This window comes from Streptomyces sp. NPDC007901 (assembly GCF_042959465.1).
Lineage (GTDB): Bacteria > Actinomycetota > Actinomycetes > Streptomycetales > Streptomycetaceae > Streptomyces.
Map to the genome: position 1 here is coordinate 1 of NZ_JBIBKW010000034.1, position 56,334 is coordinate 56,334.

Annotated in this window: 51 protein-coding genes; 18 read left to right on the forward strand and 33 right to left on the reverse strand. The window is 71.8% G+C overall.

The genetic code is table 11. The annotated features are described in order from the left end of the window. Positions 1–46: 46 nt before the first annotated feature. Positions 47–778, forward strand: coding sequence for a TetR/AcrR family transcriptional regulator (locus ACFZDK_RS51310; protein WP_390985075.1), 732 nt, complete (start codon positions 47–49; stop codon positions 776–778). Beyond that, complete coding sequence (locus tag ACFZDK_RS51315) at positions 714–872, forward strand: hypothetical protein (RefSeq protein WP_390985077.1); 159 nt, start codon at positions 714–716, stop codon at positions 870–872. Before ACFZDK_RS51310 ends, ACFZDK_RS51315 begins: the two co-directional genes overlap by 65 nt. 7 nt (positions 873–879) lie before the next feature. On the opposite strand, the gene ACFZDK_RS51320 is transcribed toward ACFZDK_RS51315, so the two are convergent. Beyond that, positions 880–1,614, reverse strand: a complete 735-nt coding sequence (locus ACFZDK_RS51320; RefSeq protein WP_390985080.1) for an SDR family oxidoreductase — start codon at positions 1,612–1,614, stop codon at positions 880–882. Positions 1,615–1,729: 115 nt separating this feature from the next. Here ACFZDK_RS51320 and ACFZDK_RS51325 point away from each other — a divergent pair, with 115 nt between their 5' ends. After that, positions 1,730–2,344, forward strand: coding sequence for a TetR/AcrR family transcriptional regulator C-terminal ligand-binding domain-containing protein (locus ACFZDK_RS51325; protein ID WP_390985082.1), 615 nt, complete (start codon positions 1,730–1,732; stop codon positions 2,342–2,344). Between the two features lie 22 nt (positions 2,345–2,366). Here the strand turns inward: ACFZDK_RS51325 and ACFZDK_RS51330 are convergent, their stop codons facing one another. The 5 genes from ACFZDK_RS51330 to leuA all read right to left on the reverse strand — a co-directional run bounded on the left by ACFZDK_RS51330 (position 2,367) and on the right by leuA (position 8,118). Continuing rightward, entirely contained in the window at positions 2,367–3,305 is a 939-nt protein-coding gene (locus tag ACFZDK_RS51330) for a hypothetical protein (protein ID WP_390985085.1), read from the reverse strand. Beyond that, positions 3,302–3,835, reverse strand: coding sequence for a SigE family RNA polymerase sigma factor (locus ACFZDK_RS51335; RefSeq protein ID WP_390985088.1), 534 nt, complete (start codon positions 3,833–3,835; stop codon positions 3,302–3,304). The genes ACFZDK_RS51330 and ACFZDK_RS51335 overlap by 4 nt, the downstream gene beginning before the upstream one ends. A gap of 68 nt (positions 3,836–3,903) precedes the next feature. Continuing rightward, positions 3,904–5,079: an exo-alpha-sialidase gene (locus tag ACFZDK_RS51340; protein WP_390985090.1), complete on the reverse strand. Its 1,176-nt coding sequence runs from the start codon at positions 5,077–5,079 to the stop codon at positions 3,904–3,906. A 436-nt stretch (positions 5,080–5,515) separates the two neighbouring features. Further along, the gene (locus ACFZDK_RS51345) at positions 5,516–6,211 is read right to left on the reverse strand and encodes a TerB family tellurite resistance protein (RefSeq protein ID WP_390985093.1); all 696 of its coding nucleotides are present in this window, start codon (positions 6,209–6,211) and stop codon (positions 5,516–5,518) included. A gap of 185 nt (positions 6,212–6,396) precedes the next feature. Further along, complete coding sequence (gene leuA, locus ACFZDK_RS51350) at positions 6,397–8,118, reverse strand: 2-isopropylmalate synthase (RefSeq protein ID WP_390985095.1); 1,722 nt, start codon at positions 8,116–8,118, stop codon at positions 6,397–6,399. A gap of 320 nt (positions 8,119–8,438) precedes the next feature. Between leuA and ACFZDK_RS51355 the strand changes: the two genes are divergently transcribed. From ACFZDK_RS51355 to ACFZDK_RS51370, 4 genes are read left to right on the forward strand one after another with little or no spacing between them, the layout of a single operon-like run. Continuing rightward, positions 8,439–9,524, forward strand: coding sequence for a M4 family metallopeptidase (locus ACFZDK_RS51355; protein WP_390985097.1), 1,086 nt, complete (start codon positions 8,439–8,441; stop codon positions 9,522–9,524). A 21-nt stretch (positions 9,525–9,545) separates the two neighbouring features. Next, the gene (locus tag ACFZDK_RS51360) at positions 9,546–9,812 is read left to right on the forward strand and encodes a protealysin inhibitor emfourin (RefSeq protein WP_390985099.1); all 267 of its coding nucleotides are present in this window, start codon (positions 9,546–9,548) and stop codon (positions 9,810–9,812) included. Positions 9,813–9,870: 58 nt separating this feature from the next. After that, the gene (locus ACFZDK_RS51365) at positions 9,871–11,205 is read left to right on the forward strand and encodes a GH1 family beta-glucosidase (protein WP_390985102.1); all 1,335 of its coding nucleotides are present in this window, start codon (positions 9,871–9,873) and stop codon (positions 11,203–11,205) included. Beyond that, entirely contained in the window at positions 11,202–12,467 is a 1,266-nt protein-coding gene (locus tag ACFZDK_RS51370) for an MFS transporter (RefSeq protein ID WP_390985104.1), read from the forward strand. The genes ACFZDK_RS51365 and ACFZDK_RS51370 overlap by 4 nt, the downstream gene beginning before the upstream one ends. 7 nt (positions 12,468–12,474) lie before the next feature. On the opposite strand, the gene ACFZDK_RS51375 is transcribed toward ACFZDK_RS51370, so the two are convergent. Next, positions 12,475–13,332, reverse strand: coding sequence for an NAD-dependent epimerase/dehydratase family protein (locus ACFZDK_RS51375; RefSeq protein WP_390985107.1), 858 nt, complete (start codon positions 13,330–13,332; stop codon positions 12,475–12,477). 122 nt (positions 13,333–13,454) lie between these two features. Between ACFZDK_RS51375 and ACFZDK_RS51380 the strand changes: the two genes are divergently transcribed. Beyond that, the gene (locus ACFZDK_RS51380; RefSeq protein WP_390985109.1) at positions 13,455–14,303 is read left to right on the forward strand and encodes a helix-turn-helix domain-containing protein; all 849 of its coding nucleotides are present in this window, start codon (positions 13,455–13,457) and stop codon (positions 14,301–14,303) included. A 16-nt stretch (positions 14,304–14,319) separates the two neighbouring features. On the opposite strand, the gene era is transcribed toward ACFZDK_RS51380, so the two are convergent. Further along, positions 14,320–15,288 carry a GTPase Era gene (gene era / locus ACFZDK_RS51385; protein WP_390985112.1) on the reverse strand — a complete coding sequence of 323 codons (969 nt, stop codon included), beginning with the start codon at positions 15,286–15,288 and terminating at the stop codon, positions 14,320–14,322. Positions 15,289–15,432: 144 nt separating this feature from the next. Between era and ACFZDK_RS51390 the strand changes: the two genes are divergently transcribed. Together ACFZDK_RS51390 and ACFZDK_RS51395 are read left to right on the forward strand one after the other, a co-directional pair. Beyond that, positions 15,433–16,743, forward strand: coding sequence for an ammonium transporter (locus ACFZDK_RS51390; RefSeq protein ID WP_390985116.1), 1,311 nt, complete (start codon positions 15,433–15,435; stop codon positions 16,741–16,743). Further along, entirely contained in the window at positions 16,740–17,078 is a 339-nt protein-coding gene (locus ACFZDK_RS51395; protein WP_359218188.1) for a P-II family nitrogen regulator, read from the forward strand. Before ACFZDK_RS51390 ends, ACFZDK_RS51395 begins: the two co-directional genes overlap by 4 nt. On the opposite strand, the gene ACFZDK_RS51400 is transcribed toward ACFZDK_RS51395, so the two are convergent. The 5 genes from ACFZDK_RS51400 to ACFZDK_RS51420 form a co-directional block, all read right to left on the reverse strand. Beyond that, positions 16,972–18,036, reverse strand: coding sequence for a WxL protein peptidoglycan domain-containing protein (locus tag ACFZDK_RS51400; RefSeq protein WP_390985119.1), 1,065 nt, complete (start codon positions 18,034–18,036; stop codon positions 16,972–16,974). The genes ACFZDK_RS51395 and ACFZDK_RS51400 overlap by 107 nt on opposite strands. A gap of 83 nt (positions 18,037–18,119) precedes the next feature. Continuing rightward, entirely contained in the window at positions 18,120–19,454 is a 1,335-nt protein-coding gene (locus ACFZDK_RS51405) for a beta-xylosidase (RefSeq protein ID WP_390985121.1), read from the reverse strand. A 158-nt stretch (positions 19,455–19,612) separates the two neighbouring features. Next, positions 19,613–20,080, reverse strand: a complete 468-nt coding sequence (locus ACFZDK_RS51410) for a hypothetical protein (RefSeq protein ID WP_390985124.1) — start codon at positions 20,078–20,080, stop codon at positions 19,613–19,615. Between the two features lie 506 nt (positions 20,081–20,586). Next, the gene (locus ACFZDK_RS51415) at positions 20,587–20,937 is read right to left on the reverse strand and encodes a cytidine deaminase (RefSeq protein ID WP_390985126.1); all 351 of its coding nucleotides are present in this window, start codon (positions 20,935–20,937) and stop codon (positions 20,587–20,589) included. A gap of 38 nt (positions 20,938–20,975) precedes the next feature. Further along, complete coding sequence (locus tag ACFZDK_RS51420) at positions 20,976–21,854, reverse strand: helix-turn-helix domain-containing protein (protein ID WP_390985129.1); 879 nt, start codon at positions 21,852–21,854, stop codon at positions 20,976–20,978. Between the two features lie 94 nt (positions 21,855–21,948). Here ACFZDK_RS51420 and ACFZDK_RS51425 point away from each other — a divergent pair, with 94 nt between their 5' ends. Then, positions 21,949–23,373: an MFS transporter gene (locus ACFZDK_RS51425; RefSeq protein WP_390985132.1), complete on the forward strand. Its 1,425-nt coding sequence runs from the start codon at positions 21,949–21,951 to the stop codon at positions 23,371–23,373. On the opposite strand, the gene ACFZDK_RS51430 is transcribed toward ACFZDK_RS51425, so the two are convergent. Genes ACFZDK_RS51430 through ACFZDK_RS51445 form a run of 4 tightly spaced genes read right to left on the reverse strand, consistent with a single transcriptional unit; the run spans position 23,370 to position 26,620 of the window. After that, positions 23,370–23,729, reverse strand: coding sequence for an MmcQ/YjbR family DNA-binding protein (locus ACFZDK_RS51430; protein WP_390985135.1), 360 nt, complete (start codon positions 23,727–23,729; stop codon positions 23,370–23,372). The genes ACFZDK_RS51425 and ACFZDK_RS51430 overlap by 4 nt on opposite strands. Next, the gene (locus ACFZDK_RS51435) at positions 23,726–25,021 is read right to left on the reverse strand and encodes a CNNM domain-containing protein (protein ID WP_390985137.1); all 1,296 of its coding nucleotides are present in this window, start codon (positions 25,019–25,021) and stop codon (positions 23,726–23,728) included. Before ACFZDK_RS51435 ends, ACFZDK_RS51430 begins: the two co-directional genes overlap by 4 nt. A 19-nt stretch (positions 25,022–25,040) precedes the next feature. Next, on the reverse strand, positions 25,041–25,538 hold the full coding sequence (gene ybeY / locus ACFZDK_RS51440) for an rRNA maturation RNase YbeY (protein ID WP_385687352.1): 498 nt from the start codon (positions 25,536–25,538) through the stop codon (positions 25,041–25,043). Between the two features lie 14 nt (positions 25,539–25,552). Next, positions 25,553–26,620 (reverse strand): PhoH family protein, encoded by a 1,068-nt coding sequence (locus ACFZDK_RS51445; RefSeq protein ID WP_359224507.1) that lies wholly within the window; start codon positions 26,618–26,620, stop codon positions 25,553–25,555. A 224-nt stretch (positions 26,621–26,844) separates the two neighbouring features. On the opposite strand from ACFZDK_RS51445, the gene ACFZDK_RS51450 reads away from it, so the two are divergent. Next, positions 26,845–27,519, forward strand: a complete 675-nt coding sequence (locus tag ACFZDK_RS51450; RefSeq protein ID WP_390985141.1) for an FAD binding domain-containing protein — start codon at positions 26,845–26,847, stop codon at positions 27,517–27,519. A gap of 224 nt (positions 27,520–27,743) precedes the next feature. On the opposite strand, the gene ACFZDK_RS51455 is transcribed toward ACFZDK_RS51450, so the two are convergent. From ACFZDK_RS51455 to ACFZDK_RS51465, 3 genes are all read right to left on the reverse strand, one after another. Then, positions 27,744–28,919 carry a PfkB family carbohydrate kinase gene (locus tag ACFZDK_RS51455; RefSeq protein WP_390985143.1) on the reverse strand — a complete coding sequence of 392 codons (1,176 nt, stop codon included), beginning with the start codon at positions 28,917–28,919 and terminating at the stop codon, positions 27,744–27,746. A gap of 95 nt (positions 28,920–29,014) precedes the next feature. After that, entirely contained in the window at positions 29,015–30,304 is a 1,290-nt protein-coding gene (locus tag ACFZDK_RS51460) for an enolase C-terminal domain-like protein (protein ID WP_390985145.1), read from the reverse strand. Further along, complete coding sequence (locus ACFZDK_RS51465) at positions 30,301–31,197, reverse strand: 5-dehydro-4-deoxyglucarate dehydratase (RefSeq protein WP_390985231.1); 897 nt, start codon at positions 31,195–31,197, stop codon at positions 30,301–30,303. The genes ACFZDK_RS51460 and ACFZDK_RS51465 overlap by 4 nt, the downstream gene beginning before the upstream one ends. 155 nt (positions 31,198–31,352) lie before the next feature. Here ACFZDK_RS51465 and ACFZDK_RS51470 point away from each other — a divergent pair, with 155 nt between their 5' ends. Together ACFZDK_RS51470 and ACFZDK_RS51475 are read left to right on the forward strand one after the other, a co-directional pair. Continuing rightward, a complete protein-coding gene (locus ACFZDK_RS51470; protein ID WP_390985148.1) occupies positions 31,353–32,129 on the forward strand; it encodes an IclR family transcriptional regulator C-terminal domain-containing protein in 777 nt (258 codons plus the stop codon). A gap of 313 nt (positions 32,130–32,442) precedes the next feature. After that, the gene (locus ACFZDK_RS51475) at positions 32,443–33,669 is read left to right on the forward strand and encodes an MFS transporter (protein WP_390985151.1); all 1,227 of its coding nucleotides are present in this window, start codon (positions 32,443–32,445) and stop codon (positions 33,667–33,669) included. On the opposite strand, the gene ACFZDK_RS51480 is transcribed toward ACFZDK_RS51475, so the two are convergent. From ACFZDK_RS51480 to hrcA, 10 genes are all read right to left on the reverse strand, one after another. Then, complete coding sequence (locus ACFZDK_RS51480) at positions 33,666–34,658, reverse strand: adenosine deaminase (protein ID WP_390985153.1); 993 nt, start codon at positions 34,656–34,658, stop codon at positions 33,666–33,668. The genes ACFZDK_RS51475 and ACFZDK_RS51480 overlap by 4 nt on opposite strands. A 20-nt stretch (positions 34,659–34,678) precedes the next feature. Continuing rightward, positions 34,679–35,587 carry a ribonuclease Z gene (locus ACFZDK_RS51485; RefSeq protein WP_390985156.1) on the reverse strand — a complete coding sequence of 303 codons (909 nt, stop codon included), beginning with the start codon at positions 35,585–35,587 and terminating at the stop codon, positions 34,679–34,681. A 6-nt stretch (positions 35,588–35,593) separates the two neighbouring features. Beyond that, on the reverse strand, positions 35,594–35,947 hold the full coding sequence (locus ACFZDK_RS51490; RefSeq protein WP_390985159.1) for an HIT domain-containing protein: 354 nt from the start codon (positions 35,945–35,947) through the stop codon (positions 35,594–35,596). A gap of 90 nt (positions 35,948–36,037) precedes the next feature. Continuing rightward, entirely contained in the window at positions 36,038–39,247 is a 3,210-nt protein-coding gene (locus tag ACFZDK_RS51495; RefSeq protein WP_390985160.1) for a S41 family peptidase, read from the reverse strand. Positions 39,248–39,293: 46 nt separating this feature from the next. Then, positions 39,294–39,851, reverse strand: a complete 558-nt coding sequence (locus ACFZDK_RS51500) for a hypothetical protein (RefSeq protein WP_390985163.1) — start codon at positions 39,849–39,851, stop codon at positions 39,294–39,296. Positions 39,852–39,927: 76 nt separating this feature from the next. Beyond that, positions 39,928–40,320, reverse strand: coding sequence for a VOC family protein (locus tag ACFZDK_RS51505; RefSeq protein ID WP_390985166.1), 393 nt, complete (start codon positions 40,318–40,320; stop codon positions 39,928–39,930). Between the two features lie 27 nt (positions 40,321–40,347). Beyond that, entirely contained in the window at positions 40,348–41,106 is a 759-nt protein-coding gene (locus ACFZDK_RS51510; RefSeq protein ID WP_390985169.1) for a 16S rRNA (uracil(1498)-N(3))-methyltransferase, read from the reverse strand. After that, entirely contained in the window at positions 41,103–42,194 is a 1,092-nt protein-coding gene (locus tag ACFZDK_RS51515; protein ID WP_390985171.1) for a nitronate monooxygenase, read from the reverse strand. The genes ACFZDK_RS51510 and ACFZDK_RS51515 overlap by 4 nt, the downstream gene beginning before the upstream one ends. Positions 42,195–42,304: 110 nt before the next feature. Then, the gene (gene dnaJ / locus ACFZDK_RS51520; RefSeq protein WP_390985174.1) at positions 42,305–43,441 is read right to left on the reverse strand and encodes a molecular chaperone DnaJ; all 1,137 of its coding nucleotides are present in this window, start codon (positions 43,439–43,441) and stop codon (positions 42,305–42,307) included. Then, a complete protein-coding gene (gene hrcA, locus ACFZDK_RS51525) occupies positions 43,442–44,458 on the reverse strand; it encodes a heat-inducible transcriptional repressor HrcA (RefSeq protein WP_390985177.1) in 1,017 nt (338 codons plus the stop codon). Positions 44,459–44,630: 172 nt separating this feature from the next. On the opposite strand from hrcA, the gene ACFZDK_RS51530 reads away from it, so the two are divergent. Continuing rightward, a complete protein-coding gene (locus ACFZDK_RS51530; RefSeq protein WP_390985179.1) occupies positions 44,631–45,353 on the forward strand; it encodes an MBL fold metallo-hydrolase in 723 nt (240 codons plus the stop codon). Between the two features lie 34 nt (positions 45,354–45,387). Then, the gene (locus ACFZDK_RS51535) at positions 45,388–46,203 is read left to right on the forward strand and encodes a DUF3097 family protein (RefSeq protein ID WP_390985183.1); all 816 of its coding nucleotides are present in this window, start codon (positions 45,388–45,390) and stop codon (positions 46,201–46,203) included. Between the two features lie 24 nt (positions 46,204–46,227). Here the strand turns inward: ACFZDK_RS51535 and hemW are convergent, their stop codons facing one another. Both hemW and ACFZDK_RS51545 read right to left on the reverse strand, forming a co-directional pair. Further along, complete coding sequence (gene hemW / locus ACFZDK_RS51540) at positions 46,228–47,460, reverse strand: radical SAM family heme chaperone HemW (protein ID WP_390985185.1); 1,233 nt, start codon at positions 47,458–47,460, stop codon at positions 46,228–46,230. A gap of 39 nt (positions 47,461–47,499) precedes the next feature. Further along, entirely contained in the window at positions 47,500–49,488 is a 1,989-nt protein-coding gene (locus ACFZDK_RS51545) for a SpoIIE family protein phosphatase (protein ID WP_390985188.1), read from the reverse strand. A gap of 102 nt (positions 49,489–49,590) precedes the next feature. Between ACFZDK_RS51545 and ACFZDK_RS51550 the strand changes: the two genes are divergently transcribed. Continuing rightward, positions 49,591–53,694 carry a HAMP domain-containing protein gene (locus tag ACFZDK_RS51550; RefSeq protein WP_390985191.1) on the forward strand — a complete coding sequence of 1,368 codons (4,104 nt, stop codon included), beginning with the start codon at positions 49,591–49,593 and terminating at the stop codon, positions 53,692–53,694. After that, on the forward strand, positions 53,691–54,251 hold the full coding sequence (locus tag ACFZDK_RS51555) for a response regulator (protein ID WP_390985194.1): 561 nt from the start codon (positions 53,691–53,693) through the stop codon (positions 54,249–54,251). The genes ACFZDK_RS51550 and ACFZDK_RS51555 overlap by 4 nt, the downstream gene beginning before the upstream one ends. A 70-nt stretch (positions 54,252–54,321) precedes the next feature. Here the strand turns inward: ACFZDK_RS51555 and ACFZDK_RS51560 are convergent, their stop codons facing one another. Then, entirely contained in the window at positions 54,322–56,196 is a 1,875-nt protein-coding gene (locus tag ACFZDK_RS51560) for an AMP-binding protein (RefSeq protein ID WP_390985197.1), read from the reverse strand. Between the last annotated feature and the right edge of the window lie 138 nt (positions 56,197–56,334).

Here is a 56,334-nt window from a genome sequence, read left to right on the forward strand (position 1 = left end):
CCACCAGCGGGAGTCCGCCCACCACAGCCAGGAAGCTCACTTATACGTGCCAGAACACACTCACGCGCCACCAACCACCACCAGTTCACAACCCCTCCGGATCACCGCGTTCCTCGGCGCTCATGTGTGCCTCGATCAGCTCTTCCATTTCGGCGGGTGTCATGGAGCCCATGGTCAGGAGCCCCCTCTCGCACGGGACGGCCGGCGCAACCAGAAGCTGCGCACCCGCCGGGCCCTCGTCGACGCGGCGGCCGAGCTGCCGCGCGAGGGGCACCCGGTCACCATCGCGGACGCGGCCGAGGCGGCCCGGGTCTCGACGGCCACCGCCTACCGGTACTTCTCCAGCCCCCAGGAGCCGCTCCGGGAGACCCGGACGCTGATGCGCGCCCCTGACCTCACCGCGGATCTGCCCGCCGACCCGGCCGGGCGGGTGGACGCGATCGTCTCCCGGGTCGCCGACATGCAACTGACGAACGAGCCGGCCTGGCGGGCGATGCCGAGCGCGAGCCTGGAGCGGTCCCTCAAGCAGGGCGACGACGGACCGGAGGACGAGTTCCCCGTCCGCAGCCGCAACCGCCTCGACCTGACCCGCACCGCCCTCGCCCCCCTCGCCCCCTCGCCCCCTCGCCCCCTCGCCCCCTCGCCCCCTCGCCCCCTCGCCCCCTCGCCCCCTCGCCGAGACCCTCCCACCCACCGCACTCCGCCGGCTGACCATGGCGCTCACCCTGGTCTACGGCGTCGAGTCCCTGGTCTCGACCCGCGACGTCTGCGAACTTGAGGCGGCAGAGGCGAAGGAGGTCATGCGCTGGGCGGCCCGCTCCCTGCTCGACTCGGCGCTGCGCGAGAACACCACGCAGGAGCCGCCGCACTGAGCCGCCGTCAGGCGATCCCGCCGTTCGTGTACAGCACCTGGCCGTTGACCCAGCGGCCCGGGCCGGCCAGGAAGGCGACGGTCTCGGCGATGTCGGCGGGGGTGCCGAGCCGTTCCAGCGGGGCCTGTGCCGCGAGCCGCCGTACCGTCTCCTCGTCCTTGCCGTCGAGGAAGAGCGGGGTGGCCGTGGGGCCGGGGGCGACCGCGTTGACCGTGATGTCGCGGCCGCGCAGCTCGCGGGCGAGGACGAGGGTCATCGCCTCGACGGCCCCCTTGCCGGCGGCGTAGGCGGCGTAGCCGGGGGCGGCCAGCCGGGTCACGGAGGACGAGAAGGTGATGATCGCCCCGCCGGCCCGGAGCCGGCGGGCGGCCTGCTGGGCGACGACGAAGGTGCCGCGGACGTTGGTGCGGAGCATACGGTCGAAGTCGTCCAGGCCGAACTCCGCGACCGGCCCCAGGGACATCACCCCGGCGGTGTGGACGACCACGTCGATCCCGTCGAACTTCTTCTCGACCATGTCGAACGCGTCGGCCATGGCGGTCTCGTCGGCGACGTCGCCCCGGACGGCGACCGCGCGCCCGCCGGCCCGCTCGATCGCGGCGACGACCTCGTGCGCGGCCTCGACGTTGCCGGCGTAGTGGACGCCGACCGCCGTACCGTCCGCGGCCAGCCGCTCGGCGACGGCGCGGCCGATGCCGCCGGACGCTCCGGTGACCAGTGCGACACGCGTGACCTGGGACATCGTGATTCCACCTCTCCACGACCATTAATGAACGCTGAGTCCATATAAGCAGATGGTGGACGCGCCGTCCATATGTCACAGTGAGTGGTCGACGGACACGGTCAGGAGGCATCAGGTGCAGCAGGCGGAAGGGACTCCGGGGACGCCGGTGCGGCGCGGGCGGGGACGGCGGCCCGCGGACGAGGTGCGGGCCGACATCCTCACCGCGTCCGGGGCCCTGCTCCTGCGGGAGGGCATGGCGGCCTTCACCATCGAGCGGGTCGCCCAGGAGGCCGGGGTCAGCAAGACGACGATCCACAAGTGGTGGCCCTCACGCGGCACGCTCGCGCTCGACGGTTACTTCCACGCCGTCGAGTCCACCCTCGCCTTCCCCGACACCGGCGACATCGCGGCGGACCTCACGGCCCAGGTCCGCGCCTTCGTCCGGCTGCTCACCGGAACACCGGCCGGCCCAGTCATCGCCGGGCTCATCGGCCGGGCCCAGACCGACTCCGACCTCTTGGCCGCCCTGCTGGAGCGCTACTCCGGGCCCCGGCGCGCGCTCGCGGTGGCGGCGATGCGGCGCGCCCAGGACCGCGGCCAGCTGCGCGCCGACGCCGACCCCGAGATCCTGGTCGACCAGCTCTGGGGCGCCTGCTACCACCGCCTCCTGCTCCCCGACCAGCCCCTCACCGACGCGTTCGCGAGCCGCCTGGTCGCCAACCTGCTGCACGGCGTCGGAACCGGCTGACCCGGACCGGCCGGGGCGGGCCCTAGGGCAGCGTCTTCTCGTACGAGGCGTCCTGGTCGGAGTCGTAGACGAGCTTGCCCGTCTTGTCGTAGCCCTTGAGGTGCGGGGCCTCGGTGACCTGCCGGTGCAGGGTGCCGGTGGCGACGAACCAGCCGTGGTCGAGGGCCGCCTCGCCCGTGCTGTCGCCGTAGGAGAAGGTCATCCTGGCTACCGCGCCGCGGTAGCTGCCGATGATCCCCCACCGGAACGGCAGTTTCCAGTTGCCCTTGTCGATGATCGACTGCTGGTACAGCTTGCCGCTGTTGATGTCCGGGACCACGGGCAGCTTCCCGTCGCCGAAGGGGTCCCCGGAGCTGATGTTCAGCCCGGCCTGGCCGTCCGTGACGTTGCAGATGATCCGGGTCGTCGTCGGCTTCTCGCGCACCGCGACCACGAAGTAGCCGTCGCCGGGGGCGTTCGAGTCGCCGGTGCTCCGCATCGCGAGGATGATCCGGTAGTCGGCGGGGCTGCCCAGGTCGATGTAGGTGGGGTCCTTGGCGGAGTGGTTCGCCTTGTTGGTGTCGAGGCACTTGTCGAGCCCCTTCGTGGCCACCCCGAAGGTGATCCCGTCGAGGAGCCGGCCCGCGGACGCGGGCGGCGCGGGCTCGGCCGGCGCGGACCCGCTCGGGGAGACGGAGGGGGTCGGAGGCGCGCCGGTGTGCACGGCGGGGCTGGGCCCGGCCGGGCTCGTCACGGTGCTGCCGCCGCCCAGCGCGTACGCGCCGACCGGCACCGCCGCCAGCGCCGCCAGCGCGGCCCCGCCCACGGCGAGTCGCCGCCGCCGCTCCAGCACGCCCCGGCGGCGGATCTCCGGATACGGCACCGGCGACGGCCGGACCGCCGACGCCTCCCCGGCCAGCAGTGCCCGGACCTGTGCCTCGAAGTCCGGCCCGACTCCCCCGTCCCGCTGCTCCGCGCTCACCTGTCGCCTCCCTGCCCGGACCCCGCGTGGCTCATGGTCTGCGCGAGCCCCGGGAACGTACGCAACTTCGCCAGGCCCTTGGACGCCTGGCTCTTGACCGTGCCCGGAGAGCAGCCGAGCACCTCGGCCACCTCCCCCTCGGACAGGTCCTCCCAGTACCGCAGCACCACCACCGCGCGCTGCCTCGGCGGCAGCTGGGCCAGGGCCGCGAGCAGCGTGCCGCGCTCGTCGGCCCGGGTCACGGCGTCGTCGTACCCCGGGTGCTCCGGCGGCGCGGCGGTCAGCGACTCGGCCACCCGCCGCTTGCGGAAGCGGTCGCTGTTGCAGCTGACCAGCATGCGGCGGACGTACGCCTCCGGGTGGTCGGCGCGGGAGACCCGGCGCCACGACCGGTACGCCTTGGCCAGCGCGGTCTGGGTGAGGTCTTCCGCGTGGTGCGGGTCGCCGGTGAGCAGAACGGCGGTCCGTACGAGATGGGACCACCGCGCTCTGACGAATTCCTGGAACTGGGCCTCGAGTTCGGCCTGCATCAGCCACCCCCTCGCCCTCCAGACCACCGGACGCCCGGATTCGGTTGCCCGCGGTGCGAAAGGTTTCCTCAGGGGGCCGGGAGGCGCCGGAACTCGATCGTCTCGTACGCCGTGCGCATCCCCGTCTCGTACAGCACCCCCACCGTGTTCTTGTCGACCTGGACCAGGTCCGAGTAGGCCGCCTTCCGGTCGGTCAGGGTGCGGAGCCGGTCGAAGGTGACGCCCTGGTCCGTGCTGCTCCACAGGGCCATGGACCTGCGGGCGGTCGGGACCGAGGGCGCCGAGAAGAGCAGCGGGGCGTCCGCGCCCCGGAGTTGGAGGACCGAGCCCTCGACCACCGGCACCTCATCAAGGGTCGACTGGACGGTGTAGACGGCGTCCAGGGTCTCGCCGCCGTCGCTCGACCAGGCGTCCAGCCGGTTGCCGGGGCTGGAGCCGTTCTGGTCGCGGGCGTTGAAGTAGAGGCATCCGCCCGGGAGTTGGGCGGCGGTCGTCTCGTTGGCGTTGTCGTGGCCGGTGTAGGAGTCGTCGACGAAGCCGAGATGCCAGGTGCGGCCGTGGTCGTCGCTGTAGAGGGCGTGCCCGCCGTAGTACTTGGCCTCGCTGCCGCTGTCGGTGGAGCCGGCGCGCGGGGCGGCGGAGTGGTCGGCGGCGACGACCAGGCGGCCGCGGTGCGGGCCCTCGGTGAGGGCGACGGCATGGCCGGGACCGGTGGCGTACCAGCGCCAGCCGGGAGGTTTCACCTGGGCCGTGATCTCCTGCGGTGCGGTGAAGGACCGCCCGTCGCTGTGGCTGCGCTGCACGAAGACCCGGCGGCTCTGCGCCTTGGTGACCTGGCCGCGCATGATCTGCGCCTCGCTCACCGAGCCGTCGTTGTAGGAGGTCACCAGGACGATGTCACCGGTGCGCGGGTCGACGACCGGCGCCGGGTTGCCGCGGGTGTCGCCCTTGCCGTCGGCCACCACCTGGAGCGGGCTCCAGGTGCAGCCGCCGTCGGAGGAACGTCTCAGCACGACGTCGATGTCGCCGCTGTCGCCGGCGGTGGCGTGCCGGCCCTCGGCGAAGGCCAGCAGGGTGCCGCGCCAGGTGCGGACCACGGCCGGGATGCGGTACTGGGCGTAGCCGCCCTCACCGGAGACATACGGCACGGAGGACTCGCAGGTGGCCGCCCAGGCCCTGGGCTCGACCGTGAACGCCCCGAGAAGCAGGGCGGCGGCAACGGAGATCCGGCTCACGCGGGTCACAGGAGACACATGGCTCACTCTTACATGGTGCTCCCACCGACCTCCCTCGCACCTCCACAACGGCCAAACGGGTCAAACGGTTTGGCACACCGTCAGTTTCGGCGGCGGGCACGGGCGGTGCGCGGGCCGCCCCCGTCCGGTGGTCAGGGCAGGGGGCGGGCCGGGACGGGCGGGGGCCGACAACGGTGCGCCGACCGTCAAACGACGGCGGCCCTGGACGGGATACGGAACACGGCCGCCCGCGGCAGAGGACGGGATACGGGACTCGGCCGCCCGCGGCAGAGGACGGGATGCGGGCCGTAGCCGCCCGCGGCCCGGAACGGAACGGAACGGAACACGGGACATGGCCACCCGCACCACGGGACGGCACACCGGAGACGCGACATGACCGTCCGCCACCCGGAACGGGACCCGGGCGGCCGTGCCCCTCCGTGGCTCAGGACGGCGTGCGGGCCGCCGCCAGGAGGCGGGTCACGTCGTCGGCGCAGATGGTGAGCGCCGCGCCGACCGTGCCGAGGACCTCGCGTTCGGCGGTGGTGTAGGGGCCGTCGGCGAGGGCGATGCGGGCGGCCTGCAGGAGGAGGGACTCGCGGCCGCCGGGGGCGAGATGCGGGGCCAGGGGGTCGAGGGCCTCGTGCAGTTCTATCGCGAGGCTCGCGCCGCCGGGCTGCTCGAACACCCGGCCGGTGTCCGCGGCGAGGGCGTCGACCAGCGCACCCAGCTGGTCCTCGGTGGCGTCCTCGAAACCGGCCGCGCGGACCGTGACCGCGGCCGCCTCCAGGGCCGTACGGGAACAGGTGCCGCCGGCGGCGAGGACGGCGAGGGCGACGGTGTGCACGGCGTCGCGGAGCATCGCCGAGAAGCGGGAGGTGGTGGGGTGGTCGAGGACGTCGGTGTTGTAGTGGTGGCGGCAGGCGGCGCACTCCACGACCGGCCCGGTGGTGCCGCGCGGCAGCACGGGCATGCCGAGCAGGGTGAAGCGGCGGCGGCCGGTGAGGCGCTGGTAGTTGCGGTCGCCTCCGCAGCCGGGGCAGAAGAACTGGCCGTCGCCGACGGGTGTCCATGCGGTGCGGGTGCCCAGAATGCGGGCAGGCCTGACGGTTCGGCCGTCTCGTCCCCGTACTGGCAGCACGTCGCACCTCCGTAACGCCGTGGCAACATCGCCACCGCTGGCGTGATGTTAGCCACATCAGGGAGGCGGAGTCAGTACCCCGTGCGAGACCTTTCCGTGACCTCCACGGCCGGATGGCCGAGAAACGCCGGGGCCCTGATCCCCGTAACAGGTGATCAGGGCCTCGAAACCGCCGGTCAGAGGGGTTATCGCGCCGCGCGGTTGACGGCGGAGACGACCGCCTTCAGCGACGCACGCGTCGTGTTCGCGTCGATGCCGATACCCCAGAGGATCTTGCCGTCGATCGCGCATTCGATGTAGGAGGCGGCCTGCGCGGAGGCACCCTCGCTCATCGTGTGCTCCTGGTAGTCCAGGAGACGTACGTCGATGCCCAGGCCCTGCAGCGCGTCGAAGAACGCGGAGATCGGGCCGTTGCCGGAGCCGGTCAGGATCGTGTCCTCACCGTCGACCGTCGCCTCCACCGTCAGGGTGTCCACGCCGTCGGTGTCGGTGGTCGACTGGCCGGTGCGGACCTGGATACGGCCCCAGGGGTTCTGCGGGTTCGGCAGGTACTCGTCCTGGAAGACCGCCCAGATGTCGGCGCCGGTGACCTCGCCGCCCTCGGCGTCCGTCTTGGCCTGGATGAGCTTCGAGAACTCGATCTGCATCCGGCGCGGCAGGTCCAGCTTGTGGTCGTTCTTCAGGACGTAGGCGATACCGCCCTTGCCGGACTGCGAGTTGACCCGGATGACCGCCTCGTAGGAGCGGCCGACGTCCTTGGGGTCGATCGGCAGGTACGGGACCGCCCACTCGATGTCGTCGACGGTGACGCCCTTCGCGGCCGCGTCGGCCTCCATGGCGTCGAAGCCCTTCTTGATGGCGTCCTGGTGGGAGCCGGAGAAGGACGTGTAGACCAGGTCGCCCACGTACGGGTGGCGCGGGTGGACCTCCATCTGGTTGCAGTACTCCCACGTGCGACGGATCTCGTCGATGTCGGAGAAGTCGATCTGCGGGTCGACGCCCTGCGAGAACAGGTTCATGCCCAGGGTGACCAGGTCGACGTTGCCGGTGCGCTCGCCCTGCCCGAACAGGCAGCCCTCGACGCGGTCGGCGCCGGCCATCAGCGCCAGCTCGGCGGCGGCGACGGCGGTACCGCGGTCGTTGTGCGGGTGGACGGAGATGACGACGTGCTCGCGGCGGGAGATGTTGCGGCTCATCCACTCGAAGCGGTCCGCGTGCGTGGACGGCGTCGAACGCTCCACCGTGGCGGGCAGGTTGAGGATGATCTCGCGGCCCGGACCCGGCTGGTAGACGTCCATCACCGCCTCGCAGACCTCCAGCGCGAAGTCCAGCTCGGTGTCGGTGAAGATCTCCGGGCTGTACTGGTAGCCGAACTCGGTCTCGGGGCCCAGCAGTTTCTCGGCGTACTCCATCACCAGGCGGGTGCCGTCGACGGCGATCTGCTTGATGTCGTCCTTGGAGCCGCGGAAGACGACCCGGCGGAAGACCGGGGCGGTGGCGTTGTACAGGTGGACGGTGGCCCGCCTGGCGCCCTTCAGCGACTCGACGGTCCGCTCGATCAGGTCCTCGCGGGCCTGGGTCAGTACGGAGATCGTGACGTCGTCGGGGATCGCGCCCTCTTCCTCGATGATCGAGCGCACGAAGTCGAAGTCGGTCTGGCCGGAGGCGGGGAAGCCGACCTCGATCTCCTTGTAGCCCATCGTGACCAGCTGGTCGAACATCCGGCGCTTGCGCTCGGGCGACATGGGGTCGATCAGGGACTGGTTGCCGTCGCGCAGGTCGGTGGAGAGCCAGCGGGGGGCGACGGTGATCCGGTTGTCCGGCCAGGTGCGGTCCGGGATGTCGACCTGCTCGTAGCGGCCGTACTTGTGGATCGGCATGCTGCTGGGCTGCTGGCGGTTCGCCATGATTGCGGGGCTCCTAGTGGGTGTCCGGAAGGACGGCCGACGACGCAACGCGAAGCTCCGCGGGGAGGGAGTCGACCTGGACTACAGGCCCTCGCCGCGGCAGCTAAGAAGAAGCAGCCCGAAACGCATGATGCTCCGCATGCTAGCCGAGCCCCTTCGGACGCGGGGCGCCGTATCAGTATGCGGGACCAGGGGGAGGAACAGGACAAAACGTGCGCCATACCACTCCCCCTCACGGAGGGTGGTCAATTGTCACGGTATTTCACCAATCATGGTTGCGGGTGGTGACAGCCATGTGACGCAGTGCGAGGGTGCCGTGCATGACGACCAACGGGGGCTCCGAGCCCGTCATCCGCCGCACGCCCGTCTTCTGCGGGATCGTGCCGCCGCACATCCTCGACCAGCTCGCCCAGCACGAGGACGGCACGCTCGCCGACTCCGCGCTGCGCACCCTGCAGCACGACTCCGCGGCCCGTACCCGCCGCCGCGTGACCGCCGTGCGCACCCTCACCGCGATCGCCGCCCCGGCGGGCCCCGACGCGACCCCGCGCCGCACGATCTACGACGCGCAGCACGGCACCGACCTGCCCGGCACCAAGGTCCGCGAGGAGGGCTCCGAGCCCGGCCAGGACGCCACCGTCAACCGCGCCTACGCCGGTCTCGGCGCCACCTTCGAGCTGTACCTCAAGGCGTACGAGCGCGACTCCATCGACGGCAACGGGCTCGCGCTCGACGCGACCGTGCACTACGACCGCGACTACGACAACGCCTTCTGGAACGGCGAGCAGATGGTGTTCGGCGACGGCGACGGCGTGATCTTCACCGACTTCACCAGCTCCGTCGACGTCATCGGCCACGAGCTCACCCACGGCGTCACCCAGTACACCGCCAACCTGGAGTACTACGGCCAGTCCGGCGCCCTCAACGAGTCGGTCTCCGACGTCTTCGGCTCCCTCATCAAGCAGTACTCCCTCGGCCAGACCACCGACCAGGCCGACTGGCTGATCGGCGAGGGCCTGCTCGCCCCCGGCGTGCACGGCGTGGCGCTGCGCTCCATGAAGGCCCCGGGCACCGCGTACGACGACCCCCGCCTCGGCAAGGACCCGCAGCCCGCGACCATGGCGGACTACGTGAAGACCAACCGGGACAACGGCGGGGTGCACATCAACTCCGGCATCCCCAACCACGCCTTCTACCTGCTCGCCACCGCCCTCGGCGGCAACGCCTGGGAGCGGGCCGGGCAGATCTGGTACGACGTCCTCACCGGCGGCGAGCTGGCCTCGGACGCCCGGTTCACGGACTTCGCCAAGCTCACGGTGACCGCCGCCAAGGCCCGCTACAAGGAGGGCGAGGAGACCGAGGCGATCCTCAAGGCCTGGGCCCAGGTGGGGGTGCAGACCGGCTGAGTCCGTACTACACAGGGACCCATGCGTATTCAGGTGAGGCGTACGGGCGGGTTCGCGGGCATCGAGCGCCGGGCCGAGGTGGACACCTCGGGCCGGCCCGACGCCCACGAGTGGCAGACCCTGGCCGAGCACGCGCTCGCGGCCGGCCGGGGCGCTCCGCCGCCCGGGGTGCCGGACGGGTTCGCCTACGAGATCACGGTGGACGGACGGACGGTGTACGCGGCCGATCCCCGGCTGACCGACGCGCAACGCGAACTGATCTCGCGGGTGTTGAAAGAAGGCGCGTAACGGGTAGTTCCCGTCCGGGCGTTGACTTCCGTAACCGGGGGTAAGGATGATCCCGGCCATGCTGAGTGACTCGGTCAATCCGATGCCCCCCTTCCCGCGGTTCCCCGACGGCTTCCTCTGGGGTGTCTCGACCTCGGCCCATCAGATCGAGGGCGCGGCCGACGAGCGCGAGCCGTCCGTGTGGGACGCGTTCGAGGCGGAACCGGGCCGGATCAAGGACGGCTCCACGGCGGCGGTGGCCTGCGACCACGTCCACCGCCACCGCGAGGACACGGCCCTGCTGGCCGGCCTCGGCGTGGACGCGTACCGCTTCTCGATCTCCTGGCCGAGGGTCCGCTCGACGGGCGGCCTGGACTTCTACGACCGTCTCGTGGACGACCTGTGCGCGGCGGGCGTACGCCCGGTCCCCACCCTCTTCCACTGGGACCTGCCGTCGGCCCTCCAGGAGGCGGGGGGCTGGCTGGAGCGGGACACGGCCGCGCGCTTCGCCGAGCACGTCGCCACGGTCGCGGACCGGCTCGGCGACCGCGTCAAGAAGTGGATCACCCTCAACGAGCCCGCCGAACACACCCTGTTCGGCCACGCCCTGGGCGCCCACGCCCCCGGCAAGCAGCTGATGTTCGACGCGCTCCCGGTCGCCCACCACCAGCTCCTCGCCCACGGTCTGGCCGTCCAGGCGCTGCGCGCGGCCGGCGCCGGCGACATCGGCATCGCCAACTCCCACGGCCCGACCTGGCCGGCCTCCCAGGAGCAGCCGGACCTGGAGGCGGCCGCCTTCTACGACCTCCTCCTCAACCGCCTGTTCGCCGAGCCGGTCCTGCTCGGCGAGTACCCGGACGGCATGGGCGACCTGATGCCGGGCGACGTCGCCGCCGACCTGAAGGTGATCTCCGAGCCGCTGGACTGGTACGGGATCAACTACTACGCCCCGACCAAGGTGGGCGCCCCGCAGGGCACCGAGATCGAGTTCGGCGGGCTCACCCTCCCCGCCGAACTCCCCTTCTCCGTCCAGGACATCGAGGACGTCCCGGTGACGGACTTCGGCTGGCCGGTGGTCCCGGAAGGCCTCACCGAACTCCTCACCGGCTTCCGCGACCGCTACGGCGACCGGCTGCCGCCCGTCGTCATCACCGAGAACGGCTGCTCGTACGAGGGCCTGGACGACCAGGCCCGCATCGCCTACCTGGACGGCCACATCCGGGCGCTGCACAAGGCGGCCGAGGCCGGCGTGGACGTGCGCGGCTACTTCGTCTGGTCCCTCCTCGACAACTTCGAGTGGGCGGAGGGCTACGAGCGCCGCTTCGGCCTGGTCCACGTCGACTACGCCACACAGACACGGACGCCGAAGTCGTCGTACCACTGGTTCCGGGACGTGCTGCGGGCGCAGAGATGACGACGACACGTGAGCCGGCCGGGGAGCCGGCCGCCCTGGCGGAACCGGCCGAGAAGGTCGGCCGGGGCTGGACGTCGGCGCTCTCCCTCGCCAACGGCGCGATCTGGGTGGGCTGGTACGGCCCCCTGCAGATCCTGCTGGCCTCCCAGGCCAAGGACTTCGCGCCCGGCTCCGGGATGTCGAAGGAGACGATGCTGGCATGGGTGACCGGGGTCGGCGCGGTGGTGTCGCTGGCGGCGAACCCGGTCTTCGGCGCGCTGTCGGACCGTACGACGTCCCGCTGGGGCCGCCGCACCCCGTGGATCGTCGCCGGCACGGCGGGCGGGGCGCTGTCCCTGCTGCTGCTCGCGGGCGCCGGCGGGATGTGGACGATGATGCTGGGCTGGTGCCTGGTCCAGCTGACGCTGAACGCGGCCTTCGCGGCGGTGACGGCGGCGGTGCCGGACCGGGTGCCGAGGCTGCAGCGGGGTGCGGTGGGCGGCTGGCTGGGGGCCGCGCAGATCCTCGGGGTGGTCGGCGGCACCGGTCTGGCGACGGCCGCGGGGGGTGTCGGGGCGGGCTATGTGGCCTGTGCGGTGTTCACGGCGCTGGGCGTGCTGCCGTACATACTCCGCTACCCGGACCTGCGTCTGGCACCGGCGGAGCGGCCCGCGTGGTCCTGGCGGGGTTTCCTGGCCGGTTTCTGGCTGAGCCCGCGCCGGTATCCGGACCTGGGCTGGGCGTGGCTGACCCGCTTCCTGATCAACCTCAGCAACGCGCTGGTCCTGCTGTACCTCCTCTACTACCTCCGCGACCGCCTCCACCACCACGACCCCGAGCAGGGCGTGCTGATCCTGACCGCCGTCAACGGGCTGACGCTGATGGCGACGGTCGTGGTCGGCGGGGTCTGGTCGGACCGGCTGGGCCGCCGCAAGCCCTTCGTGGTCTGGTCGGGGATGCTGATGGCGGCGGCGACGGCGCTGCTGGCGGCCTGGCAGACCTGGCCGGGGGCGCTCGTCGCGGCGGCCTTCCTCGGCATCGGCTTCGGGGTGTTCACCTCGGTCGACTTCGCGCTGATGACGGACGTCCTGCCGAAGGCCCTGGACCGGGGCAAGGACCTCGGCGTCATCAACGTGGCCAACGCGCTGCCGCAGGTCGCGGCCCCCGCCCTCGCCGCGCCGATCGTCACGTATCTCGGCGGCTACCGAGTCCTTTACCTGGTGGCGGCGGTGATCGGGCTGGCGGGGGCGGGGCTTGTGGGGCGGATACGGGGCGTCGACTAGGCCCGCTCTAGAGGGCGCCGGCGTCCCGGGCGGTCCAGACGCTGGGGTGGATCGGCCGGAAGCCCAGGTCCCGGCGGATCTTGCGGTTCGACATGATCCCGAACCAGGGGTCGCGGTCGCTGCGGTCGCTCAGGTCGGCCGGCACCTCGACGCCGTTGAGCTGGTACAGCTCGACCGTCGTGACGGGGGCGTCGTCGGCGATGTTGTAGACCGGGCCGTTCACGGCCGGGGCGTACAGCAGCCGCATCAGCCCCTGTCCGACGTCCGCGTGGTGGGCCATCTGGAGGCGCTGGGCGGGGGCCCAGCGCGCGGCCCAGTGCAGGGAGTTGGCGAGGTGGGGGTCTCCTTCGCCGTAGACGAAGGGCAGCCGCCCGATCCGTACCTCCATGCCGTCCGCCAGCGCGAGCAGCTCCCGCTCGGCGGCCGCCTTGGACTCCGCGTAGGCGCCCCACATCTCGCCGCCGGGCCGGCTCTCGTCGTCCTCGACGAGCGGGCGGCCGCGTCCGGTGCCGTACACGTTCCCGGTGCTGACCTGCACGAACCGACGTACGCCGGCGCCGAGCGCGGCCCGGCCGAGCGCCACCGCCGCGTCCCGGTTGACGGCCCAGGCCTCCTCGTCGGGGACCCCGCGGAAGGAGGCGGCGACGTTCACGACGGCGTCCGCCCCGGCGACGGCCTTGCCGAGCGCCTCCTCGTCCCGCAGGTCCCCGACGACGACCTCGGCGCCCAGCTCCGCGAACGGCTCCCCGCGGGCCGCGTCCCGCACCAGCACCCGTACCCGCTCCGCCGCCTCGGCCTGGGCCAGCAGCCGGGGCACGAAGCGCCGCCCGACCTGACCGGTCGTACCGGTGACAAGAGTGATCATGACCGTCTCCTTCGCTCTGGTGCCCCCACCCTCGCCGTCCCGCGGCGGCACCGGGAGAGACCTTCCGATCAGGGGATCGACGGTCCCTGGATAAGCCGGGCGGGCGGCGCCACCCTGGAGACATGGACCGCCCCGAGCTCGCCGACTTCCTGCGCCGCGCCCGTACCCGGCTGGACCCCTCCGACGTGGGCCTGGCACCCGGCGCCCGGCGGCGCACACCGGGGCTGCGGCGCGAGGAGGTGGCGTCGCTGGCCGGCATGTCGGCCGACTACTACACGCGCCTCGAACAGTCCCGGGGGCCGCGTCCGTCCCGCCAGATGCTGACGGCGCTGGCCCGCGCCCTGCGCCTGACCGAGGACGAACGGGACCACCTGTTCCACCTGACCGGCGAGGAGCCCCCGCGCCGGGAGACCGCGAGCACACACGTCCGCCCCGGCCTGCTGCTGGTCCTGGACCGGCTGCACGACACCCCGGCGCTGGTGTCGACGGACTGCGGCGAGATCCTGGCCCAGAACGCGCTGTCCCGGGCGCTCAGCGGCGACGTACTGGCCCGCCCGCCGCGCGAGCGCAACCTGCTCCGCCGTTACTTCCTGGACCCGTCCGCCCGCGACCTGTTCCCGCCGGAGGACCGCCCGGCACGGGCCCGCGAACACGTCGCGAACCTCCGCGCGGTGGCCGCGGCCCGCCCCACCGACCCCGCCCCCGCCGCCCTGGTCGCCGAACTCCTGGCCGGCAGCGAGGAGTTCGCCCGCCTCTGGGCCGACCACGAAGTCGCCGTACGCCGAGCCGCCACCAAACGCTTCCGCCACCCCACCGTCGGCCTCCTCGAACTCGACTGCGAGGTCCTCCTCAACGCCGACACCCACCAACAACTCGTCATCCACACCGCCCGCCCCGGCACGGACTCCTACGAACGCCTCCAACTCCTGCGCGTGGTAGGCCTCCAGGACATGACCCCGACCCGGCCCTGACCCTCCGCGCCCGGCCTCAGAACCCCAGCCGCCGCAACTGCTTCGGATCCCGCTGCCAGTCCTTGGCGACCTTCACGTGCAGGTCGAGGAAGACGGGTGTTCCCAGCAGCGCCTCGATCTGCTTGCGGGACTTGATGCCCACCTCCTTCAGGCGCTTGCCCTTGGGGCCGATGATGATGCCCTTCTGGCTGGGGCGTTCGATGAAGAGGTTGGCGTGGATGTCGAGGAGGGGCTTGTCGGCGGGGCGGTCCTCGCGGGGGAGCATCTCCTCGACGACGACGGCGATGGAGTGCGGGAGCTCGTCGCGGACGCCTTCGAGGGCCGCCTCGCGGATCAGCTCGGCGATCATGACCTGTTCCGGCTCGTCGGTCAGGTCGCCCTCGGGGTAGAGGGCGGGGCCCTCGGGGAGGAGCGGGACGAGCAGGTCGGCCAGCAGGCTCACCTGCTTGTCGCCGACCGCCGACACCGGCACGATCTCCGCCCACTCGAAGCCCAGCTCCTTGCCGAGCTGGTCGATGGCGATCAGCTGCTCGGCGAGGGTCTTGGAGTCGACGAGGTCGGTCTTGGTGACGACGGCGACCTTGGGGGTCTTCTTGATCCCCGCGAGTTCCTTGGCGATGAACCGGTCACCGGGGCCGATCTTCTCGTTCGCCGGCAGGCAGAAGCCGATCACGTCGACCTCGGCCCAGGTGGTGCGGACCACGTCGTTGAGGCGCTCGCCCAGCAGCGTGCGCGGCTTGTGGAGCCCCGGGGTGTCGACAAGGATCAGCTGGGCGTCCTCCCGGTGCACGATCCCCCGCACCGTGTGCCGCGTGGTCTGCGGCTGGTTCGCGGTGATCGCCACCTTCTGCCCGACCAGAGCGTTCGTGAGGGTGGACTTGCCCGCGTTGGGACGCCCGACGAAACAGGCGAAGCCCGCCCGGTGGACGGTCTCCGACGATTCCGACGGCTCGGTTGACTGGCTGCGAACGCTCATGGCCCCCATTCTCCCTGATCCAAGACGCCCCGCCGCACCGTGAGATTTCGGTAACCCCACCGCAACGAAACGTCACGGAAACACAGTCGTACGCGACCGGAAACGGGAACCGGTGACCCTCTGACGAGCCCCCGCCCAGGTTGGAGACGCCCTGTGTACCTCGCCGCCGCGCACGCCGACACCGGTGACACCGCCTGGCTGCTCGCCGCCACCGCCCTGGTCCTGCTGATGACACCGGGACTGGCCTTGTTCTACGGCGGCATGGTCCGCACGAAGAGCGTCCTCAACATGCTGATGATGAGCTTCGTGTCGATCGCACTGGTCACGGTGGTGTGGCTGGCGGGCGGCTACTCACTGGCGTTCGGGGACGACGCGGCGGCCGGGCTGATCGGCGGCCTCGAACACGCCGGGATGAGCGGGCTCGGTCCGGACAGCGTCCAGGGCACCGTGCCCACCCTGCTCTTCGCCACCTTCCAGCTCACCTTCGCGATCGTCACGGCCGCGCTGATCAGCGGCGCGATCGCGGACCGGGCGAAATTCGGGGCCTGGCTGGTGTTCGTACCGGTATGGGCGCTGCTCGTATACGTTCCGGTGGCGCACTGGGTGTGGGGCCCCGGTGGCTGGATCGCGCACCCTCTCGGGGCGCTGGACTTCGCGGGCGGTCTGCCGGTCGAGATCACCTCGGGTGCGTCCGGGCTGGCGCTGTGCCTGGTCCTCGGCCCCCGGCTCGGCTTCAAGAAGGACGCGATGCGCCCGCACAACCTCCCCATGGTCGTCCTGGGCGCCGGTCTGCTCTGGTTCGGCTGGTTCGGCTTCAACGCGGGCAGCGCGCTGGGCGCGAACGGCCTCGCGGCCGCCGCCTTCCTCAACACCATGGCCGCCGGCTGCACCGGCCTGCTCGGCTGGCTCTTCGTCGAGCAGAAGCGCGACGGCCACCCGACGACCCTGGGCGCCGCGTCGGGCGCGGTCGCGGGCCTGGTGGCCATCACCCCGTCCTGCGGCTCGGTCTCGCTCCTCGGCTCCCTCGTCGTCGGCCTCGCGGCGGGCGTGGTCTGCTCGTACGCCGTGAGCTGGAAGTTCAGGTTCGACTACGACGACTCGCTCGACGTCGTCGGCGTCCACCTGGTCGGCGGAGTCATCGGCACCCTGCTCATCGGCCTGTTCGCGGAGAAGGCGATGACCGGGGGCGCCGAGGGCCTCTTCTACGGCGGCGGGCTCGCCCAGCTCGGCAAGCAGGCCGTGGCGGTCGTGGTCGTGGCCGCGTACGCCTTCACCGTGACGTACGGCATCGGCAGGCTGCTCGACAAGACCATGGGCTTCCGGGCGGACGAGGACCAGGAGCACACCGGACTGGACCTTACGGTGCACGCCGAGACGGCTTACGATCACGGGGTCCTGGGCCACGGCGCCCCGGTCGCCCACTCCGTCCTCCCCACCGCCCAGAAGGTCACCGCCCAGCCATGAAGCTCGTCACCGCGATCGTCAAGCCCTACCGCCTCGACGCGGTGAAGACCGCCCTCCAGGAACTCGGCGTGCACGGCCTGACCGTGACCGAGGCCAGCGGGTACGGCCGGCAGCGCGGCCACACCGAGGTGTACCGGGGCGCCGAGTACCAGGTCGACCTGGTCCCCAAGGTCCGGATCGAGGTCGTCGTCGACGACGCCGACTCCGAGCCCGTGATCGAGGCGATCGTCAGGGCCGCGCAGACGGGGAAGATCGGGGACGGGAAGGTGTGGGCACTGCCGGTGGAGACGGTCGTACGGGTGCGGACGGGCGAGCGCGGCCCCGACGCCCTCTGAGACGCTTCAGGAGAGGCGTCCCCCGGCCCCGGCGTGACCTGGCGATCAGCACGCCGCCCGCCACCCCGGCGACGAAGGCCAGCGCCACCACCAGCCACGGCAGCGCGAGGAACGAGGCGCTCGCCGACTCCTTGGTGCCGGTCGCGCTGGCCGTCAGCGTCACATCCCCCCAGTCGAACTGGGGCGCGTCCCGCCAGGGTGCGGTGAGCCGGACCCGCTCCCCCGGGAGGAGTTCGGAGGGGACGCCGGTGAGGTCGCGGCTGAGCAGCGTCCGGCCGAACAGGCCCTGCGCGCGCAACCGCACCTTCGGGTCCAGGGTGACGTTCCCGGTGTTGTGCAGGGTGTAGGAGATCGTCGCCGTGCTGTCGCCGAGACCGGGGACGAGCGGCTGGTGATGGGTGAGGTGCACGTTCTCGACGGCGAGGGCCGGCAGCGTCGGCCCGCTCACCCGCAGATAGACCCGGGCGCCGACGGCCCGCTGCACCCCGAGCGCCAGGGAGCCCGACCCGGGGTCGACACGCTCGTCCAGCGCCACGATCGCACCGGGATGGTCACCGGGCTCGGCCCCCTGGGGCACCCGCAGGGTGAAGGGAACCGTCACCGTCCTGTGCGGGGGCACCGTGACCCGCGCCTGCCCGAGCTTCGCCCAGGCCCCCACGCCCCGCATTCGCTCCTTCACGGTACGGACGGCGAAGCCACCGTCCCGCGCGGTGTTGTAGGCGTCGGCCGCGTACAGCCGGAAGGTCAGCGGTTTCCCGGTCTTGTTGGCGACGGCCACCTTGTCGGTGATCGTCTGTCCGGGGTCGAGGGAGAGGTAGAAGTACGGCCGCGCCGCGATCTTGGAGGCGACCGGGTAGACGGACCAGCTGCCGTTGTCGGCGGCGCGCGCGGGGCCCGCCGTGAGGAACACGCCGAGGAACAGACTCAGGAGGAGGACGTACGGCTTGGCGCGACGCATGGGTGCGGACCCCCGGTCGGAAGCGGTCGGGTGGCGGCCGGGCCCCCGTCTGAGGGAGCCCGGCCGCCACGCGGGGAGTTGGCTCAGGTGAGCGTCAGGGTGAGGACTCCGGAGTACGACCCCGGAGGCGTGAACGCCGGTACGTCCAGGGAGAGTCCGGCGTCGACGGTGAACTGACCGCCGGTGAGCGTGCCGTCCGGGGTCGACGCGAGGGTCGCTCCGGAACTGCCGACGGTGCCCGCCGAACCGGCCGCACAGGTGCTGGGGCTGCCGGTCTTGGTCGCGCAGGCGGGGGTCCAGCCGAGCTTGCCCGCGTCGATCTTGGCGCCCGGACCGGTGAAGTCGGTGACCTTGCCGGTGAGCGACCAGCCGGCCGGACCGCCGCGGAAGTCCTTGACGGTCACGGTCTGCAACGCGCCCGTCGAGGCCCCGCCCTGACCGAAGTCGACCGCCGACAGCGCGACGGAGTCCCCGGCCTGGGACATGGACAGGGTGCCCGCCTTGACCGTGGTCGTCAGCTTCTGACTCCCGTCCGGCACAGGCGTCGTGTCGTTCACGACGTAGGCGGCAGGCCCGGCCCCCGCTTCATCACTCCACGCACTCCCCTCGTACGCCACGATCCCGGTCGTCGTCTTGTCGTTGACGACGATCGGCGCGCTGAAGGAACCGTCGGAGCCCGCGGTCGCCGTGGCCGTGTCCGCGGTCTGGCTGCTGCCCGACCGTCCGGCCAGCGTCACGGTCGCGCCCGGCGTGAAGTTCTGCCCGCTGACGGTCACGCTGTCACCGGGGTTGCCGGAGGCCTTGTCCAGGCTGATGGCCCGGTTGTTGACCGGGGTGGTCGAGGTCGCCGTGACGGTCTCCGACACCGGGGCGGGCGGGTTGGTGACCGTGCACGGGGTGTCCAGCTCCAGGATGTAGCTGGTGTGGATGTTGTAGTCACCGGGCGAGAGCGTGATGGCGCCCGCCGAGGTGGCGGTGAACGTCCCGGTCATCGAGAACGACGGGAAGGTCCCGTACCCCGGCACCGGATCGTTCTTCTTCGGCCCGGTCACCGTCACGTCGCCGGTCTGCGCGCCGCCCAACGTCACCTTCCCGGTCGGCGTCATGATGTCGGCCGGCAGCGCGAGGGCGGTGGGGTTGTTGGCGGCGGGCGTGACCACGGTGTAGGTCACGGTGACCGTGTCGCCGACCTTCGGGCTGGTGTTGTCCACCGAGATGTTGGCGGTGGTGGTGCCGTCGATCGGCGGGAGGCCCGCGACGGCGGGCGGGATGCAGTGCGTGGCGAAGTCGACGTTCGTCCCGGCGGCACCGGCCGGACAGGCCAGTGCGCCGCCCGCCGTGACCGCGAGCGCGGTCGCCCCGAACAGTGAGATCCAGCGCCACCGTCGGGATCTTCGTGATCTTGGGGGTGAACCCATGGAAGCCCCCTCCTGAGGGTTGCGGGCGCAGCGGCTCCTCTGCGCCGACAGGGGGCCATTGATGTGGAGGCCGCGTGAGAAGTCAATGGAGATGCCGCAGAAACCTGACGGTTCATCAGCTTCTGCGGCATCCGGAACGAACCCGTCAGCCGGCCCGGTCAGAAGACGAAGGGACCGGGCGACTGGGCGGCGCTGGACGTACAGGTGACGGTGACGCCGAAGATGACCATCTTCAGCGAGCCGCCGTGGAAGTCGAGGCTGTCACCGGAGGCCACGGTGCCGGGGAGCGGGCCGACGGTGACCGCGGAACCGGCGGCCATGGCCGGGTTCACGGTGCCGCTGAAGACGACGTTGCTGCCGGTCGAGTTGGCCATGGTCAGCGTGGAGGCGATGGAGTTCGCCGACAGGGCGAGCGGGGTCGTGATCGCGCTGGAGGTGAGCGTGAGGGTGGCGCTGGTGCCGCTCTGGGTCGCGGTGAGCGTGGCCGCGCCGCCGCCGAAGATGCCGCAGCTGGCGGTGACGGTCGCGGTGGTCGGGGTGACGGCGGCGGCCGAGGGCGCGAAGGCCAGCGCCGTGGCGGCGAGGGCCCCCGCCGCGAGTGCCGCACCGGTGGTGATTCGTTTCATGGGGATCGGTCTCCCTTCCCGTTACGTGGGAATGCCATGTGGGGATCACGGCCCCGGTCCGGGTGGATGCGGGCACACCGCGGGGCGCTGCGATCCGACGAGCCATCAGGATCTGACGGTCCGTCGGATTGCACGTTCCCATTGATGCGTGAGAGACACAGACCGACAAGGTTGAATTCCGGCCTACGTTCCTTCGGGGGTTGACCGAAGGGGGGCGCCGACCGGGGGGCGGTTGCGGTGGTGGCTCGGCTGCGGGTGCGTGGGGGCTGATCGCGCCCACGCGGCGGAGCCGCATATCGATACAGCCCCGCGCCCCTGAAGGGGCGCTGACTGGGCCCGCTAAAGGGGCGCGGGGAACTGCGCGAGCAACCACGACGGCGCCGCACCCGCCCCCACACCTCGCCCACCCCAGTCAACCGACCTCCGCCCCTCCCTCGACGGAGTCAACAAGTCCTCGCTTCTCGGCGGACCGAGTCGGGTGGGTGGGTGGGCCGGTGGGCAAAAGATCACGCAGGGACAGTGAGCCGAACCTCCCCGTCCGGTCCCGCCAGCAGCACCGGCGTCCCCGGCCCCCCAAGATCCCGCACGGCAGCCAGATCCTCCGCCGAAACCCCGTCGGCCCCCGAAACAACCGCCGCCGCCTCCAGCGACTCCGCCCCCGACGCCACCGCCATCGCCACCGCCGTCCGCAGCGCGCTCAGCCTCAGTGAGGGCAGCTCCACGCTCCCCGCGACATACGTACGGCCGGTGGAGTCCCGTACGGCCGCCCCCTCCGGCACCCCGTTGCGGGCCCGGGCCGAACGGGCCAGGGTGACGATCTTGCGGTCCTCGGGATCAAGCGCGCTGCTGTCGGTCATGCCCCCGAGCATACGAACAACCCGGCCCGACCCCTCGTTCACCCCGCCACCGGGTACATCGCCCCGCGCCGCCCCTCCGGCGAGGCCAGCCACTCCAGCTTCGCCGCGGTCCCGGCCTCCTCCAACGGAGTGTGCAGCACGATCGTCAGGTCCGGCCGGGCCGGCACCCGCATCGCCGTGGACTCCAGGCACAACAGCCCCACCAGCGGATGCTCCAGCTCCTTGCGGATGAGCCCGGCGTCCTCGATGTCCCGCTCCGCCCACAGCTCCGCGAACTCCGCGCTGGACTCCGTCAGTTGCGCCAGCAACGCCTGGAACCCCTCGTCGTCCGGCCGCGCCGCGCTCGCCGCCCGGAACTGCGCCACCACCGTCCGCGCGTTGCGGTCCCAGCTCGCCGAACGGGACCGGTACAGCGGGTCGGTGAAGAAGTCGACGAGACAGTTCTGTGTGGTGTCCGGCCGCATGCCGAGCACGAACGCGGCCGCGTCGTTGTACATCACGCAGTTGTAGTACATGTCCATGATGTGCGCCGGATACGGCATCCAGGTGTCGATCAGCCGCCGCAGCCCCGCGCCCATGTCCTGCCGCTCGGGCGCCGGCCGGGGCGCCGGAGGGTTCAGCCCGGCCAGCAGATACAGGTGCCGCCGCTCGGCGTCGCCCATCCGCAGCACCCGCGCCACCGCGTCCAGCACCTGCGGCGACACGGAGATGTCCCGCCCCTGCTCCAGCCACTGGTACCAGGAGGCGCCCACCCCGGCGAGCACGGCGACCTCCTCCCGGCGCAGTCCCGGCGTACGCCGCCGCGCCCCGCCGTCCGGGAGTCCCGCCTCGGCCGGCGAGACCCGGGCCCGCCGGCTTCTCAGGAACTCCCTCAGTTCGCGCCGGTGCTGGTCCCTCAGCTCATCCGCGACAGCCACGTACCGATCCCCCTCGTCGCCGTGTCTGGTGGTGCCACCACCACCATAAGTTCCGACTCCCCACGGCTATTCCGTCCGCCGGATGCTCGTTGCCATGGCGACCGACACGATCACCGAACCCACCACTCCTCTCACCCCTTCCGGCCCTCCGCGTCTGTCGAGGCGCGACAAGCTCGTCCTCTTCGTCCTGTGCGCGGCCCAGTTCATGGTCGCCCTGGACTTCTCCGTCCTGAACGTGGCCCTGCCCGCCCTCGGCGCCGACCTCGGCATGAGCCGCTTCGCCCTGCAGTGGGCGGTGACCGCGTTCGCGCTGCCGTCCGGCGGCTTCCTGCTGCTCTTCGGCCGGATCGGCGACCTGTACGGCCGCCGGAAGCTGTTCCTGACCGGCCTCGCCCTGTTCGGCGCGGCCTCGCTGCTGGCGACCCTGGCCTGGGACCCGGCGTCCTTCCTGACCGGCCGGGCGCTGCAGGGGCTCGGCGCGGCGGCGATCGTCCCGACGGGCATGTCGCTGCTGACCACCACCTTCCCGGAGGGCCCGGCCCGGGACCGTGCCCTCGGCATCTCGGGCACGCTGCTGTCGCTGGGCTTCACCGTCGGCATGGTGGCCGGCGGCCTCCTCACCGACGTCCTCGGCTGGCGCTCGACGATGGCCCTGCTGACGGCCTTCGCCCTGATCGTGCTGCCCCTCGCGCCCGGTCTGCTGCCCGAGTCCCGCACCCCCGACCGCCCGCGCCTGGACGTCCCCGGCGCGATCACGGTCACCACCGCCCTGCTCTCCCTGATCTACGCCCTCTCCACGGCCGCCGAGAACGGCTTCGCCCGCGCGGACGTCGTCGCCGCCCTCGTCGCGGGGGTGGTCCTGCCGGCCGCGTTCGTCGCGGTCGAGTCCCGTGCCGCCGCCCCGCTGGTCTCGCTGCCTATGCTGCGCCGCTCCACGGTGGCCTGGGGCAATGTGGGCGGTCTGGTCACGTTCTCGATGATGTCGACGGTCGTCTTCGCGCTGACCCTGTACCTCCAGGAGGTCCTGCGCCTGTCGGCGTTCGAGACGGGCCTGGTCTTCGGTGTGCAGGGCGTGCTGTCGGCGGTCGCCGGCACCCTCGCTCCGAAGGTCATCGGCCGCTACGGCGCCCACCGCACCCTCGTCGGCTCACTGGCCGGACAGGGCACCCTGGTGGCGGCGCTGCTCCTGCTGAACGCCCACACCTGGTCGGTGTGGCTCGCCACGGCCGCCGTGTCCCTGGCCAGCATGTGCCACCTGGGCGCGATCATCTCGTACGGCCTGACGGTCACCGCGGGTGTCCCGGACGAGCAGCAGGGCCTGGCCACCGGTCTGGTGACCTCGACCCAGCAGGTGGGGCTCACGATCGGCATCCCGCTGCTGGGCGTCCTGGCCACCACCTCCCCCAGCCTGCTCACCGGCGTCCACACGGTCCTCGCCCTGGACGCGGCGATCGTGCTGGCGGCGGCCGTCCTGGTCGCGCTGGGCCTGCGCCGCGCCCGGCCCGGCGACCGGGTCTAGGGCCGGTCCAGCCGCAGCCGCTCCGCCCTCGGCAGCCCGGCGACGACAAGGTCGTACGAGTCCTCGACCAGCTCTCTCACGAGCCGGTCGGGGAGTTCGCCGTCCACGGTGACGGTGTTCCAGTGGCGCTTGTTCATGTGGTAGCCAGGGGTGATCAGGCCCTCGTGGTCGGCGCGGAGCCGGATCGCGTCCTCGGGGTCGCACTTGAGGTTGACCGTGAGGGGCCGCCCGTCCAGCCGGCTCAGCGCGAACATCTTGCCGAGCACCTTGAAGACGGAGGTGTCCGGGTTGAAGGGGAAGTCCTCCTCGGCCGCGTTGAAGGAGAGGCAGAGGGCGCGGAGCCGGTCCGGGGTCACTCGGGGTCTCCCTCCGCCGCGTCGGGCACCGGCTCCACCAGCACCGTCACGATCTTGTTGCGGCGGCCGGCGGCCGCCTCGGCGGTCAGCGCCAGCCTGCGGCCGTCAGGGAGTTCGACCGGGGCGGAGGCACCGGCGATGGGGACCCGGCCGAGGGCCTTCGCGAGCAGTCCGCCGACGGTCTCCACGTCCTCGTCGTCGTACTCCTCCAGGCCGTACAGCTCGCCGAGATCGGTGATGTCGAGGCGGGCGGTGACCCGGTAGCGGTCGTCGCCGAGGTCGGTGACGGGCGGGAGTTCACGGTCGTACTCGTCGGTGATCTCGCCGACGATCTCCTCCAGGATGTCCTCGATGGTGACGATCCCGGCCGTGCCGCCGTACTCGTCGATGACGACGGCGACGTGGTTGCGTTCCTTCTGCATCTCGCGCAGCAGGTCGCCGGCGTTCTTGGTGTCGGGGACGAAGAACGCGGGCCGCATCGCGGTGGAGACCAGGTCGGACTCGGCGTCCCGGCTGATGTGCGTCTTGCGGACCAGGTCCTTCAGATACACGATCCCGACGATGTCGTCCTCGCTCTCCCCGGTGACGGGTATCCGCGAGAAGCCGGACCTGAGCGCGAGGGTGAGGGCCTGCCGGATGGTCTTGTAGCGCTCGATGACGACGAGGTCGGTGCGCGGGACCATGACCTCCCGGACCAGCGTGTCGCTCAGCTCGAAGACCGAGTGCACCATGCGGCGCTCCTCGTCCTCGATCAGGGACTCCTGCTCGGCCAGGTCCACCAGGGCGCGCAGCTCGGCCTCGGAGGCGAACGGGCCGCGCCGGAAGCCCTTGCCGGGTGTGAGCGCGTTGCCGATGAGGATGAGGAGATAGGGGACCGGGCCCATGATCCGGGCCAGCGGCAGCAGCACGTACGCGGCGGCCGTGGCCGTGTTCAGCGGGTGCTGGCGGCCGATGGTGCGCGGGGAGACGCCGACGGCGACGTAGGACACGAGCACCATCACGCCGATCGCGGCGAGCAGCGCCTGCCAGGTGCTGGGGATCTCCTGGAGGCACTCGTAGGTGACGAGGGCCGCGGCGGCCATCTCGCAGGCGACGCGGACCAGAAGCGCCACGTTGAGATAGCGGGTCGGGTCGGCGGCGAGTTCGGCGAGCCGGGCGCTGCCGCGCCGCCCGGACTTCACCGCCTCCTCGGCACGGAAACTGGAGACGCGGGCGATACCGGCCTCGGCGCAGGCGGCCAGCCAGGCGACGACGACCAGGGCGATCGCCCCGAGAACGATCTGCGGACTCATGCGAGGACGACCCGCCCGACTAGGAGACCGTCGGCGCCGGAGAGGGCCCGGTCAGGCCCTGCTCCGTCCGCCAGCCGTCCACGATGGCCGCCTGCAGGCCGAACATCTCGGCCTTCTCGTCGGGCTCCTCGTGGTCGTAGCCGAGCAGGTGCAGCACACCATGGACGGTGAGCAGCTGGAGCTCCTCGTCCATGGAGTGCTGGGTCTCGGCCTCGGCGCCCTGCTTGGCGGCGACCTCCGGGCAGAGCACGATGTCGCCGAGCAGCCCCTGCGGGGGCTCCTCCTCGTCCTTCGACGGCGGCCGCAGCTCGTCCATCGGGAACGACATGACATCGGTGGGCCCGGGCAGGTCCATCCACTGGATGTGCAGCTGCTCCATGGCGTCGGCGTCCACGACGATCACCGAGAGCTCGGAGAGCGGGTGGATGCGCATCCGTGCGAGCGCGTAGCGGGCGATGTCGAGGATCGCCTGCTCGTCGACCTCGGTTCCGGACTCGTTGTTGACGTCGATCGACATGGCGCGGTGCTTGTCTACTTCCCCTTGTGCCCGGACTTCGAGCGGCCGCCCTGGTGCGCGCCGTTCTCCGTGCCGTGCTGGCTGTCGAACTTCTCGTACGCGTCGACGATACGGCCCACCAGCTTGTGCCGTACGACATCGTGGGACGTCAGCCGGGAGAAGTGCACGTCCTCCACACCCTCCAGGATGTCCTGCACCTGGCGCAGACCGGACTTGGTGCCGTTCGGCAGGTCGACCTGGGTGACGTCACCCGTGATCACGATCTTCGACTCGAAGCCGAGGCGGGTGAGGAACATCTTCATCTGCTCGGGCGAGGTGTTCTGGGCCTCGTCGAGAATGATGAAGGCGTCGTTGAGGGTGCGGCCCCGCATGTAGGCGAGGGGCGCCACCTCGATCGTCCCGGCCGCCATCAGCCGCGGGATCGAGTCCGGGTCGAGCATGTCGTGCAGCGCGTCGTACAGCGGGCGCAGGTAGGGGTCGATCTTCTCGTAGAGCGTGCCGGGCAGGAAGCCCAGCCGCTCCCCCGCCTCCACGGCCGGCCGGGTCAGGATGATGCGGTTGACCTGCTTGGACTGCAGGGCCTGCACCGCCTTGGCCATGGCCAGGTACGTCTTTCCGGTACCGGCGGGGCCGATGCCGAAGACGATCGTGTGCTTGTCGATCGCGTCGACGTACCGCTTCTGGTTGAGGGTCTTGGGGCGGATGGTGCGGCCGCGCGAGGACAGGATGTTCTGGGTCAGAACCTGGGCCGGGGTCTCCTCCGCGCCCTCCCCGTTCTCACTCGCCCGCAGCATGGCGATCGAGCGTTCCACTGCGTCCTCCGTCATCGGCTGCCCGGTGCGGAGCACCAGCATCATCTCGTCGAACAGGCGCTGGACGAGGGCGACTTCATGCGCCTCGCCGACCGCGCTGATCTCATTGCCCCGGACGTGTATGTCGGCCGCCGGGAAGGCCTTCTCGATCACACGCAGCAGGGAGTCGCCGGATCCCAGTACCGTGACCATCGGGTGCTGGGCGGGAACCTCGAACTGAGCTCGGGCCTGCTGCTGCGCGGGAGAGTGAGCTGTGGGTGTCTGAGTCATGGGCCGGCGCTTAAGGCCTGCGGTTCCTCCTCATCACGGCCGCGTAGCTGAGGGCGGCCTCGCGGTATCAAGCGTACGACGTGGCACTGACAACGCCGTAGGACTTTTCGCGGGGAAGGGCGCCCCCGGTGCAGCCGTGAGCTCTGCATGCGCTCCTGCACGCCGGGGCAGAATCCGGCCTACGTCCGTATGTCCTTACAGAGCGCTTCAGAAAGCAGGTAGCCGTGCAGCTGCGTCTGCCCACGTCGGTGTCCGAGGCCCGGGAGTGCCTGGCCGAGGGGGCGATACCCGTCGGCGGAGCGACCCTCGTGTGGGCCGCCTGGCAGCGGGACGGCTTCCCGGAACAGGCGGTGTCCCTGCGGAAGGTACCGGAGGCGACGGCGATAGGGAACGGGGTGCTCGGCGGGGCGGTACTGCTGCACCAGGTGGACGACCGGGTTCCGGAGGTGCTGCGGCTGGCCGCGAAGGGCGTCGGCACGGGGGCGGTGCGCCGGGCGGCGACGGTGGGCGGGAACGTCGCCGGGTCGAGCCTGCGGGATCTGCTGCCCGCGGCGCTGGTGCTGGACGCGCGGGCCGACGTGCTCACGGCGGACGGGGTGGAGGACGTGGAGCTGGCCGAGGTGGTGGCGAAGTCGCCGGTGCTGTTGGCGCTGCGCTGGCGGGAGCCGGTGCGGGGGGCGTACGCCAAGGTGGCGGACCCGGCGGGCGGGGAGGTGCCGAGCATTGTCGCGGCGGCGGTGGACACGGAGGGGGTGCTGAGGGTCGCGGTGCGGGAGGGGTATGTGGTGAGCGCGGGGGACGGTGGGGTGGAGGAGCTGTTCGCCGGGGCGTTGGCAGGGGTGTCGGAGGCGGGGCGGGAGCTGGTGCGGGCGCAGGTGGCGACGGTGACCGGGGTGTAGGTGGGGGTGGTTTCGGTCCGTCGTCGGGCGCGGGTGGGTGGGGGCCGATCGCGCAGTTCCTCCCCCAGCCTTCGGCCGGGGGGACCCCCAGCACCCCTGACGGGGCGCTGTCCAGCCGCTTCTCCTCAGCTGCGGGCAGGCGTGCCGCAGGGCGGCACGGGTGGGCGCGGGCGGCACCCTGCCGGCGCCGGTAAGCGTCCCCAGCCCCAGCGCACCCGCACCCGTCACCCCGCGCGGCCGAACCCGATCGTCGGGACTGCCCTCCGCAGTGGCCAGGGGCGGGCCTGGTCCTCCCCCGGTACCAGGCCGTCCAGGAACGCGTAGCGGCGCAGGGCCGCAGGGTCCTGGCCCTCGACCGACTGCACCTTGCGCCACCAGGCGCCGATCTCGGACCACCCGGGGGCCGACAGGGAGCCGCCGAACTCCTGGACGGAGAGCGCCGCGGTGAGGCCGGCGAAGGCGAGGCGGTCGGCGAGGGGCCAGTCGGCGAGGGTGCCGGTGACGAAGCCGGCGACGAAGACATCGCCCGCGCCGGTCGGGTCGAGGGCCTCCACGGCGATCGCCGGGACCTCGGCGGACTCGCCGGTGCGTCCGTCGACGGCGTACGCGCCGTCCGCGCCGAGGGTGACCACGGCGAGCGGCACGTACGCGGTGAGGGCGTGCGCGGCGGCGCGCGGGCAGTCGGCACCGGTGTACCGCATGGCCTCCTCCGCGTTCGGCAGGAACGCCTCGCAGTGCTCCAGGTCGGCGAGGCTCGCCAGGTCCCATGCCCCGGTGTCGTCCCAGCCGACGTCGGCGAAGATCCGGGTGCCCTCGGCGGCGGCCCTGGCGATCCACGGGTTGCGTTTGCCGGGCAGCAGCGAGGCGACGGCGGCGCGCGCGTGGGCGGGGCGGCCGGGTGCGTTCTGCTGGCGGAACAGGGTGTCGGCGGGCGGTTCGTGGCCGTGCGAGACCATGGTCCGCTCGCCCTCGTAGGCCATGGAGACGGTGACCGGCGAGTGCCAGCCGCGCACGGTCCGGGACGGGGAGAGGTCGATGCCCTCGCCCTGTTCGAGCGCGTCCCAGCAGTACTCGCCGTAGTGGTCGTCGCCGAAGGCCGCCGCCAGGGAGGTCTTCAGGCCGAGCCGGGCGAGGGCGGTGGCCATGTTGGCGATGCCGCCGGGGCTGGAGCCCATGCCGCGCGCCCAGGACTCGGTGCCGCGCACCGGGGCGGACGCGAGGCCGGTGAAGATGATGTCGAGGAAGACGGTGCCGGTGAGATAGACGTCCCAGGGCGGATCGTCCGGTGCGCGCAGACCGGCCAGCGGGTCGACCTGCGCGGCACAGTGCGGTGTTGTTGCTCCCCTGTCGTCGTCGAGGTACTCGGGTTCCTCTCCGGCGAACGCGTTGGACGCGGTCACGGTGCGCTCCCTGACGTGGTGCGGATCCGGCCAGTCTGCACCATGTCGTACCGGAGGCGGCCGCAGTCGTCGTACGACCGCCCGAACGAGCACTCCTACCAGCGCGGTACCGCCGGTGTGGTCCACCCCGGCTCGGCGACCCGCATCGCGGCAGCGTCGTCCCGGTCGCGCAGGGTGCCGTCGTCGTCCAGCCACCGCCGGTGCAGCCGTCCTACCTTCTCCCGGTCCAGTTCGACGCCGAGGCCCGGCGCGTCGGGGACGGTGACCCGGCCGTCCGTGAAGACGAGCCGCTCGGTGAGGACGTCCTCGGACTGCCAGGGGTAGTGGGAGTCGCAGGCGTGGTGGAGGTCGGGGACGGTCGCTGCCACGTGGGTCATCGCGGCCAGGCTGATCCCGAGGTGGGTGTTGGAGTGCATGGAGACGCCGACGCCGAAGGTGCGGCAGACGGCGGCCAGTTCCCGGGTGTTGCGCAGTCCGCCCCAGTAGTGGTGGTCGGAGAGGACGACCTGGACGGCCCCGCTGGTGAACGCCTCCCGGATCTCGCCGAAGGTCGTCACGCACATGTTGGTGGCGAGCGGCACGTCCGTACCGGCCGCCACCTTTGCCATCGCCGGGGTGCCGAGCGCCGGGTCCTCCAGGTACTCGAGGACGTCCGCGAGTTCCTCCGCGACCTTCAGCGAGGTCTCCACGGACCAGGCGCCGTTGGGGTCGAGCCGCAGCGGGTGTCCGGGGAACGCCTCGGCCAGCGCCCGTACGGCCGCGATCTCCTGCTCGGGCGGGAAGACCCCGCCCTTGAGCTTGAAGGAGGTGAAGCCGTAGCGGTCCTTGAACCGGCGTGCCTGTGCCACGACCCCGGCCGGGTCGAGCGCGGAACCCCAGTCGTCGGCCTCGGCCGGCACGCCCTCCGGGTGCGCGGCCCACTTGTAGAACAGGTACGCGCTGTACTCGACCGCGTCGCGTACCTTCCCGCCGAGCAGCGCGTGCACGGGCAGCCCGAGCGCCTTGCCGAGGGCGTCGAGGCAGGCGACCTCGAAGCCGGAGACGACCGACAGCCGCAGCTTGTCGGCGGTCTGCACGCCGCGCAGCCCGCCGACGTCGACCTGCCCGGAGACCCGGGAGGCGTCCACGGCGACCTCGTCGGCGACGGTGAACAGCCCGTTCAGGTCGGAGACCGGACGGCCGACCAGCCGCGCCGCGAACGGCCGGGCCAGCTCCAGGTACTTGGTGTCCCCGTAGGTCTCGCCGACCCCGACCACCCCGTCCGCGGTCTCCACCTCGACGATCAGCCGGGGCGTGTACGGCTGGTGCACCCCCTGGGTGTTGAGCAGCGGCGGGTCGGCGACCAGGATCGGCGTCAGGCGGACGTCGGTGATCGTGAGGTTCACAGGGACGCTCCGACGAGGTCGAGTCCGGCGCCGAGCAGGGCCTGGAGATCGGCGAGGTCGGCGGCGGACGGGTCGGTGAGCGGGGCGCGGACGGGTCCCACGGGCCGGCCGCGCAGCCGGGCCGCCGCCTTGACCAGCGACACGGCGTATCCGGGGACGCGGTCGCGGAGTTCGACGAACGGCACGTAGAAGTCGCGCAGCAGCTTGTCGGCCGTGCCCTGCTCGCCGTCGCGCAGGGCGGCGAAGAAGGCGTCGGCGATCTCGGGGGCGAAGGCGTGCACGGCGGAGGAGTAGGCGGGGACGCCGACGGTGGCGTAGGCGCGGGCCTGGATCTCGGCGGTGGCGGCGCCGTTGAAGAAGAGGAAGCCGTCCGGGGCGGCGAGGGTGAGCCGCTGCAGCCGGTCGAGGTCGCTGTGCCCGTCCTTGAGGCCGATCACGCCGGGGATGCGGGCGATCCGCGTCAACGAGTGGGCCGTATAGGCGACCTGGCCGCGCTGGTAGGCGATGAGGGGGAGCGAGGTCCGGGCCGCGAGGTGCTCCAGCTGCGCGACCAGTCCGTCCTGCGGAGCGGCGACGAGATAGTGCGGCAGCACGAGCAGGGCGTCGGCCCCGGCCTCCTCGGCGATGCGCGCGAACCGGGCGGCCTGCGCCCAGCCGTACCCCACCCCGGCGACCACCGGCACCTGCCCGCCGGCCTCCTCGACCGCCACGCCCACGACCTGCCGGTACTCGTCCTCGTCGAGCGAGAAGAACTCCCCGGTGCCGCAGGCCGGGAAGAGCGCGCCGGGCGCGGCGGCCAGCTGCCCGGCGACGTACGCCCGGAACCCCGCCACGTCCAGGGACCCGTCGGCATGAAAGGAGGTCAGCGGAAAGGACAGCACCCCCTGCGCCATCCCGTCCCGCAGCCCGCGCACCGCACTCTCCGGCTGTCCGCCCACCGAACCCATCTCCCTACCTAAACGTCGTCTACATACGAAGACAGAGACTAGATATGCGAACGCATCCCCGTCAACGGCGCACCCCGCCCCCGCCCCTCTACGATCTGCACATGTCCGAGACAGCAGGCGTCCGCGAGGTGAAGTCCGCGGCGCGCACGGTGGAGCTGCTGGAGCTCCTCGCGGCCCGCGGCGACCGCCCGGCCCGCCTCCAGGAACTCGCGGACGCGCTCGGCGTCCCGCGCAGCTCGATGTACGCCCTGCTGCAGACCCTGATCACCCGGGGCTGGGTCCGCACGGACACGACCGGCTCCCTCTACGGCATCGGCATCCGCACCCTGCTGACCGGCACCAGCTACCTGGACTCCGACCCGCGCGTCCGCCTCGTGCGCCCGTACCTCGACGAGGCGTCGGAGGCCCTGGGCGAGACCATCCACCTGGCCCGCCTCGACGGCCGGAACGTGGCCTACCTCGCGACCCGCGAGTCCCACGCATACCTGCGCACCATCAGCAGAGTGGGCCGCCGGCTCCCCGCCCACGCGGGCGCCCTCGGCAAGGCACTGCTCGCGGAACGCCCGGACTCCGACCTGCCCGAGGGCCCGTACCCGGCCCTGACCCCCAACACCCGCACCACGAAGGCCGACCTCGCCGCCGACCTCGCCGAGGTCCGCGCCCGCGACTACTCCGTGGACCGCGAGGAAGGCGTCCTCGGCATCACCGGCTTCGGCTTCGCCCTCCGCTACGACACCCCGGCCCAGGACGCCATCAGCTGCTCGGTACCGATCGCCCGCCTGACCCCGGCCCACGAGGACGAGATCGTCACCGTGATGACCGAAACCCGCGCAAGAATCGAGTCAGCGACAACGGGCGGCACCATCACCTGGCGCTAGAAGCCCGAGCCTGAAACCCCCGAACCGCAGCCCACCCAAGGGGCGCGGGGCTGCATCTATGTGCGGCTCCGCCGCGTGGGCGCGACCAGCCCCCACCCAGCCACACCCGCAAACCCACCCGCTCCCAAGACCACGCCCGGCGCGGCTACCCCCTCCCCCGCACCCAAAACCCAGACGTGCCCCACATCACACCCCCCACCCCCTCTTCGCGCTCCCCTCACTTGATACAAATTCTCCGCGCGTTCCTGTCCCTCGACGGCCTGCGCCCAACCCCCTTCTTGAGCCGCTCCTTTCGCATGCCCTGGGAACGCCCGTGTCCGCCCCCCGCACCACCCCCTGGCCCCTCGTCGCCCTTTTCACGGCCGGGTACCTCGCCCCGTACCTCCTCCCGACCACTGTCGGCAGACTCCAGTCGGGGCTCCCCCTCTCCGCCACCCAGGCAGGCGCCATCGGCAGCGCCCTGCTGCTGAGTTCGGCGACGGCCGGCTTCCTGCTCGCCTCGCGAGTGGAGCGCATCGGTCCCCGCACCCTCGCCCGGACCGGACTGCTCCTCGCCGTCCTCGGCTACGGCGGTGCCGCCCTCACCACCCACGTCCCCGCGGTCATCGCCGGCGCGGTCGCCGGCGGCTTCGGCTCCGGTACGGTCACCGCGGTCGCCGCCACCGGTATCGCCGCCATGGGGGTCCCCCCGCGCGAGGGTGTTCGAGCGTGGGGGAGCGACCCCCACCGCACCACGACCCTCGGCCTGCTCGGCGTCTCCGCCCTCGCGGGTGCCGTCTATCTGACGGTCCCGCACCTCGGCCCCGGCCATGCGCAGCCCCTCGCCGCGATCGCGCTCACCGCGCTCGCGGTCTGGCCGCTCACCTCCCGGCTGTCCTCCCGTACCGCCCCGGCCCTCCCGCGCACCGCCACCGGCGGCTCCCGGCTCCCCCACCTCCGCTCCGGTCTGCTGCTGGCCGCCGCCATGCCGTGCTGGTCGGCCGTCCAGAACTCGCTCTGGGGCGTGAGCGGCCGGATCGGCCTGACGCAGGCGCATCTCAGCGAGGTGACCGTCGGCGCGGTGTTCGCGGTGGCACTCGGCGCCGGTCTGCTGGGCGTGGTCGGCGCGGGCGCCCTGGGCCCCCGGCTCGGCCAGGCGCTGCCGATCGGCCTCGGCACGATCCTCATCGCGGGCTGTATCGCGCTCAGCGCGTCCGCCACCGACCTGACGACGTTCGCGTCCGGCGAGATCGCCTGGAACGTGCTCTACCCGGTCGTGCTGTCGTACGTCATCGGGCTGGCCGCCTCCCTCGACCCGCGGGGCCGCTGGGCGGTGCTGGTCGGGTCGGCGTCCTCGCTGGGGACGGCCGTCGGCCCGATGACCGGCAGTCTGCTGGCGGCCCGGGCCGGTTTCCCGGCGATGGGGACGATCCTGGCGGTGGGCCTGCTGGTGGTCGCCGTACCGCTGACGGCGGTGGCGCTGCGGCGCAGGACCACCACCGTCGCGGCCGGCCCGGCGTTCGCCGACGAGACGGCGGTACGGCTGGACGTCGCGGCCTAGCCGAACGCGTAGGCCTCGACCTCGGCGAGGTAGCGGGCCCGCAGTTCCTCGTCGTCTTCCAGGAAGGATGCGAGGAAGGAGTTGCGGGCCAGCTCCCGCATCTGCTCCCGGGACAGACCCAGGGTGTCGCGCACGGCGTGGTAGTTGTCGGCGACGTAACCGCCGAAGTAGGCCGGGTCGTCGGAGTTGACCGTGCACAGCAGCCCGGCCTCGATCATGGCCGGAAGCGGGTGCTCGGCCAGCACGTCGACGGCGCGCAGCCGGACGTTGGACAGCGGGCACAGCGTCAGCGGGATCCGCTCCCGCACCAGACGGGCGACCAGCTCCGGGTCCTCCATGCAGCGCAGCCCGTGGTCGACGCGCTCCACGCCGAGCAGGTCCAGCGCGTCGGTGATGTACTGCGGCGGCCCCTCCTCACCCGCGTGGGCCACCCGCCGCAGCCCGAGCCCGGCCGCCGCCTCGTACACCTCGCGGAACTTGACCGGCGGATGCCCGACCTCGGCCGAGTCCAGCCCGATGCCGATGATCCGGTCCAGGTACGGCCGCGCGGCCTGCAGCGTCGCCATCGCCGACTCGGCGGACTCGTCCCGCAGGAAACACATGATCAGCCGGGTGGAGACCCCGTGGTTACGGGCGCTTTGGCCGAGCGCCCGCCACAGGCCCTCGACGACCGTGCCCATGCCGACACCCCGGGCGATGTGCGCCTGCGGGTCGAAGAAGATCTCGGCGTGGCGCACGCCCTGGGCGGCGGCGCGGGCGAGGTAGGCGTTCGCGAGGTCCTCGAAGTCCTGCTCGGTGCGCAGGACGGCCATGAGCTCGTAGTACAGGTTCAGGAAGGACTGCAGGTCCTCGAACCGGTACGCCTTGCGCAGCGCGTCGGTGTCCGGGTACGACAGCTCGACGCCGTTGCGTTGGGCGAGCCGGAACGCCAGTTCTGGCTCCAGGGTGCCTTCGATGTGGAGGTGCAGTTCTGCTTTGGGGAGGGGCATCAGAGCATGGTACGGCCGTTTCACCTGCGCTTCGGGACGGGCACTCGGAGCAGATCCCGTGCCACGGTCAGCTCGCCCTCGTACCGGGCGGCCCGCGCCTGCCGTTCGAACTCCTCGGGCTCCGAGTAGCGCTGGCTGAAGTGGGTCAGCACCAGGTGCCGTACGCCCGCGTCCCGGGCCACGGCGGCCGCCTGCCCGGCGGTCAGATGGCCGTGTTCCACGGCGAGTTCGGCGTCCTCGTCGAGGAAGGTGGACTCGATGACCAGCATGTCGCAGCCCTCGGCGAGCGCGTACACCCCCGCACACAGCCGGGTGTCCATCACGAACGCGAACCGCTGGCCGCGGCGCACCTCGCTGACCTGGTCGAGGGTGACGTCCCCGAGGACGCCCGCGCGCTGGAGCCGGCCGACGTCGGGGCCGGTGATGCCGTGCGCGGCGAGCCGTTCGGGGAGCATGCGGCGGCCGTCGGGTTCGGTGAGCCGGTAGCCGTAGGACTCCACGGGGTGGGAGAGCCGGCGGGCCTCCAGCCGGTAGGACCGGGTGCCGGCGAGGTCGCCGCCCTCGCCGTGGACCGGGGCCTCGGTGATGCCGACGGTCTCGCGGTAGGCGGTGGCGTAGCGGAGCCGGTCGAAGAAGCGCTGGCCCGACTTCGGGTAGTGCGCGGTGACCGGGTGCGGGACCTTGTCGAGGTTGATCCGCTGGATGACCCCGGCGAGGCCGAGGGAGTGGTCGCCGTGGAAGTGGGTGACGCAGATCCGGTTCAGGTCGTGCGCGGCGACCCCGGCCCGCAGCATCTGCCGCTGGGTGCCCTCGCCGGGGTCGAAGAGGATGCCCTCGCCGTCCCAGCGCAGCAGGTAGCCGTTGTGGTTGCGGTGCCGGGTGGGTACCTGGCTGGCTGTGCCGAGGACCACCAACTCGCGTACGGACACGGTGGGTTACCCGGGCGGCCAGGTCAGGCCGCGGCCGCCGAGGACGTGGGCGTGGGCGTGCCGGACGGTCTGGCCGGCGCCGCTGCCGGTGTTGAAGACGATGCGGTAGCTCTCCAGCTTGTCCTCGTCGGCGACGGACCGGGCCTCGCGCAGTATGTCGGCGGCGATCGTGGGTTCGCCCTCGGCGAGTTCGGCCGCGTCCTTGTAGTGGACCTTGGGGATCACCAGGACGTGGGTGGGTGCCTGGGGGTTGATGTCCCGGAAGGCGACGGTGGTGTCCGTCTCCCGGACGATCGTCGCGGGGACGTGGCCTGCGACGATCTTGCAGAAGAGGCAGTCCTCTTGAGGTTCCCCTGCCATTCGGGCGTCTCCTCGCAAAGGGTGATCGGTTACAGGCCGCATCGTAGCGTCGTCGGGTGCGGGTCCGGTGGGGGTGCGGCCCCGCGCCCCTTAGGTGGGCAGAGTGGGCGGAGTCTTCGCGGGAGCCGTCTCCAGGGCCTCCAGCGCTATCCGTACCGCCTCGTCCAGTTGGGGATCCCGCCCCGCCCCCCAGTCCTGCGGCGTCTGTACGACCTCCACATCCGGGTCGACGCCGTGGTTCTCCACGCCCCAGCCGTAGCCCTCCAGCCAGAAGGCGTACTTCGGCTGGGTGACGAGGGTGCCGTCGACCAGGCGGTAGCGGCTGTCGATGCCGATGACGCCGCCCCAGGTGCGGGTGCCGACGACCGGGCCGATGCCGAGGGCCTTGATGGCCGCGTTGACGATGTCGCCGTCGGAGCCGGAGAACTCGTTGGCGACGACGACCACCGGGCCGCGGGGTGCGTCCCTCGGGTAGCTGAAGGGCCGCATGCCGCGCGGCAGGTCCCAGCCGACGATGCGGCGGGCCAGTTTCTCGACGACGAGCTGGGAGGTGTGGCCGCCGCGGTTCTCGCGGACGTCGACGACGATGCCCTCGCGGGCCATCTCCACGCTCAGGTCGCGGTGGATCTGGGCCCAGCCGGGCGCCTGCATGTCGGGGACGTGGAGGTAGCCGAGCCGGCCGCCGGAGAGTGCGTGGACGTGGGCGCGGCGGTCGGCGACCCACGCGTGGTAGCGGAGCGGTTCCTCGTCGGCGACCGGTACGACCACCGGGTGCCGCAACTCGCCGCCGCCGGCCGGGGACACGGTCAGTTCGATCGCCTTGCCGGCCGTGCCGACGAGGAGCGGGCCGGGGCCGGTCACCGGGTCGACGGGGCGGCCGGCGACGGCCACGATCGCGTCGCCGGCGCGGACCGCGACACCGGGTGCGGCGAGCGGGGAGCGGGCGCCGGGGTCGGAGGTCTCGGCGGGCAGGACGCGGTCGATGCGCCAGCTGCCGTCCTCGTGCCGGGAGATGTCGGCGCCGAGCAGGCCCTGGCGGGCGCCGTTGCCGTGGCCGCCGCGCGGGGTGACGTAGGCGTGCGAGGTGCCGAGTTCGCCCTGGACCTCCCAGAGCAGGTCGACGAGGTCGTCGTGGGTGGCGCAGTGGTCGACGAGCGGGCGGTAGCGGTCCAGGACGCCGTCCCAGTCGACGCCGCCGAGGTCGGGGCGCCAGAACTGGTCGCGCATGATGCGGCCGGTCTCGTCGAACATCTGCCGCCACTCGGCGGCCGGGTCGACGGTCTGCCGTACCCGGGCCAGGTCGACGGTGATGTTGGTGTCGCTGTCGTCGTCGTTCGAGGCGCGGCGGTCACTGGGTACGACCTTGAGCTTGCCGTCGGACCACAGCAGGACCCGCTTCCCGTCGCCGCTGACCTCGAAGTGGTCGGCGTCGGAGGAGAGGTACTCGACGCGCTGCTGGGCGAGGTCGTAGCGCTCCAGCTCGGTCTTGGGCGCGGGGTCCTCGGGGTGGGCGCGGGAGGCGCCGAGGACACCGCGCACCGGGTGGCGCAGCCAGAGCACGCCGTCCTTGGCGGCGCGCAGGCCCGAGTAGCGGCCGGCCTCGACGGGGAAGGGCACGATCCGGTCGGCGAGGCCCTCCAGGTCGATCCGGGTGGCGGGGGTGCCCTCGGCGTCGGGGGTCTCGTCCTTGTCGGGGGTCTCGAAGGGGCGGCCGTGCCGCTGGGGGCCGAACGGGGAGGGGGTGGTGGCCGCGAGGGTGATCAGGTGCGGGCGGTCGCCGACCACGAAGGCCAGGTCGAAGACGTGCTCGTCGTAGACCGGGTCGAAGGAGCGGGTGGAGAGGAACGCCAGGTGCTTGCCGTCGCGGGTGAAGGCGGGGGCGTAGTCCTGGAAGCGCAGCGGGGTCGCCTCGGTGACGGTGAGGTCGGTGGTGTGGGCGATGCGGAGCTGCGCGAGGCCGCCGGCGCCGGGGTGCGACCAGGCGAGCCAGCCGGAGTCGGGCGAGAAGGCGAGGCCGGAGACGTCGCCGTCCTCACTGCGGTCGACCTCGCGGACCTCGCCGCTCTCGCGTTCGACGAGGAGGAGGCGTCCGTCGTGGGCGGCGACGGCGACCCGGCCGCCGTCGGGGGCGACGGCGAGTTCCAGGACCCGGCCGAGCTGTCCGGCGGCGATCCGGCGCGGGGTGGAGCCGGGCGCGAGACCGGTGGCGGGGGCGAACTCCAGGGCGTCGTCGCCCTCGGCGTCGGTCACCCACACGACCCACTCCTCCGCGTCCGCGCGGAAGGTGACGGGCAGCCGTCCCCGTACCCCGGGCTGCGCGGCGAGCGCCCGCGCCGGACCGGACCGGTGGGTCACCCAGTGCACCCCGCCGCGGACCAGGACGGCGCTGCCGCGCGCGGTGTGGTCGGGCGAGGCGGAGCCGAACCAGCGGGCCGCGTTCACCGGGTACGGCTGCCGGTCGACACGGGAGCCGCCGAGCCGGATGTCCAGCCGGCGCGGCTCGGCCCCCTCCAGGTCGTCGAGGAGCCAGAGTTCACCGGCGGACGCGTAGACGACCCGGCTGCCGTCGCTCGCCGCGTGCCGGGCGTAGAACCCGTCGAGGGGCGTGTGCCGACGCAGATCGGAGCCGTCGGCGAGGGAGGAGTACAGCGCCCCGGTGCCCTCGTGGTCGGAGAGGAACGCGACGCGCTCCCCCACCCAGACGGGGTATTCGAGGTTCCCGTCCAGCTCAGCGTGCAGCCGTACGAACTCGCCCTCCCCCTCCCGGTCGATCCACAGCTTGCCCGCCGTACCGCCCCGGTACCGCTTCCACCAGGCCGCCTCGCGGCCCATCGGCGCGGACAGCAGCACGGGGTGCGGCCCGAGGGCGACATGGCCGACCGGGCCGTAGGGCAGGACGGTGGACGGGCCGCCGTCGAGCGGGACGGTACGGGCCCAGCTGCGCCGGAGGCTGGACTGGCCGTAGGTGGTGATCGCGAGGACCTGCCCGTCGGCGGTCCAGCCGCGCACCTGGGTGCGGGCACTCCCCCAGTGCGTCAGGCGGGTGGCTGAGCCGCCGTCGACGGGGGCGATGTGGATCTCGGGGGCGCCGTCGCGGGTGGAGGTCCAGGCGACCGTGGTCCCGTCCGGCGAGATACGGGGCAGGGTCACCGGGACGTTGTCGGCGCTGACCCGCCAGGCCCGGCCGCCGTCCAGCGGCGCGAGCCACACGTCGTCCTCGGCGGTGAAGGCGACCAGGTCGCCGTGGACATGGGGAAATCGGAGGTAGGACCGCGGTCCTGTCGCTGCACCCTGAGTCACCCGCTCAGCCTATGCACCGCGGCGGGTCTCCGGCGGCCGATTTCGATCACTTGCCCTGCACGGGCCAGCACTTGGGGTCGCCCTGGCACCAGACGGTCTTCGTCACGGTCACGGTGGGGCCGGGCTGCTGCCCGTAGGTGGGCGGCCGGTAGGTGCTGTACGTCGGTCCGGGCGTGGCGTCGCAGTTGCCGAGGCCCTTCACGTGGAACCACTCCTTGCCGCCGACCTTGGCGACGAGGTCCCCGCGCACACAGGCCCCGCTGACGGCCTTGGTGACCCGTCCGGTGACGGTGATGTCCCGCCCGTCCTTGGTCCGGCCCCGGCAGTCCACGGAGACGACGGTGGTCTGCGAGGCCGAGGGTGTCTTCGTGGAACTGGCAGTCGAGGACCCGTAGTTGCCGGTGCAGGTGAGCCAACTGACGTCGACGTGCTGCCGTTTCAGCTCGGCGGTGGCGGTCTGGTCGGTGGTGTACGCGACGGTCGCGGAGTTCAGATCGGTCGGCTGGCAGCCCACGACGCCACCCACGGCGATCACCGCGAGCCCCGCCACGGCCGCCACCCTGGTCCCGCGCGGCCGCCGCCGAATCCGGCTCAATGCCCCCATGGAGGGCAGCCTCCCACCGCCGGGCCCGTGACGGTAGGGGGCATACGGCCACTCACGTGTTCGCAGCCGTCACCCTTCAGGTGCGCAGCAGCAGCCATTCCTGCAGTTCCACCAGGTTCCCCTCGGGGTCCTTGAGGTGAGCGACCCGCATGCGTTCCGTCATGGGCGCGGGTCCTTGCACCAGGACCGCGCCGCGCGCGACGATCTGCTCGCAGTAGGCGTCGAGATCGTCGACACGCAGCACCACCAGCGACCGGTGCCCGGTGGCGGTGTCCCCCAGCTCGCCCAGCACCTCGGCCATCATCGTCCGGTCCTGCAGGGCGATCCCCGCGGACCCGGCGTGCGGACTGAACTTCTCGTACGGTCCCTCGCTCGCCCCCGACTGCGGCTTCAGCCCGAGCACCTCGGCGTAGAAGTGATAGCAGGCGGCGAAGTCGGTGACCAGGAGCCGGACTTGGGCGAGTTCCACGGCGTGTCCCCCAGGGTGTCGCGCGGGTCAGGACCACCGGCCGGTGCGGCCGAGCAACAGGGCCGCGGCGGCCGTCCCGGCGGTCGATGTACGCATCACGCTAGGCCCCAGGGTGTACGTCTTCGCACCCGCCTCCTCGAAGAGCGCCACCTCGTCCCGGGCGACGCCTCCTTCGGGCCCGACGACCAGCACGATCTCGCCCGTGGCGGGCAGGTCGGCGGTGGCCAGCGGTGTGCTGCCGTGCTCGAAGTCGGAGTGCAGGACGGCGGCGAGGTCGGCTTTGGCGAGAAGTGCGGCAACCTGCTTGGTGCTCGCCGCGTCCGCGACCTCCGGGAACCGGACCCGGCGGGACTGCTTGCCGGCCTCGCGGGCGGTGCCCCGCCACTTCGCGAGCGACTTGAGCCCCCGCTCGCCCCGCCACTGGGTGACGCAGCGGGCGGCCTGCCAGGGCACGATCGCGTCGACGCCGACCTCGGTCATGGTCTCCACGGCGACCTCGCCGCGGTCGCCCTTGGGGAGGGCCTGGACGACGGTGATACGGGGCTGCGGGAGGGGCTCCTCGTGGACGCTCTCCAGGTCCGTCACCACCAGCCGGTCCTTGCCCTCGGCGGCCCGCACGACGCCCTCGATCCAGCGTCCGCGCCCGTCGGTGAGGATGACGTCCTCACCGGGCTGCAGCCGCTTCACGGAGACCGCGTGCCGTCCTTCGGGACCGTCCAGGACGACCTCGCCGCCGGAGAAGTCGGGTACGACGAGCGGGTCCAGCACGAACACGGGGGCAGTCATCGCCCGTCTCCCCTCTTGGTCTCCGCCTTGGTCGACAACGCTGTCGACGCGGCGGCGAGTTCCTCCGCGAGGGTCTCCACCAGCTGCCCGGCAGGCAGCTCCCGGGCCATCCGGTGCCCCTGCCCGGACCACAGGGCCATGCCCTGCGCGTCCCCGGCCTTGGCGGCGGCCTTGCGCAGCGGGGAGGTGAGGTGGTGGACCTCGGGATAGGCGGCGGGCGCGTACGGCCCGTGCTCGCGCAGGAAGCGGTTGACGAGACCGCGGGCGGGCCGCCCGGAGAAGGCCCGGGTCAGTTCCGTGCGGACGAACAGGGGGTTGGTCAGCGCCTGCTTGTGGATGTCGGCGGCGCCGGACTCGGGGGTGGCGAGGAAGGCCGTACCGAGCTGGGCGGCGCTCGCGCCCGCCGCGAGGACGGCGGCGATCTGGCTGCCGCGCATGATCCCGCCGGCGGCGACCACCGGGATGCCCACGGTCTCCCGTATCTGGCCGATCAGCGACAGCAGTCCGATCCCGGCTCCGTCGTTCTCGGCGATGTCCCGGTGGGTGCCCTGGTGCCCGCCGGCCTCGACGCCCTGCGCGATCACCGCGTCCGCCCCGGCCCGCTCGACGGCGAGGGCCTCCTCGGCGGTGGTCGCGGTGACCAGGGTGAGGGTTCCGGCGCGGCGCAGGGAGTCCAGTACCTCGCGGGTCGGCACACCGAAGTGGAAGGAGACGACGGCCACCGGGTTGTCGAGGAGTACGGCGAGCTTCGCGTCGTACCCGTCGTCCCGGCCGCTGTCCGGGTCACCGAGCTCGGTCTCGTACCAGGCGGCCTCACCGGCCAGCTGGTGTGCGTAGAGCTCCACGGCGCCGGACTCCGCATACTCCGGCTGGGGCATGAAGAGGTTGACCCCGAAAGGGCGGCCGGTCAGCCCTCGCAGTTGCTTGATCTCCTGGTACATCCCGTCGGCGGTCTTGTACCCGGCGGCAAGGAACCCCAGCCCGCCCGCCTCGGACACGGCGGCGGCCAGCTGCGGGACGGAGACCCCGCCGGCCATGGGGGCCTGCACGATCGGAAAGGGGAAGAGATCGGTCAGTGCGGAGGACATGACGGCATGTTGTCACGTCCTCCGAACAAGACCGAATCGGGCCGCCTCTTTGGCACATGCCACATATCGCGGCGGCACGGCCCCTCCGCGACCCGCTGCGGGCGCCCCCGTCAACGCCCGTTGAACGCGTCCTTCAGCCGGCTGAACAGGCCCTGCTGCCCCGGCTGGAACTGCCCCGTGGGCCGCTCCTCGCCGCGCAGCTTCGCCAGCTCGCGCAGGAGGCGTTCCTGCTCGGGGTCCAGCTTGGTCGGGGTCTGCACCTCGACGTGGACGATCAGGTCGCCCCGGCCGCCGCCCCGCAGATGCGTGACACCGCGCCCGTGCAGCGGGATCGACTGGCCGGACTGGGTGCCGGGCCGGATGTCGACCTCCTCCATGCCGTCCAGGGTCTCCAGCGGCACCTTCGTGCCGAGCGAGGCCGCCGTCATCGGGATCGTCACCGTGCAGTGCAGATCGTCGCCGCGCCGCTGGAACGTGGAGTGCGGCAGCTCGTGGATCTCGACGTACAGGTCACCGGCGGGACCGCCGCCGGGCCCGACCTCGCCCTCACCGGCGAGCTGGATCCGGGTGCCGTTGTCGACACCGGCCGGGATCTTCACGGTCAGCGTCCGCCGGGAGCGGACCCGGCCGTCACCGGCGCACTCGGGGCACGGCGTCGGCACGACGGTCCCGAAGCCCTGGCACTGCGGGCAGGGCCGGGAGGTCATGACCTGGCCGAGGAAGGACCGCGTCACCTGCGAGACCTCACCACGGCCCCGGCACATGTCACACGTTTGAGCGGAGGTGCCCGGCGCAGCGCCCTCACCGTTACAGGTGTTGCAGACGATCGCCGTGTCGACCTGGATGTCCTTGGTCGTGCCGAAGGCCGCCTCGTCGAGCTCGACCTCGATCCGGATCATGGCGTCCTGGCCCCGGCGGGTGCGCGAGCGCGGACCGCGCTGCGACGCCGTACCGAAGAACGCGTCCATGATGTCGGAGAAGTTCCCGAAGCCGCCGGCCCCGAAGCCGCCCGCGCCCCCGCCGCCCGCCTGCGAGAGCGGGTCGCCGCCGAGGTCGTAGACCTGCTTCTTCTGCGGGTCCGAGAGCACCTCGTAAGCGGCGTTGATCTCCTTGAACCGCTCCTGGGTCTTCGGGTCCGGGTTGACGTCCGGGTGCAGCTCGCGCGCGAGCCGACGGAAGGCCTTCTTGATCTCTTCCTGCGACGCGTCGCGGCGCACGCCGAGAACGGCGTAGTAGTCCGTGGCCACTTACGACTCCGCCAGGATCTGTCCGACGTACCGTGCCACCGCTCGTACCGCTCCCATCGTTCCCGGGTAATCCATGCGGGTCGGTCCGACCACGCCGAGTTTGGCGAGTGCCTCGCCGCCCGAACCGTAACCGACCGACACCACTGACGTGGAGTTGAGTCCCTCATAGGCGTTCTCGTGACCGATGCGTACGGTCATGCCCGAATCCCCGGCCTCGCCCAGGAGTTTGAGAAGAACGACATGTTCCTCCAATGCCTCCAGGACGGGCCGGATCATGAGGGGAAAGTCATGCCCGAAGCGGGTGAGATTGGCGGTGCCGCCGATCACCAGCCGCTCCTCGTTCTCCTCGACGAGCGTCTCCAGCAGGGTGGAGAGCACCGCCGAGACCGTGCCGCGGTCCTCGGCGTCGAAGGCGTCCGGCAGATCCTCCACCAGCCGGGGCACGTCCGAGAACCGGCGCCCCGCGACCCGGCTGTTCAGCCGCGCCCGCAGATCCGCCAGCGACGTCTCCCCGAACGGCGCCGGGCAGTCGACCATCCGCTGCTCGACCCGCCCGGTGTCGGTGATCAGCACCAGCATCAGCCGGGCCGGAGCCAGTGACAGCAGCTCCACGTGCCGCACGGTGGACCGCGTCAGCGACGGGTACTGCACCACCGCCACCTGCCGCGTCAGCTGCGCCAGCAGCCGCACGGTCCGCGCGACGACGTCGTCGAGGTCGACGGCGCCGTCGAGGAAGTTCTGGATCGCCCGCCGCTCGGGCGCGCTCATCGGCTTGACACCGGCGAGCTTGTCGACGAACAGCCGGTAGCCCTTGTCGGTCGGGATCCGCCCGGCGCTGGTGTGCGGCTGGGCGATGTACCCCTCGTCCTCCAGGGCGGCCATGTCGTTGCGCACGGTCGCCGGGGAGACCCCGAGGTTGTGCCGCTCGGTCAGCGCCTTCGACCCGACCGGTTCCTCGGTGCCGACATAGTCCTGGACGATGGCGCGCAATACCTGAAGCCTGCGTTCACTCAGCATCCAGCGCCACACCTCCAGAAAGTCGTGCCCGCGGCCTTTCGGGTCCTTCGGGTCTTTCGTCTGGCACTCTGCGATCCCGAGTGCCAACATCCCCGGCCCAGTGTACGGCCGTCGGGTACTGACTGGGCAAGGTCGGTCAGGACCCGTGACGTTCTACGGCTAGCGTCGCGGCATGACGGTGACTTGGGAAGAGCTGGGGTGGGAGCGGGTGGCCGAAGGCGTCGGCCGCTGCCGGCTGCCGGGCTGGGACTGCACGGCCGGGCTGGTCCTCGGCGCGGGCGCGGCCCTGATGGTGGACGCCGGGTCGAGCCTGGCGGAGGGCGCGCGGTTGCGTACGGAGGCGCAGCGGCTGGCCGGGCGCCGTGTGACCCATCTCGCGCTCACCCACCCCCACTTCGACCACGTCTTCGGCACGCCCGCCTTCGCGGGCACCGACCTGTACGCGGCGGCGGGCGCGGAGGCCGTCCTCGCCCACGACCGCGAGGCACTGCGCCTGGACGCGGTCCGCAACGGCCTCCCGGCCCCCGAGGCCGAGGAGGCGGCCGACGCCCTCCCGCTCCCCCGCCGCCCGGTCTCCGGCGAGTGGACCCTCGGCCTCGGCGACGGCCGCCGGGCCCTGCTGGCCGACGTGGGCCCCGGCCACACCTCCCACGACCTCGCGGTCCTCGTCCCCGGCGACCCGGCGGTGGTCTTCTGCGGCGACCTGGTGGAGGAGTCCGGCGATCCCCAGGCCGGCCCCGATGCCGTACCGTCGCGCTGGCCCGCGGCCCTGGACCGCCTGCTGTCGCTCGGCGGCGATGACGCCCTGTACGTCCCAGGTCACGGAGCGGTGGTCGACGCGGCGTTCGTGCGGGCCCAGCGCGACGCCCTGGCCGCCCGCTTCGGCGTGTCGTAGGCGCACCCGTCCGGCTTCTCCTATCGTCATCCGAATGCGCCAGTACTCCGCCGACCTGACCCCGCCGTGGAAGAAGCCGAAACCGGCGCCGGAGGTGGCCGCCGAACCCGGTCTGGTGGTGGAGGAGCCCGGCACCGGGTTCTGCGGCGCGGTGATCCGCTGCGAGGCGGGCACGGTCACCCTGGAGGACCGCTTCGGCAAGCACCGCGTCTTCCCGCTGGAGCCGCGCGGCTTCCTCCTGGAGGGGCAGGTCGTCACCCTCGTACGGCCCGCGTCCGGGGGTCCGGTACGCCCGTCCCGCACCGCCTCCGGCTCGGTCGCCGTCCCCGGCGCCCGCGCGCGTGTCGCCCGCGCGGGCCGCATCTACGTGGAGGGCCGCCACGACGCGGAACTGGTCGAGAAGGTCTGGGGCGACGACCTGCGCATCGAGGGCGTGGTCGTGGAGTACCTGGAGGGCGTCGACGACCTCCCCTCGATCGTGGCCGAATTCGCCCCCGGCCCGGACGCCCGCCTGGGCGTCCTCGTCGACCATCTGCTCCCCGGCACGAAGGAATGGCGCATCGCCCGGTCGGTGACGAGCGAGCACGCCCTGGTCGTCGGCCACCCGTACATCGACATCTGGGAGGCCGTGAAACCGTCGTCCCTGGGCATCGAGGCGTGGCCGCGCGTCCCGCACGGCCAGGACTGGAAGACGGGCGTGTGCCGGGCGCTGGGCTGGCCCTCGGAGAACACGGGCGCGGTGTGGCAGGCGATCCTCGCGCGCGTGGGCTCCTACAAGGACCTGGAGCCGGAGCTGCTGGGCCGGGTGGAGGAACTGATCGACTTCGTCACGGGCGGCGGTGGGGCCTGACGCCCGGTTCACCCACCGGAGTGATCAGTCCACCAGGTCCCTGACCACGGCGTCCGCCAGCAGCCGCCCGCGCAGTGTCAGCACGGCCCGCCCCTCGTCGTAGGCCCCCTGCTCCAGGAGTCCGTCCGACAGGGCCCGGCGCGACGCCTTGAGCCCCTCCTCCTTGAGCAGCGCCAGCGGCACGCCCTCGCGCAGCCGCAGTTCCAGGAGGATGCGCTCCACCCGCCGGTCCTCGTCCGTCAGGAGCTCGCGTCCGGCGCCAGGCGACCGCCCCGATGCCAGGGCCGCCGCGTACGCCCCCGGGTGCTTGACGTTCCACCAGCGCACCCCGCCCACGTGGGAGTGCGCCCCCGGCCCGGCGCCCCACCAGTCGGCGCCCCGCCAGTACAGCTCGTTGTGCAGGCATCGGGCCGCCTCCGAGGTGGCCCAGTTGGACACCTCGTACCAGTCGAATCCCGCGTCCGTCAGCACCGACTCGGCGATCAGGTAGCGGTCGGCGTGGACGTCGTCGTCGGTCATCGGGACCTCGCCCCGGCGGATCCGGCGGGCGAGCTGGGTGCCCTCCTCGACGATCAGCGCGTACGCCGACACATGGTCCGGACCGGCGCCGATCGCAGCCTCCAGGGAGGCCCGCCAGTCCTCGTCGGACTCGCCCGGGGTGCCGTAGATCAGATCGAGGTTGACGTGCTCGAAGCCGGCCGCGCGGGCCTCCGCGACGCATGCCTCGGGGCGGCCGGGGGTGTGCGTCCGGTCGAGCACCCGCAGCACGTGCTGCCTCGCGCTCTGCATGCCGAAGGAGATCCGGTTGAAGCCGCCCTCCCGCAGGGCCGCCAGATAGGCCGGGTCGACGGACTCCGGGTTCGCCTCCGTCGTGACCTCGGCGTCGGCCGCGAGCCCGAACTCGTCGCGGATCGCGCCCAGCATCCGTACGAGATCGGCGGCGGCCAGCAGCGTCGGCGTACCGCCCCCGACGAACACGGTCCGCACCTCGCGCGGGTCGTCGCCGAGGACCTTCCTGGCCTGCCTGACCTCGTCGATCAGCGTGTCCGCGTAGTTGTCGCGGGAGGCGAGGACACCGCCGGTGCCGCGCAGCTCGGTCGCGGTGTACGTGTTGAAGTCGCAGTAGCCGCAGCGGGTCGCGCAGTAGGGGACGTGCAGGTAGAACCCGAGGGGGCGGGCGGCGGCCCCGGCGAGCGCGGAAGCGGGGAGCGCGCCGTCGTCGGGGACGGGTTCGCCGTCGGGGAGTGCGGAAGGCATGTCCTCCATTGTCCCGTACGGCGCCGGTTGCTCCGCCGGTCACTCCGCCTGGAGGACGAGCAGCGCCAGGTCGTCCTCCGGCTGGCCGCCGCCGAACTCGTGGACGAGCCGTCTGATCCGTTCGGCGATCAGCTCGGCGCTCAGCCCCGCGCAGCCCGCCAGCGCCCGCGCGAGCCCGTCGCCGTCGTCGAACTGGCGGGTGCCGGAGCGGCGCTCGGTGACCCCGTCGGTGACGCACAGCAGGCTGTGGCCGGGCGCGAGCTCGACGGTCTCGCTGGTGTACGTCTCGTCCTCGATGACCCCGAGCAGGGTCTGCGGGCGGGCGGCGGTACTGACCTCGCCGTCGGGGCCGAGGAGCAGCGGCAGCGGGTGCCCGGCGGAGGCGAGGGTGCAGCGGACCCCACCGCCCTCCAGCGGGGTGAGCTCGCCGTAGAGGAGGGACAGGAAGCGGGTCTGCGGGCCGTCGCCGGGCGGCAGCGGGCGGCCGCCGGCGGCGACCAGGGCACGGGCGGCGGCGTCGGCGGCCTCGGTGGCGTCGTCGAGGAGGAGCTGGTTGAGGCGGTCGAGGACGTCGGCGACCCGGTAGCCCTCGCGGGCGAGCAGGCGCAGCCAGGGCCGGGCGAGCCCGATCACGACGGCGGCCTCGGGGCCCTTGCCCTGGACGTCGCCGACGGCGAAGCACCAGCGGCCGTCGCCGGCCGGGAAGAGGTCGTAGAAGTCGCCGCTGGGTCCGCCCTTGTCGCAGGGTTCGTAGACGAGCGCGCTGCGCACCCCCGGGATCTCGGCGACCGCGCCGGGCAGCAGTCCGCGCTGGAGTACGGCGCTGATGGTGGCCTGGCGGGCGTACTGGCGGGCCGCGCCGATGGCGAGGGCGACCCGGCGGCCGAAGTCCTCGACCAGGCCGGTGATCTCGTCGGGGAAGCCGTCGGGGCCGGAGCGTCCGATGACGAGCGTGCCGAGCGGGCGGCCGCCCGCGATCAGCCGGTAGGCGAGCGCCGAGCCGAGGGCGCCCTGCGGACCGAGCGCCTCGCGGGGCCAGGGATACGGCTCGGGCCCGGACCGTAAGCCGTCCCTGGCGCAGGGCGGGTCCTTCTCCAGGGCGCGGCGCAGTTCCTCGATGCGGTTCTCGCTGCCGTGCCAGACCCGGGCCAGCCGCGGGCCGCCCGCGCCGGTGGGATCGCGCCAGCCGCCGCGGACGGTGGCCTCGTCCTCCAGCCACACCGCGCACCAGTCGGCGAGCCGGGGCACGATCAGCTGGCCGGTGAGCGCGGCCACCAGGTTCTCGTCGAGCTGTCCGGCGAGCAGGTCGGAGGCCTCGGCGAGGAAGGTGAGCGCGCCCCGGTTGAGCCAGTCCTGGTCGCGTTCGGGGCGGTGGGAGCAGGCGCGCGCGGAGTCGTCCGCGTGGGCGGGCGGCTCGGGGGCGAGGATCTCGGCGACCTTCAGCTCCTGCTCGTCGGGGAGCGTGCCGCCGCGGCCGGTCAGCCGCGCCCACACCGACTTGGCGCCGGTGCGGTAGGTCACCCCCCAGGACTCGGCGAGCGAGGCGACCAGCCGCAGCCCGCGCCCGAACTCCGGCGTCTCGTACGGCGTATCGCCCGGGTGGTCACGCGGGGCGCGAGAGGGGTGGTGGTCGGTGACCTCGACGACGAACGCCGGCTCCTCGTCCTCCTCCGGTGCGTACTGTTCCAGCCACCAGTCGACCTCGACGTCCGTACCGGCGTGCACCACGGCGTTGGTGACGAGTTCGCTGACGACGACCAGGGCGTCCTCGGCGACCCGCCGCCGCTCCCGGCCCAGCAGTCCGCAGTCGATCCACTCGTCGAGGGAGGCGCGCACCAGTGCGCGGGCGGAACCGGGTGCGAGGGGGCTTCCGTGCAGAGTCGCGCGCCCCTGCGCGCGTAAGCCCGCACTCTCGTGCGCGGGCGCGTCGTCGTGCGCAGGCGCGTCGTCGTGCGCAGGCGCGTCGTCGTGCGCAGGCGCCTCACGGACCCGGGAGGCGGTCTCCCGTTGCGTGGGTATGGCCCCCATGTCCAGCTCCCCGAACAGTTCGGACGAATACATCCCGATCGATGCGGACAGAGTGACAGACTGACTGCGCCCATAAGCACCGAGTTACCGAAGTGGGCCGCCATGAGTGAGAACAGTGCTACGCGTGTGCTCGAAGACGGACAGAAACTGGAACAACTCCGAGCATCCGAACTGCGCCCTCTGCTCGCCGCGATGACCGCCGCCCGCGACGGCGACTTCACCAAGGTGCCGGAGACGGGCGAGGGCATCGTCGGCGAACTCACCGCCGTCTTCAACCAGATCATGGACCGCAACATCCACTTCAACACCGATGTGCGCCGCGTGAAACAGGAGCTGGTGCGCCACGGCCGCCTGGACGAGCGGCTGTCGGCGAGTCCCGGCCAGGGCGCCTGGACGTCCCGTGTCAACGACGTCAACCAGGTCCTCGACGCCCTGGTCGCCCCGGCGGCGAACGCCACGCGTGTGCTGGACGCGGTGGCCGGCGGCGATCTGACCCAGCGGGTCGATCTGCACGACGGCAGCCGGCAGTTGCGCGGCGATCTGCGGCGGCTGGGCCGCGCGGTGAACAAGATGGTCGACCAGCTGTCCCTGTTCACCGGCGAGGTGACCCGGGTCGCGCGCGAGGTCGGCACCGAGGGGCGGCTCGGCGGCCGGGCCAAGGTGCAGGGCCTGTCGGGCAGTTGGCGGGACGTGACCGAGGCCGTCAACACCATGGCGTCCCGGCTGACCGCACAGGTCCGCGACATCGCCCTGGTGACGACGGCGGTGGCCCGCGGCGACCTGACCCGCACGGTCACCATCGAGGCGACCGGCGAACTGCTGGAACTGAAACTGACCGTCAACACCATGGTCGACCAGCTCTCCGCGTTCGCCGACGAGGTCACCCGCGTCGCCCGCGAGGTCGGCACGGAGGGCCAGCTGGGCGGCCGCGCCCAGGTGCGGGGTGTGTCGGGCGTCTGGAAGGACCTCACCGACAACGTCAACTTCATGGCGTCGAACCTGACCTCGCAGGTCCGCAACATCGCCCAGGTGACGACGGCCGTCGCCAACGGCGACCTCAGCCAGAAGATCATGGTCGACGCGCAGGGCGAAATTCTTGAACTGAAATCAACCATCAACACGATGGTCGACCAGCTCTCCGCCTTCGCCGACGAAGTCACGCGCGTCGCGCGCGAAGTCGGCACGGAAGGAAACCTCGGCGGCCGGGCCCAGGTCCGGGGCGTGTCGGGCGTCTGGAAAGACCTCACCGACAACGTCAACTTCATGGCGGACAACCTGACGTCCCAGGTCCGCAACATCGCTCTCGTCTCCACCGCCGTCGCCCAGGGCGACCTCGGCAAGAAAATCACCGTGGAGGCGAAAGGCGAGATTCTTGAACTGAAGTCGACGATCAACACGATGGTGGACCAGCTGTCCGCCTTCGCCGACGAAGTCACGCGCGTCGCCCGCGAAGTCGGCACGGAAGGAAACCTCGGCGGTCAGGCGCAGGTCCGGGGCGTCTCCGGCGTCTGGAAAGACCTCACCGACAACGTCAACTTCATGGCGCTGAACCTGACCTCGCAGGTCCGCAACATCGCCCAGGTGACGACGGCCGTCGCCAACGGCGACCTCTCCAAGAAGATCACCGTCGACGCACGCGGCGAGATCCTGGAACTGAAGGACACCGTCAACACGATGGTGGAACAGCTGCGGGCCTTCGCCGACGAAGTCACCCGCGTCGCCCGCGAGGTCGGCACCGACGGCCGGCTGGGCGGCCGCGCACAGGTCCTCGGCGTCTCCGGGGTCTGGCGCGACCTGACCGACAACGTCAACTACATGGCCGACAACCTGACCTCCCAGGTGCGGAACATCGCTCAGGTGGCGACCGCCGTGGCACAGGGCGACCTGTCGAAGAAGATCGACGTGGACGCGCGCGGCGAGATCCTCGAACTCAAGACGACGATCAACACGATGGTCGACACCCTGTCCTCGTTCTCCTCCGAGGTGACGCGGGTGGCTCGCGAGGTGGGCTCCGAGGGGCAGCTGGGCGGCCAGGCCCGCGTGGAGGGCGTGTACGGCACCTGGAAACGCCTCACGACGAACGTGAACGAACTCGCGCTCAACCTCACCACCCAGGTCCGCGCGATCGCCGAGGTCGCCTCGGCCGTGGCCCAGGGCGACATGTCCCGCTCGATCACCGTCGAGACGCAGGGCGAGGTCGCCGAACTGAAGGACAACATCAACCTGATGGTGGCCAACCTGCGCGAGACGACCCGCGCGAAGGACTGGCTGGAGTCCAACCTGGCCCGCCTCGCCGCGCTGATGCAGGGCCACCGCGACCTGATGGAGGTCGCCGACCTGATCCTGCGCGAGCTGACCCCGCTGGTGAACGCCCAGTACGGGGCGTTCTTCCTGGCCGACCCGGACGAGGACGGCGCCGCCGTGCGCACGGCCGTACCGGCGAAGGGACTGGCGTTCATCGCCGGATACGGCTCGGCACAGGGCGCGACGGTCGAGACCGGCGGCCTCCCGGTGCACGGCCTGGTCCACCAGGCGGCCCGCGAGAAGCAGCGGATCCTCGTGGAGGAGACCCCGCCGGACTACATCAAGATCAACAGTGGTCTGGGCGAGGCCGCCCCGACCACGATCGTCATCATCCCGATCCTCTTCGAGGACAAACTCCTCGGCGTGATCGAACTGGCTTCCTTCTCCCGCTTCTCCGACGTCCACCTGGCGTTCTTCGACCAGTTCGTCAACACCATCGGCGTGGCGATCAACACGATCATCGCCAACTCGCGCACCGAGTCCCTGCTCGGCGAGTCGCAGCGGCTCGCGATGCAACTCCAGGAACGTTCTGACGAACTGCAGAAACAACAGGCCGAGCTGCAGCGCTCGAACGCGGAACTGGAGGAGAAGGCGGCTCTGTTGGCGACGTCGTCCCAGTACAAGTCGGAGTTCCTGGCGAACATGTCGCACGAACTGCGCACCCCGCTGAATTCCCTGTTGATTCTGGCCCGACTGCTGTCCGACAACCCGGACGGCCATCTCTCCGATCAGGAGGTCCAGTTCGCGACGACGATCCACCGCTCCGGCTCGGACCTCCTCCAGCTCATCAACGACATCCTGGACCTGTCGAAGATCGAGGCCGGCCGGATGGACGTACGCCCCAAGCGCCTCCCCCTGATCAAACTCCTCGACTACGTCCACGCGACCTTCCGCCCGCTCACCCTGGACCGGGGCCTGGCCTTCGAGGTGACCGTCGGCGACGACGTACCGCGAGAGATGTACTCCGACGAACAGCGCCTCCAGCAGATCCTGCGCAACCTGCTCTCCAACGCGATCAAGTTCACCGCCAAGGGACGCGTGGAACTACGGGTGACCCGGGAGAAGGACTCCGAGCGCCACTGTGTCCGCGACAGCGACGAGGTGATCGCCTTCGAGGTGTCGGACACCGGCATCGGCATCGCCGCCGAGAAACTCCCGGTCATCTTCGAGGCCTTCCAGCAGGCCGACGGCACCACCAACCGCAAGTACGGCGGCACCGGCCTCGGGCTGTCCATCAGCCGGGAGATCGCGGGCCTGCTGGGCGGCCGTATCGTCGCGGAGAGCGAACCGGGCAAGGGCTCGACGTTCACGCTGTACGTCCCGGTCGTCAGCCCCGGCCACACGGCGGCGGGCCCGACCCCCAAGGACCACGCCCTGCCGGTCCTCGACCCCGCCCCGGCCACCGCCCCCGACACCGACGACGCCTGGCCGGTGCCGACCAGGCTGGAGGCCTGGCAGACGGGCCGCGCGGGCCGGATCCTCCCCGGCCGCCGCGTCCTGATCATCGACGACGACATCCGCAACGTGTTCGCCCTCACCCACGTCCTGGGGCGGGTCGGCATGCCGGTGCTGTACGCCGAGAACGGCCGGGAGGGCATCGAGACCCTGGAACGCAACCCGGACGTCGAACTGGTCCTGATGGACATCATGATGCCGGAGATGGACGGCTACGAGACCATCGCGGCGATCCGCCGCGCCCCCCGCTGGACAGGCCTGCCGATCGTCGCCCTCACGGCGAAGGCCATGCCCGGCGACCGGGAGAAGTCCATCGCGCGCGGCGCCAACGACTACGTGCCCAAACCGGTCGACGTCGACCGGCTGCTCACCGTCGTCTGCGCGCTCCTGGACCCCGACGGCACCGAGGACGGCGAGACGGCCGACAAAGAACGGACCGAGCAATGATCCCTGACGAGCGTGCCGGCATCCTCCTGGTCGACGATATGGAGGACAACCTGATCGCGCTGGAGGCCGTTCTGGCGTCGTTGAACGAGCCGATCGTACGGGCGCGTTCCGGCGAGGAGGCGATGAAGGCGCTGCTGCGGCGCCGTTTCGCCGTGGTCCTGCTCGACATCCGCATGCCGGGCATGGACGGCTTCGAAACGGCCGCGAACATCAAACGCCTCGACCAGACGAAAGACGTCCCGATCATCTTCCTGACGGGAGCGGAGGAGGAGGCGGGGTATGCGTTCCGGGGCTACGCGACGGGCGCCGCCGACTATCTGACGAAGCCGTTCGATCCTTGGGTGCTGCGGGCGAAGGTCAACGTCTTCCTGGAACTGCACCGGAAGAACCAGCAGCTGCAGACACTGCTGGCACGGGAACAGGCGGATTTCAGCGAGCTGAGCAAACGGCTGGCGGTGCTGGAGGACCGGCTCGGCGAGGAACCTGTCGATGTGGCAACGCTGAGAGAAGAAGCCAGGGAGCTGCGGCGACTGCTGGGCCACGGCAGGCCGCGCTGACGGGAAGGGGCACGGGGAGCTGCGCGAACAGCCCCCACGCACCCGCGCCCTACGGCCAGACCCTGAGCCCCTAGGCCTCCCGGGTCCCCGCGTACATCTCGTCGATGAGGTGCTTGTACTCCCGCTCCACGACCGGCCGCTTCAGCTTCAGGCTCGGCGTGATCTCCCCGTGCTCCACGTCGAGGTCCCGGGGCAGCAGCCGGAACTTCTTGATGGTCTGCCACTTCTGCAGCCCGGTGTTGAGCTCCTTGACGTACCCGTCGACCATCTCGACGGTCGCCGGCGCGGCCACCACGTCGGCGTAGGACTTGCCGCCCAGGCCGTTCTCCTTGGCCCACTCCAGGATCGCGACCTCGTCGAGGGCGATCAGGGCGGTGCAGAAGTTCCGGTCGGCGCCGTGCACCAGGATGTTGGAGACGTACGGACAGACCGCCTTGAACTGTCCCTCGACCTCGGCCGGCGCGATGTACTTGCCGCCGGACGTCTTGATGAGGTCCTTCTTCCGATCGGTGATCCGCAGATAGCCGTCGGGGGACAGCTCGCCGATGTCACCGGTGTGGAACCAGCCGTCGCTCTCCAGGACCTCGGCGGTCTTCTCGGGCAGGCCGTGGTAGCCCTGCATGATGCCGGGGCCGCGCAGCAGGATCTCGCCGTCGTCGGCGATCCGCACCTCGCAGCCGGGCAGCGGCTTGCCGACCGTACCCGTGCGGTAGGCCTCGCCGGGGTTCACGAAGGACGCGGCCGAGGACTCGGTGAGGCCGTAGCCCTCCAGGATGTGCACGCCGGCGCCGGCGAAGAAGTAGCCGATCTCCGGCGCGAGCGCGGCGGAGCCGGAGACACAGGCCCGCAGCCGCCCGCCGAAGGCCTCCCGCAGCTTGCTGTAGACGAGCCCGTCGGCGACCTTGTGCTTCGCGGTGAGCCCGAAGGGGGCGGTCGCGGCACCGGTGCGGCGGAAGTTGTCCTGGGTGACCTTGGCGTACTCGCGGGCGACCTCGGCCGCCCATTGGAAGATCTTGTACTTGGCGCCGCCGCCCGCGCGGGCCTTCGCCGCGACACCGTTGTAGACCTTCTCGAAGATGCGCGGAACGGCGGCCATGTACGTCGGCTGCACGACCGGCAGATTCTCGATGATCTTGTCGACCCGGCCGTCGACGGCGGTGACGTGACCGACCTCGATCTGCCCGGAGGTGAGCACCTTGCCGAAGACATGGGCGAGCGGCAGCCACAGGTACTGCACGTCCTCGCCGCTGATCAGCCCCGTCGCGGCGATGGCCTTCGCCATGTACGACCAGTTGTCCTGCGGCAGCCGTACGCCCTTGGGCCGGCCGGTGGTGCCGGAGGTGTAGATGAGGGTGGCGAGCTGGTCCTTGGCGATCGCCCCGACCCGCTCCTTGATCAGCTCGGGGTGCTTCTCCAGGTACTTGGCGCCGCGCTGCTCCAGCTCGGCGAGCGTGATGACCCAGTCGCCGGTCTCCACGCCGGCCGCGTCGATGACGACGACCTGGGTGAGCTCGGGCAGCTCGGCGCGCTTCTCGACGGCCTTGGCGACCTGCGCCGCGTCCTCCGCGATCAGCACCCGGCTCTCGGAGTCGGACAGGATGAACGCCGACTCCTCCGCGTTGGTCTGCGGGTAGACGGTCGTGGTGGCCGCGCCGGCGCACAGGATGCCGAGGTCGGCGAGGATCCACTCGACGCGGGTGGAGGAGGCGAGGGCGACCCGCTGCTCCGGCTGGATGCCGAGTTCGATGAGACCGGCCGCGATCGCGTAGACCCGCTCGGCTGCCTGTCCCCAGCTGAGCGACTTCCAGTCGTCCGGGCCCTGGCCGGAGGCCGCGGGCACCGGGTAACGGTAGGCCTCGGCGTCCGGTGTGGCCGCAACGCGATCCAGGAAGAGGGCCGCCACGGACGGCGGTCGGTTCTCGATCAGTGTCTGTGTGTCGCTCACGACATCCTCCGGGGCCCGCGACGATGCGGCTGGCTCAGTGCGGCTGGGTCTACTCACGGTGGGGCTGAAGCTGGTTGTTTAACTCGCGAGTAACTATCGAGCAGGGATCAGAGTAAGCCGCGACCGGCCTGTACGTAA

What these genes read in the sequence shown, in the direction of transcription:
- ACFZDK_RS51465 (WP_390985231.1), bottom strand. Translation starts at nt 31,197, where the DNA reads ATGGCGCAGGGGGTGCTGTCCTTTCCGCTGACCTCCTTTCATGCCGAC.
- era (WP_390985112.1), bottom strand. Translation starts at nt 15,288, where the DNA reads ATGGGGGCCATGAGCGTTCGCAGCCAGTCAACCGAGCCGTCGGAATCG.
- ACFZDK_RS51535 (WP_390985183.1), top strand. Translation starts at nt 45,388, where the DNA reads ATGCGCCAGTACTCCGCCGACCTGACCCCGCCGTGGAAGAAGCCGAAA.
- ACFZDK_RS51445 (WP_359224507.1), bottom strand. Translation starts at nt 26,620, where the DNA reads ATGACTCAGACACCCACAGCTCACTCTCCCGCGCAGCAGCAGGCCCGA.
- ACFZDK_RS51550 (WP_390985191.1), top strand. Translation starts at nt 49,591, where the DNA reads ATGAGTGAGAACAGTGCTACGCGTGTGCTCGAAGACGGACAGAAACTG.
- ACFZDK_RS51470 (WP_390985148.1), top strand. Translation starts at nt 31,353, where the DNA reads ATGTCCGAGACAGCAGGCGTCCGCGAGGTGAAGTCCGCGGCGCGCACG.
- hemW (WP_390985185.1), bottom strand. Translation starts at nt 47,460, where the DNA reads ATGCCTTCCGCACTCCCCGACGGCGAACCCGTCCCCGACGACGGCGCG.
- ACFZDK_RS51415 (WP_390985126.1), bottom strand. Translation starts at nt 20,937, where the DNA reads ATGACCGACAGCAGCGCGCTTGATCCCGAGGACCGCAAGATCGTCACC.
- ACFZDK_RS51510 (WP_390985169.1), bottom strand. Translation starts at nt 41,106, where the DNA reads ATGACTGCCCCCGTGTTCGTGCTGGACCCGCTCGTCGTACCCGACTTC.
- ACFZDK_RS51315 (WP_390985077.1), top strand. Translation starts at nt 714, where the DNA reads ATGGCGCTCACCCTGGTCTACGGCGTCGAGTCCCTGGTCTCGACCCGC.
- ACFZDK_RS51435 (WP_390985137.1), bottom strand. Translation starts at nt 25,021, where the DNA reads ATGAGTCCGCAGATCGTTCTCGGGGCGATCGCCCTGGTCGTCGTCGCC.
- ACFZDK_RS51500 (WP_390985163.1), bottom strand. Translation starts at nt 39,851, where the DNA reads ATGGGGGCATTGAGCCGGATTCGGCGGCGGCCGCGCGGGACCAGGGTG.
- ACFZDK_RS51515 (WP_390985171.1), bottom strand. Translation starts at nt 42,194, where the DNA reads ATGTCCTCCGCACTGACCGATCTCTTCCCCTTTCCGATCGTGCAGGCC.
- ACFZDK_RS51480 (WP_390985153.1), bottom strand. Translation starts at nt 34,658, where the DNA reads ATGCCCCTCCCCAAAGCAGAACTGCACCTCCACATCGAAGGCACCCTG.
- ACFZDK_RS51410 (WP_390985124.1), bottom strand. Translation starts at nt 20,080, where the DNA reads ATGAAACGAATCACCACCGGTGCGGCACTCGCGGCGGGGGCCCTCGCC.
- ACFZDK_RS51355 (WP_390985097.1), top strand. Translation starts at nt 8,439, where the DNA reads ATGACGACCAACGGGGGCTCCGAGCCCGTCATCCGCCGCACGCCCGTC.
- ACFZDK_RS51425 (WP_390985132.1), top strand. Translation starts at nt 21,949, where the DNA reads ATGGCGACCGACACGATCACCGAACCCACCACTCCTCTCACCCCTTCC.
- ACFZDK_RS51405 (WP_390985121.1), bottom strand. Translation starts at nt 19,454, where the DNA reads ATGGGTTCACCCCCAAGATCACGAAGATCCCGACGGTGGCGCTGGATC.
- ACFZDK_RS51530 (WP_390985179.1), top strand. Translation starts at nt 44,631, where the DNA reads ATGACGGTGACTTGGGAAGAGCTGGGGTGGGAGCGGGTGGCCGAAGGC.
- ACFZDK_RS51400 (WP_390985119.1), bottom strand. Translation starts at nt 18,036, where the DNA reads ATGCGTCGCGCCAAGCCGTACGTCCTCCTCCTGAGTCTGTTCCTCGGC.
- ACFZDK_RS51375 (WP_390985107.1), bottom strand. Translation starts at nt 13,332, where the DNA reads ATGATCACTCTTGTCACCGGTACGACCGGTCAGGTCGGGCGGCGCTTC.
- ybeY (WP_385687352.1), bottom strand. Translation starts at nt 25,538, where the DNA reads ATGTCGATCGACGTCAACAACGAGTCCGGAACCGAGGTCGACGAGCAG.
- ACFZDK_RS51395 (WP_359218188.1), top strand. Translation starts at nt 16,740, where the DNA reads ATGAAGCTCGTCACCGCGATCGTCAAGCCCTACCGCCTCGACGCGGTG.
- ACFZDK_RS51380 (WP_390985109.1), top strand. Translation starts at nt 13,455, where the DNA reads ATGGACCGCCCCGAGCTCGCCGACTTCCTGCGCCGCGCCCGTACCCGG.
- ACFZDK_RS51545 (WP_390985188.1), bottom strand. Translation starts at nt 49,488, where the DNA reads ATGGGGGCCATACCCACGCAACGGGAGACCGCCTCCCGGGTCCGTGAG.
- ACFZDK_RS51370 (WP_390985104.1), top strand. Translation starts at nt 11,202, where the DNA reads ATGACGACGACACGTGAGCCGGCCGGGGAGCCGGCCGCCCTGGCGGAA.
- leuA (WP_390985095.1), bottom strand. Translation starts at nt 8,118, where the DNA reads ATGGCGAACCGCCAGCAGCCCAGCAGCATGCCGATCCACAAGTACGGC.
- ACFZDK_RS51490 (WP_390985159.1), bottom strand. Translation starts at nt 35,947, where the DNA reads ATGGCAGGGGAACCTCAAGAGGACTGCCTCTTCTGCAAGATCGTCGCA.
- ACFZDK_RS51365 (WP_390985102.1), top strand. Translation starts at nt 9,871, where the DNA reads ATGCTGAGTGACTCGGTCAATCCGATGCCCCCCTTCCCGCGGTTCCCC.
- hrcA (WP_390985177.1), bottom strand. Translation starts at nt 44,458, where the DNA reads ATGCTGAGTGAACGCAGGCTTCAGGTATTGCGCGCCATCGTCCAGGAC.
- ACFZDK_RS51360 (WP_390985099.1), top strand. Translation starts at nt 9,546, where the DNA reads ATGCGTATTCAGGTGAGGCGTACGGGCGGGTTCGCGGGCATCGAGCGC.
- ACFZDK_RS51335 (WP_390985088.1), bottom strand. Translation starts at nt 3,835, where the DNA reads ATGCAGGCCGAACTCGAGGCCCAGTTCCAGGAATTCGTCAGAGCGCGG.
- ACFZDK_RS51555 (WP_390985194.1), top strand. Translation starts at nt 53,691, where the DNA reads ATGATCCCTGACGAGCGTGCCGGCATCCTCCTGGTCGACGATATGGAG.
- ACFZDK_RS51320 (WP_390985080.1), bottom strand. Translation starts at nt 1,614, where the DNA reads ATGTCCCAGGTCACGCGTGTCGCACTGGTCACCGGAGCGTCCGGCGGC.